Source organism: Roseicyclus sp., assembly GCF_018402035.1.
In the GTDB taxonomy this organism is placed as follows: domain Bacteria; phylum Pseudomonadota; class Alphaproteobacteria; order Rhodobacterales; family Rhodobacteraceae; genus Roseicyclus.
Window position 1 is genome coordinate 56,881 of the sequence record NZ_JAGYJN010000001.1, and the last position, 57,229, is coordinate 114,109.

Consider the following 57,229-nt stretch of genomic DNA (forward strand, 5'->3'; position numbering starts at 1 on the left):
GTGCATTTCCTGATCCCCGGCGGTGCCGGTGGCGGTTGGGATGGCACCGCGCGCGGCACGGGCGAGGCATTGGTCAATGCCGGTCTGATCGGCAGCGCAACCTATGAAAACCTGTCGGGTGGTGGCGGCGGCGTGGCGATTGCCAGCCTGATCGAAAACGCCGCATCGAGCGATGGCACCTTGATGGTCAACTCGACCCCCATCGTAATCCGCGCGCTGACCGGCGAGATTTCGCAAAGCTTCCGTGACCTGACGCCTGTGGCAGGCACCGTTGGCGATTATGCGGCAATTGTCGTGAAGGCCGATAGCCCCATCACCTCAATGGCCGATGCGCTGGCCATGTACCGCGCTGACGGGATGGATTTCGCCATCGGCGGTGGCTCGGTTCCCGGTGGCATGGATCACCTTGTCGCGGCTATCGTGATGCAGGCCGCAGGCGAAGATCCGACCGCCTTCAACTACATCGGCTATGACGCTGGTGGCGAGGCGATGGCCGGTCTGTTGTCGGGTGAGATCGACGCGCTCTCGACCGGCTTCTCCGAGGCGATCGCGCTGTCTGATCAGGGTGTCGTGCGCATCCTTGGCGTGACCGCGCCCGAGCGTGTGCCGGCCTCGGCTGACACCCCCACTTTCGCCGAGCAGGGGATCGACGCGCAATTCGTGAACTGGCGCGGGTTCTTTGCCGCACCGGGCATGGATGGTGCAAAGGTGCAGGCCTATCAGGATTTGCTGGCCGCGATGATGGAAACCCCCGAGTGGGAAACCGTGCGCGCCAGCATGGGTCTGGTCAATATCTACCGTCCCGGCGCGGAATTCACGGAATTCCTCGAAGCACAGGAAACGCAGCTTGGCGATCTGATGCGCGAGCTGGGCTTTCTCTAAGCACGCCGCCGCCAGCGTGATTGCGCGGGCGGCATGATCAAGGACCAGAGCGCACCCATTGCGCGCTCTGGTCAATCGATCCCATAAATGACCAAAAATCGGGGAGTGACGACCATGGCGCTTGATCGATGGATCGCGCTGGCCTTTATCACGCTGTGTTGCGTCTATGGCTATGCTGCGTTCTTTACCATGGATGACAGCTTGCCGCCGATTTTGCGGCGCAATCCGATATGGCCCTCGACATTCCCCAAGATGCTGGCGGTCGCTGGCATCATCGTTGGTTTGATGGTGCTGTTTGGCCCCAAGACCGTCAAAGCCGACAGCCCGGCCAAACCGGCCGATGGCACGATGGATATCGCGAAGCTGCGCGAGTACCAGATTATCCCTGCACTTGCACTTGTTGGGCTGATGCTGGCCTATGCGATGGCGCTCAGGCCTTTGGGCTTTCTTGGATCAACAACATTGTTCCTGATGCTGGGCGCGATGATCTTGGGTGAGCGCAAGCTTTATATCCTGATCCCCGTCTCCGCGCTCGCCGCTTGGTCGATTTGGTATCTGGTACAAGAGGTGTTGGGGATTTTCCTGCGCCCTTGGCCGGCGTTCATGGCCTGAGGAGGGTGGAAGATGATTGAAGGTCTCCTGTTAGGGCTTGCTGCGGCGGTCACGCCCTTCAACCTGATGATGGTGGTGATGGGCTGTGTCATCGGCACGCTCATCGGCATGTTGCCCGGTCTTGGGCCGATGTCGATCATTGCGATCATGATCCCCATCGCGATCAGCATCGGCGATCCGGCCTCGGCGCTGATCTTGCTCTCGGGCGTCTATTACGGCGCGATTTTCGGCGGCTCGACGTCCTCCATCCTGCTCAACGCGCCGGGGGTCGCGGGCACGGTCGCCACCAGCTTCGATGGCTACCCCATGGCGCGCAAGGGGATGGCGGGCAAAGCGCTGACCATTGCCGCTGTCGCCAGCTTCGCGGGCGGCACGATCGGCACGATCTTGTTGATGATTTTTGCGCCCGCGCTGTCGTCGGTGGCGCTTTTGTTCCATTCGGCCGAATATTTCGCGCTGATGGTGGTTGGGCTTTCGGCCATCGCGGCCTTTGCGGGCACGGGTCAGGTGGGCAAGGCGCTGATGATGACGATCTTGGGCCTGATGATGGGCACGGTGGGCGAGGGGGCGTTGTCTAACATGCCGCGCTTCACCTTCGGGATCATGGAGCTGCAATCGGGCTTTTCCTTCATCACGCTGGCCATGGCGATGTTTGCCCTGCCCGAAGCGCTGTTTTTGGTGATGAACCCCGGCCGGGCCGCAACCGGGGCGGGCGGCAAGATCACCAATCTGCGCATCAGCCGGGCCGAGGCGCGCACCATCGCCCCCGTCATCGGGCGGCAATCGATCCAAGGCTTTTTCATCGGCGTTCTGCCCGGTGCAGGTGCGACCATCGCGTCTTTCCTTGGCTATGCGGTCGAGCGCAACCTTGCCAAGGGCAAGGAGCAGGAGGAATTCGGCCATGGCTCGATCAAGGGGTTGGCGGCACCGGAATCGGCCAATAACGCGGCTTGCTCGGGTTCGTTCGTTCCGCTTCTGACCTTGGGCATTCCCGGCTCTGGTACGACTGCAATCTTGCTTGGCGCGCTTTTGGCGCTGAGCGTGACACCCGGACCGCGCCTGATGATCGATGAGCCCGACGTCTTTTGGGCGGTCATCATCTCGATGTATATCGGCAATCTGGTGTTGTTGATGCTGAACCTGCCGCTCATCCCCTATATCGCGAAAATCCTCACGATCCCAAGGCAGTATCTTATTCCCTTCATCTTGTTCTTCACTCTGATGGGAAGCTATATCGGGCAAAACAATTCAACCGAGCTGCTCATCCTTGTGGGCTTCGGCGTGATCGCCACGATCCTGCGCTTTGCCGATTATCCTTTGGCACCGCTTTTGATCGGCTTCATCCTTGGCACGATGATGGAGGATAATTTCGCCCGCGCCATGCAGCTTTATCGCGGTTTCGACTTTATCCTTGAAAGGCCCATGACCTTGGCGCTGTTGGTGCTGGCCGCGATCCTCGTGGTGTTGCCAAGCTACCGCGCGCGGCGGGCAAGGTTGCGCGCCGCTGTGGTGGCTGATGGCGACTGAGGCCACGGCCCCCTTGCGGGGCGTGCGGGTTCTCGATCTGACCAATGTGCTGGCGGGCCCATTTGCCTGCCAGCAACTTGCCCATCTTGGCGCCGAGGTGGTCAAGATCGAGGCGGTGGGCCGGGGCGATCTGGCCCGCAATCTGGGTGCCGATCCCGATCTCTCGGCGCGCGGCATGGGGATCAGCTTTCTGGCGCAAAATGCGGGCAAAACCTCGCTGACGCTGAACCTCAAGGATACGCGGGGGCGCGCGATCCTTGAGCGGCTTGTTAAAGATGCCGATGTGCTGGTCGAAAACTTCCGCCCCGGCGTGATGGATCGCTTGGGCGTTGGCCCTGATCACCTGCGCAGCCTTAACCCCCGGCTCATCTATTGCGCGATTTCCGGCTTTGGCCAGACCGGCCCATGGGCCGACCGCCCAGCCTATGACCAGATCGTGCAGGGGGCGGCAGGTGTGATGTCAATCACGGGTGATGCGGGCAGCGCGCCCCTGCGCGTGGGATATCCCTTGGCCGATACGATCGGCGGGCTGACGGCGGCCATGGCGATTGGCGCAGCACTCAACGCCCAGCCGCGCGGGGCTTTTATCGATGTCTCGATGCTTGAGGCTGTGCTCGCGACGATGGGATGGGTGGTGTCGAACCATCTGGTAGGGGGCGTGGAGCCTGAGCCACAGGGCAATGAAAACCCGACCTCCGCCCCCTCGGGTACCTTTCAATGCAGTGACGCGCCGATCAACATCGCCGCCAATACCGATGATCAATGGCTGGCGCTGGCAGGGCATCTGGGCCGCGCTGATCTCTGCGCGCACCCCGATTTCGCCACGCGCGAGGATCGCAAGTTGAACCGCCATAGGTTGCGCGCCGAATTGGAAACCGTGCTCACCACGCGCCCGGCCGAGATCTGGGCCGAGGAATTGGCCACCATCGGCGTGCCGGCAGGGGCGGTGATGCGCGTACCCGCGATCTTGGCCCATCCGCAGATTACAGGCCGCGATTTCATCGGTCGGTTCGACGCTGTGCCGGGGGTGGGCCGCCCTGTCGATCTGGTGCGGCTGGGGGCCATGATCGACGGCATGCGCCCTAGCGTCACCACCCCGCCGCCCGCCCTTGGCCAGCACAGCGATGACATTTTGCAAGCGCTTGGCTACGATCTGGCCGCGATCCAATCCCTGCGCGCGGAGGGCGTGATTTGACCGACAAAACCGATGTGGCCGATTGGTGGCGCACCGCCATCATCGAGATGGAACCGGGGCGGATCAGCTTGCGTGGTCATCTTATACAAGATCTGATCGGCAATATCGGCTTTGCGCCGATGATCTGGCTGATGGTCATGGGGCAAAAGATCGAGGGCCCGCGCGCGGCGCTGTTCGAGGCGGCGCTGGTCTCGGCTGTCGATCACGGGCCGCAAGCCCCCTCGATTGCCGCCGCGCGCATGGCCGCCACCTGTGGCGTGGGGCTGCAATCGGCAATGGCCACGGGTCTCAATATGCTGGGCGATGTGCATGGCGGCGCGGGTGAACAGGCTGTGGCACTTTATCACGCTGTCGCCGATGCCGATGATCTGGGCCGCGCGCTGGATGATTGGCGGGCCGCGCACGGCCCCTACCTCCCCGGATTTGGCCATAGGTTCCATAAACCCGTCGATCCCCGCGCGCCGCGGCTTTTGGCGCTGGTCGATGAGGCCGCCGCAGCGGGGGCGGTGTCGGGCCGTTTCGCCGATATCGCGCGTGCTATCGGCGCGCATCTGGCGGCTGAGCGCGGCAAGCCCATCGCGCTTAACATCGATGGGGCCACGGCGGTGATCTATGCCGAGCTTGGTTGCCCCGCACCCTTGGCGCGCGGGTTTTTTGGCCTGTCGCGTTCGGTCGGCATCTTGGCCCATGTGTGGGAACAAACAGAGCAGGGCGGGCGCAACAAAGGCCCGACCCCGCCCGCTTATCGCTGGACATTTGACCCCAGCTGATCCGGTCCTCTTGACAAGATTGAGGCCCACGATAATGGTCCGCATTGTGACAGGGGCGTCCGGGCAACCGCTTGGGCTGAGAAGCACCCTTTGAACCTGAACCAGATCATGCTGGCGTAGGGAGTCCGTGACCGGGTGCATCTGGGCCAAAGGCCTGTCGTGACCCGCCATCGGCCTCCCCCACGCTGCGGGAGGATGTGATGAACGACACCGGCCAGTATTTGCACCAAATGCGCGCCACCGCGCCCTTGGTCCACAACATCACCAATTACGTCGCCATGAACATCATGGCCAATGTGCTGCTTGCCGCCGGGGCTTCGCCCGCCATGGTCCATGCCCGCGAGGAGGTGGCGGAGTTTGCGGGGCTGTCGCAAGCGCTGAGCGTGAATATCGGCACGCTCGATGCCCCATGGGCCGAGGCGATGGAGATGGCCGCCGCTGTCATGGCGGGGGCAGGGCGGCCTTGGGTGCTAGACCCCGTGGGGGTCGGGGCCACGCGCTATCGTCAGGAGGTCTGCGCGCGGCTGCTCCATCTGCGCCCAAGCGTGATCCGGGGCAATGCGTCGGAGGTTCTGGCGCTTGCGGGGTTGGGGGCCAAGGGGCGCGGTGCCGATGCCGCCGACCCGGTCGAGGCGGCCGAGGCTGCGGCGCGCGATCTGGCCCGCGCCACGGGCGGTGTCGTCGCGGTCTCGGGGGCGGTCGATTACATCACCGATGGCACGGCGGCCTATCGTGTCGCCAACGGCCATGATTTGATGCCGCGCGTCACTGCCTTGGGCTGTTCGCTCAACGGCGTGATCGCGGCGTTTCTGGTGGGCCAAGCGGCATTGCCCGCGACGGTGGCTGCCATGGCCTATTACGGGCTGGCAGGCGAGATTGCCGCGCAAGGCGCGCGCGGCCCCGGCGGGTTTCAATCGGCGTTCCTTGATGCGCTCTACACGATCACGCCCGAGGATCTGAGCGCGGGCGCACGGATCACCCAAGCATGATTGGCCCGCTTTACGTCGTAACCGACGCGCAAGCCCCGCTGCCCGTGCCCGATCAGGTGCGCGCGGCGGCCAAGGGTGGGGCGCGCATCATCCAGATCCGCGACAAGACAGCCTCTGACGCCGAGATCGCGGCGCTTTTGCGCGCGATCTTGCCCGAGATGGAAGCGATGGGTGTGTGCCTGATCGTCAATGACCGGGTCGAGGTGGCGCTTTCGGTAGGCGCGCATGGGCTCCATATCGGGCAAGGCGATGGTGATCCGCTGGCAATCCGTCGGCGTCTGCCACCGGGGATGATCCTTGGCCTGTCGGTCGAGACCGAAGATCAGGCCCGCCTTGTGCCGCCCTGCGTCGATTATGCCGGTGTCGGTCCGGTGCGCGCCACGGCGACCAAGCCCGACCATGCCGCCCCCACGGGCTTTGCGGGGCTCGCCCGGATAACGGCGCTTTTGCCCATGCCAAGCTACGCCATCGGCGGGCTGAAACCCGGCGATGCGGGCGCCGTGCGCGGGGCGGGGGCGGTCGGCATGGCGGTCGTCAGTGCCGTAACCCGCGCCCCTGACCCCGTGGCTGCCACCCGTGCGCTGATTGCAGAATGGAAGGCCGCATGATCCCCAATATCCTCTCCATCGCTGGTTCTGATCCTTCGGGGGGCGCGGGTATTCAGGCCGATCTCAAGGCGATCTCGGCCAATGGCGGCTATGCCATGGCCGTGATCACGGCGCTGACGGCGCAGAACACCCAAGGCGTGCGCGCCGTGCAGATGATCGAGCCGGAGATGGTCGCGGCACAGATCGCCGCGATCCGCGAAGATATCGCCATTCACGCGGTTAAGATCGGCATGCTGGGCACAGCACCCATCATTCGGGCCGTCATGGGGGCGCTTGGTGGGCTGGACGCGCCGATCGTGCTTGACCCGGTCATGGTCGCCAAAAGCGGCGACCGCTTGCTGTTGGAAGACGCCGTGGCGGCGTTGCGCGCGAGTTTGGCGCATGCCACGGTCATCACCCCGAACCTGCCCGAAGCAGCGGATTTGTTGGGTGCGCACGAGGCCACCAGCCGCGCGGAAATGGCAGCGCAGGCGCAGGCGCTTTTGACCTTGGGGCCGAAAGCCGTGCTGCTCAAGGGCGGGCATCTGCCGGGTGGCGATTGCCCCGATATTTTGGCGGGGTCAAACGGGCTCACATGGCTGCCCGGCCCGCGCCAGATCACCCGCAAGACCCATGGCACGGGCTGCACGCTATCATCGGCGCTGGCCTGTTTTCTGGGCCACGGCCTGCCCCTCGATCAGGCGGCGGCGCGCGCCAAAGACTATGTCGCGCGCGCCATCGCAGGGGCCGATGCGCTGAACGTGGGCCAAGGCCATGGGCCCACCCATCATTTCCACGCTTTCCCACAGGAGTTGCTGCCATGACGCGCGCGCTTTCCGATCAGACCGTTCTTGTCACCGGCGCGGGGCGCGGCCTTGGCGCCGCCATCGCGCGCGCCTTTGCTCGCGAGGGTGCAAAGGTCGCGATCAACTATCGCAACAGCCGCGAAGGGGCTGAGGCCTTGGCGGCAGAGCTTGGCCTCCGCGCCGCCGCCTTTCAGGGCGATGTGACCGATCCTGTCTCGGTCGCGGCGATGGTGGACCAGATCACCACGCAGTTCGGCGCGCCCGATGTGCTGGTGCACAACGCCTTGGCCGATTTTGCCTTCAACGGCGATGCGCGCCACAGCCTCGACCAGATGGCATGGGCCGAGATCGCGGCGCAGGCCGAGACGGCGGTGGGCGGCGCGCTTCATTGCATCACGGCGCTGCGGCCCCATTTCGCGGCCCAAGGCTATGGGCGCGTCATCACCATTGGCACGAACCTGATGCAAAACCCGGTCGTGCCCTATCACGACTACACCGCCGCCAAGGGCGCGCTTTTGGCGCTGACACGGACAGCGGCGAAAGAGCTTGGGCCATTGGGCGTGACGGTCAACATGGTCTCGGGCGGATTGCTTCGCACCACCGATGCAAGTGCCGCCACGCCCGAATTCGTGTTCGACATCGTGGCCAGCCAAACGCCGCTTGGCCATGTCACCACACCGGCCGAGATGGCCGATGCGGTGCTGTTTTTCGCCTCACCTTGGAGCCGGGCAGTGACAGGGCAGAACCTGATCGTAGATGGTGGCTTGGTCTTTGGGTGATCAGGTCAAACGAGCCGGAAAGCCCTCGGCCCTCAGATCGGTGCCGAGCGCATCCTCGAGCAGTTTGACGATCTGGGTCGATTGCGCCTCGCCGCCATAGGCGGCCTTGCCCTTGACGAAGGTCTGGTTGGTCATGCCCGCCAGATCGAGCGGCACGCCAAACTCGCGGCCAAAGCCCATGGCAAAGCCCAGATCCTTGAGCGCCAAATCCATCGAAAACGCGATGTCGTAGCTGCCGTTCAGGATCAGCTGCCCCTCGGTCTCATGGACAAAGGAGCTGCCCGAGGAGGCGGTGATCGCCTCCCACGCGGTTTTGAGGTCAAGCCCGCCGCGCTTGGCCAGCATGAGCGCTTCGCCATCGGCCACCAGATGGATGAAGGCCAGCATGTTGGTGATCACCTTGATGATCGCGGCACTGCCCAAGGGGCCCATATGGAACAGCTTGTTGCCGATCACCTCAAGCGCGGGGCGGTGAAGTGCCACGAGATCAGCGTCGCCGCCCGCAAGCACCGTGATCTCGCCGCGCGCGGCCAGATGCACGCCGCCTGTCACGGGTGCCTCGAGCAAGCGGATACCGGCGGCTTCGGCAATCGCACCCAGCCGCACGATGTCGTCGCGCCCAAGGGTGGAGTTCTCGATCCATGTCGCGCCCGGCTTCATCTTGGGCAGGATCTCGGCCAGCACCAGTTCGGAAACAGCGGGTGAGGGCAGGCAGGTGAAGACGTGATCGGTGGCGGCTGCAACCTCGGCGGCACTTCCCGCGACCGTCGCCCCCATTTCGGACAGCCGCAGCGCAAGGCTGGGGTCGCGGTCATAGACCGTCACCTGATGGCCCGCGCGGATCAGGCTTGCCGCGATATGCCCGCCCAGATTGCCCAAACCGATATAGCCGTAATTCATGATCCGTATCCCACCAGTGCCTTGATTTCGCAAAAGTCGTGAATGCCCCAATCGGCATATTCCCGGCCATTGCCCGATTGCTTGTAGCCGCCGAAGGGGGCGAAGGTATCCCAATCGGGGCCGTTGATATTGACCTGTCCCGCGCGCAGCCGCCGCGCGACCTTGCGCGCTTCTTCCAATGGGCCGGAGACATAGGCGGCAAGGCCGTAAACCGTGTCATTGGCCATGGTGACGGCGTGATCCACGCTGTCATAGCCGATGATCGACAGGACAGGCCCAAAGATTTCCTCGCGCGCGATGGTCATCTCATGGGTGACATGGCCAAAGACTGTGGGGCGCACGAACCAGCCGTGGTTGATGCCATCGGGGCGGCCAAGGCCGCCTGCGGCAAGTGTTGCGCCTTCGGCGATGCCGGTCTGGATTAGCCCTTGCACCTTGTCCCATTGCGCGCCCGAGATGAGCGGCCCCATGGTGACGCTTGGGTCGGCTGGGTCGCCCAAGATCACGGTGTCAGTGGCCGCCCGCGCGGCGGCAAGGGCCGCCTCCATCTTGTTCATCGGCACAAACATGCGCGTCGGCGCATCGCAGCTTTGGCCTGTATTGCCGAAACAGGCGAGTGTTCCGGCCGCGACGGCTGTCGACAGATCTGCCTCGGGCAGGATGATATTGGCTGATTTTCCGCCCAGCTCTTGCGCTACACGCTTGACCGTCGGCGCGGCGGCCTGGGCGACCGCAACACCGGCGCGCGTCGATCCAGTGAAGGAGACCATATCGACCTGAGGGTGGGCGGCCAGATGCGCGCCGACATCTGCGCCTGTGCCGTTCACAAGGTTGAACACGCCGGGGGGCACACCCGCCTCATCGCATAGCTCGGCAAAAAGCAGCGCCGACAAAGGCGCCAGTTCCGAGGGTTTCAGCACCATAGTGCAGCCTGCCGCAAGCGCAGGCGCGACCTTGCACACGATCTGGTTCATCGGCCAGTTCCACGGCGTGATCAGCGCGCAAACGCCGATCCCCTCGCGGATGATGCGGGTTGACCCGCGCTGTTCTTCCCAATGAAAATCGCGGGCGGCTTGGATGGTGGTTTCCAGATGGATCTGGCCCGCCCAAGCCTGAGCGTCACGCGCTTGGGTGATGGGGGCGCCCATCTCGGTCGACATGGCCTGTGCGATCTCGTCATAGCGGGCTTTGTAGGCCGCCAAGATCGCCTCGAGCAGCGCGATCCGATCTGCCACGGGCCAGCTTGAAAACCCCTCGAACGCCCCGCGCGCGGCCATCACCGCGCGGTCTGCATCTAGGGCATTGCCCACGGCCAGTTCCCCCAGAACCGCCCCCGTGGCGGGCGTAGCAAAGGGCAGCGTCGCGCGGGCAATGGGTGCTTGCCACGCCCCCGCGACGTAATGCTGGGAAAGCCGATGCAGCATCGGCTCTTACCGGAAATAGATGTTGAAGCGCGCGCGGATGGCTGTGTCGATCTCGGGCGAGACCTGACAGCCCGCGCTGGCCAAGATCGCGTTCTTGCGCGCAATGGCGGTATCAAGCAGCAAGGGTTGGCCCGCTTCGACCCATTCCTTGGGGCTCATCCGGTTGCCGACCTTGGGATAGATGTATTCCGTCTGCATCAGCCCTAGCGTCTGATCGGTCCCGAGGTAATGGCCGGGGCCACCCAGGCACACCTGCTTCATTGCGTCGATCGCGGTGCTGTCCTCGGTCACATCGATGCCGCGCACCAGCCGCATGGCCTGACCCAAAAGGTCGTCGCCCAAGACCAGGCTTTCCAGACAGAACCCCAAAAGCGAGGCATGCATGCCCACCGCCTCGTAGCACATGTTCAGCCCCGAAAGCCCCGCCAACGCATTGGTGATGCCCTGTTCCCAGCCCGCCTGCATATCGGGCAGCTTGCTGTCGGAAATCCCCGAGGCCGCCCCACCGGGTAGGTCGTAGAAGCGGTGCATCTGCGCGCAGCCTGCCGTGAGCAATGCCTGTTCCGCCGATCCGCCCGACATCGCGCCCGTGCGCAGATCGCTGACAAAGGGCCAAGTGCCGAAAATCGCAGGCGCACCCTTCTTGATCGCGTTGACATAGACCACACCCGCGAGGCACTCGGCCACCGCCTGCACAATCGCCAGTGCGATGGGGGCAGGGGCCGTGGCGCCCGCTTGACCGGCAGAGAGCAAAAGCATCGGCATGCCACGACGGATGCAATCCTCCATCGTGATGCAGCTTTCCTCGGCGAATTTCATCGGTGGCACGACGAAGCAGTTGGAATTGCTGACAAAGGGGCGTTCAAGCCACTTCTCTTCGCCGCCCGCCACCATATGCAGCATCTCGAAGCAATCGGCCACATGGGCGGGGTCGCTGAAGGATGTGCCGACATGTTTCTTCGTGCCGGCAAGGCAGCCGTAAAGCGTGTTCAGGTCCATCTCGCGATTGTCCTTCACATCGCGGCAGACCATCGTGCGCTGGTAGAAATGGATATTGTCGAGATTATCGACGAGGCGGGCAGCATCATAGAGGTCTTGCGCGGTCGACTCGCGATACTCATGCGTGACCGGATCGACGATATGCACCGCCGCCCCCGCCGTGCCGAAATGCACGTTGGTACCAGACAGATGCATGTCAAACTTGGGGTCGCGCGCATGCAGTGTGATGTTGCGGGCCGCGACAGTCAGCATGTCCTCGACTAGCGCACGGGGAAAGCGGATGCGCCCGTCATCGCCCAAGATCGCGCCTGCACCCGTCAGGATCTCGACACCAGAGGGCGGCGCATCGGCCAGGCCGATCACCTCCAAAGCTTCCAGCGCGCTTTGGTGGATTTTCTGCACCCCTGCATCGCTGATCGGGCGGTACTGGCCGCCCGCCATGCCGGGGCGCACGGGGCGCATATCCTCGGATAAGGGGGCCGCGCGCAGGGCGACGCGGGCCGCACGCCCACCTGAGCGCCGCGCGCGTGCGGGTTCGCAGGTTTCGCCGATTTCCAGCATTTCATCATTTGCCATTTGACTGCCCGTTCCTGTTGCCGGTGCCCTCAGCGGGTCGCGCGCGGCGGTTACATTCTCACCCGCGCCGAGGCGGGGTCATACATCGGCGCAAGCGACGCCACGGCCTTGTGCCGCACGCCTGCCACCTCGATCTCGTAGGTTGAGGCCAAAACATCCTCGGCACTCTGACCGGGGCAGGGCACATAGCCCATCCCGATCGCACCGCCCAAGGCATGGCCGTAATTGCCGCTGGTCACCGGCCCCACGATCTTGCCATCGCGCAAGATCGCCTCGTTATGGAACAAGAGCGGTTCGGGGTTTTCGAGCCGGAACTGCAGCATCATCCGCGCAAGCCCCTGATCTTGCTTGTGCAGCACCGCGTCGCGGCCGATGAAGTCGCCCTTGGTGGTCTTGACCGCAAAGCCCAAGCCCGCCTCCAGCACATGATCCTCATCTGTGATGTCATGGCCGAAATGGCGATAGGCTTTCTCGATCCGGCAGCTATCAAGCGTGTGTAGCCCGCAAAGCTTCAGCCCGTGATCGGCACCTGCCGAATGTAAGGACTCAAAGACATGTGCGGCCATATCGGTCGACACGTAAAGCTCCCACCCCAGTTCGCCGACGTACGAGATGCGATGCGCCCGCGCGATGCCCAGACCAATCTCGATCTCGCGCGCGGTGCCAAAGGCAAAGCCTTTGTGACTCAGATCATCGGGGCTGACCGCCGACAAAAGATCGCGCGCTTTCGGCCCCATGACGCAAAACACCGCTTCCGCCGCTGTCATATCGATGATGGCGACCGCATCATCGCCTTGATGGCGGCGCAGCCATGCCAGATCGCGTTGAAGCGTCGCCCCCGGCACCACCAACAGATAGGCGGTTTCCGATAGGCGCGTGACGGTTAGATCGCTTTCGATCCCACCGCGCGGGTTGAGCATTTGGGTATAGACCACGCGGCCCACACCCACATCGACCTGATTGGCGCAGACGCGGTTGAGAAAGGCGCAAGCCGCGCGCCCCTCGACCCGGATCTTGCCGAAAGAGGTCATGTCGAACAGGCCCACGGCCTCGCGTACCGCCATATGTTCGCGGCGCTGGTTTTGATGCCAGTTCTGGCGGCCCCAGCTATAACGGTATTCCCGTTCTTGCCCCGGATCGGCGAACCAATTGGCGCGTTCCCAGCCAGCAACCTCGCCGAACACGGCACCTTCGGCTTTCAGATGCTCGTGGATGGGCGAGCGGCGCACACCGCGCGCGGTTTCCACCTGACGATAGGGCCAGTGATCGGCGTAAAGCAGGCCCAAGGTCTCGGTCACGCGTTCCTTGAGGTAGCGGCGATTGCGCTGGAAGGGTTGGGCGCGGCGGATATCGACCTCCCAGAGATCAAAGGGCGGCTCGCCTTCGGTGATCCAATGGGCTAGCGCCATGCCTGCGCCGCCAGACGACACGATCCCGATGGAGTTGTAACCCGCCGCGATCCAGTAACCCTTCAGTTCCGGCGCCTCGCCCAAATAGTAGCGGTCATCGGGGGTAAAGCTTTCGGGACCGTTGAAGAAGGTGTGGATGCCCGCGGTCTGGAACATCGGCATGCGCTTGGTTGCCATTTCAAGGATCGGCTCGAAATGCTCGAAATCTTCCGGAAGGGCGTCGAAACAGAAATCCTCGGGGATACCGCCCATGCCCCATGGCTTGGCCTTGGGCTCGAATGCGCCGAGCATCATCTTACCCGCATCGGATTTGTAATAGGCGCATTCATCAGGCACCCGCAGAACCGGCAAATGGCCAAGCCCCTCAATAGGTTCGGTGACGAGGTAAAAGTGCTCGCAGGCATGCAGCGGCAAGGTGACGCCCGACTGGGCGGCAAGATCGCGGCCCCACATGCCGCCGCAGTTGATCACCACATCGGCGGCGATATGGCCCTGTTCGCTGCCATTGTCCCAGTTCACGCCGGTCGCACGCGCGCCATCATCGGTGACAGAAGTGACCTTGACCCCTTCGATGATCGTGGCGCCCGCCATCCGTGCGCCCTTGGCCAGCGCCATCGCGATATTGGCCGGGTCGCATTGCCCGTCGAGCGGCAGATGCACGGCACAGGTGACATCGCCGATTTCCACATGCGGATACATGGCGCGCACTTCGGCGGTGGTGATCTCATGCACCTCGACGCCGAAGGTGCGGGCAACGGTCGCTTGGCGCAGCAATTCCTCGCGCCGGTCGGCGGTTAGCCCCAGCGAGATGGAGCCGACCTGTCGCATGCCGGTGGCAACGCCGGTTTCCGCCTCCAGCTTGGTGTAAAGCTCGGCAGAGTATTTGGCCAAGCGCGTCATGTTCTGGCTGCCGCGCAGCTGGCCCACCAGCCCCGCCGCGTGCCATGTGGTGCCGCAGGTCAGCTGTTTGCGCTCGAGCAGCACGATATCAGTCCAGCCAAGCTTGGCCAGATGATAGGCGACCGAACAGCCAGAGACGCCGCCGCCGATAATCACCGCGCGGGCGTGCGTTGGGGGTTTTGCCATGATCAAGCCCTCAGCCTTGTGTTGTCAGCATCCCAAAGCGGGCGATCTTCCTGCACCACGGCGGCACAGCGCTGGCCGTAGATATCGACCTCGATCTTGGTGCCGGGCACGGCCAGATCGGCGCGCAGCATGCCAAGCGCGATGGACCCGTCCACGCGGTAACCCCAAGCGCCGGATGTGGTTTCGCCAACAACCTGACCCTCGTGCCACAGCGTCGACATATAGGGCGCATCCGCCGCGCCCGCATCGACGCGCAAGGTGACGAAGCGTTTGGCCACACCCGCCTGTTTCTCGGCCAAAAGGGCCTGTTTGCCGGGGAAGTCTTGGGGTTTGTCAAAGCGGATAAAACGATCAAGACCGCCCTGCAACAGGCTGTAATCCGTGGACAAATCGCCCTTCCACGCGCGGTAGCCCTTCTCAATCCGCAAGGAATTCAGCGCAAACATGCCAAAGGGCTTGACGCCTTGCTTGAGGATCGCATCGTAAATATCTGGCATATAATCGTTTTCGGCATGAACTTCCCAGCCCAGCTCACCCGCGAAGGACACGCGTGCCAGCCAGCAAGGTTGGCCCGCAAGCTGCGCCGTCTGATGGGTCAGCCATGGCAGGGTCAGGTCGGCATCGGTGCCGATGGCGGCCAGCAAGTCACGCGATCTGGGGCCGGTCACGATCAGCGTGCCGATCTCGCGGCTTTGGTCTGCCAAGGACAGACCGGGGGGCAGATCACGCTCCAGCCATTCGCGGTCATGCCATTGCGCAACTGCCGCCGTGATCAGCGTGTAGTCATCCGGCCCGTGACAAGCGACCGACATTTCGGTCACGATGCGCCCGCGCGTGTCGGGGAAATAGGCAAGGCCCAGCCGCCCCGGTTTTGGCAAACCACCCGATATCTTGCCCAAAAGCCATTCACCCGCGCCATCCCCCGTCAGGCGGAAGCGCGAAAATCCGGGCAGGTCGAGAACCCCCACATCATCGCGCACTGCCTCGCATTCCTCGCGGATGCGCGCTTCCCACGGGCCTGCGCGGTTCCATGTCTGGGTCGCTTCCTCCGAGATATCGTCGCCCGGTTGCGCGAACCAATTGGCGCGTTCCCAGCCGCCATAAGCGCCCATCTGCCCGCCAAGCGCCTTGACCCTGTCATGGATGGGCGAGGTCTTGCGGTCGGGGGCGGCGGGCCAGCGGTGCCATGGGAAATGCATGGCGTATTCGTGGCCGTAAACCTCCATGCCCTTTTGCACGCAATAATCGTGATCGGTGTAATCGGTGAAACGGCGCGGATCGCAGGACCACATATCCCATTCGGTCGCCCCTTGGGTGATCCATTCGGACAGTACCTTGCCCGCGCCACCGCCTTGCGCGATGCCAAAGGTAAAAACACAAGCCTCGAACGCATTTGGCACGCCCGGCATTGGCCCGATCAGCGGGTTGCCATCGGGCGTATAGGGGATGGGGCCGTTGATCACGCGGGCAAGCCCGGCCTCGGCCAACAGCGGCACGCGCGCCATCGAATCTTCGATCTGGAAGGACAGCCGCTCCAGATCGTCGGGGTAGAGCTGAAAGCTGAAATCCTCGGGCATGGGATCGGCGGGGTCGGCCCAATGCGCGCGGCAGGGCCGCTCATAGGGGCCAAGGTTGAAGCCGTTCTTTTCTTGCCGCAGGTAATAAGAGCTATCGACATCGCGCAAAAGCGGCAGCTTGTGACCGGCCGCCTGCGCCCAATCGCGGATTTCCGGCACCTCGTCAAAGACCATGTATTGATGGCTCATCACCATCATCGGCACGGTGCGCCCGCCATAGGGCTTGAACCATTCGCCGACACGCTGGGCATAATAGCCTGCCGCATTGACGACGATCTCGCAGCGGATGTCGCCCTTGTCGGTATGCACGATCCATTCGTCGTTCTCGCGGCTGACGCCCGTGGCGGGGCAAAACCGCGCGATGGTCGCCCCCATGTCGCGCGCGCCCTTGGCCAGCGCTTGGGTCAACTGTGCAGGGTCGATATCGCCATCGGCCGGGTCGTAGAGCGCGCCTTTCAGATCATGGGTCTCGATGAAAGGGTATTTGGCCTTGATCTCATCAGGGCTGAGGATCTCTAGCTTCATGCCCTGATAAAGCCCCATGGCCCGTGCGCGGGCAAATTCCTGCATCCGCTCATCTGAATGGCCAAGGCGGATCGAGCCCGTGACATGGTAGTTCATCGGGTAATCGACCGCTTGCCCAAGCCCGCGATAAAGCTCGGTCGAGTAGCGCTGCATATTCATCAGCGACCACGAGGTCGAAAAGGTGGGCACATTGCCCGCCGCATGCCATGTCGAGCCTGCAGTCAGTTCGTTTTTCTCAAGCAAAACACAGTCGGTCCAGCCTGCACGCGCCAGATGATAAAGCGCCGAGACACCGACGACACCACCGCCAATGATCACAACGCGCGCATGACCCGGTAGATCCGACATGTGCTGTCCCCCCTTTATTTCACCTGACAGTATTCCCCCAGCAAGACACGAGTTCAATTCGCCACAGAGATGTGTATTGATCGGATAAACCGATTAGGATTGGCCATGACCCTCGAGCAGATCGAAACCTTTCTCGACTTGTGCGAAACCCGCAGCTTCAATCGCACGGCCAACCGTCTGGGGGTGACGCAATCGACCATCTCGGGCCGGGTGCAGGCGCTCGAGGCGGCCTTGGGCTGCAAGCTTTTGGAACGGAGCCGCGCAGGCACGGAACTCACCACCGAAGGGCTGCGCTTCGAGCCGCATGCCCGCGGCTTGCGCAATGGCTGGACGGCGGCGGGCCAAGCGGTGCGCGGCGCGGGCAATGCCGCTATGGCGATGCGGATCGGCATCCAGCATGATCTGCTGGGCGATCAAGTGGCCGACTGGGTCAAGGCGGTGCAAGGGGCGGTGCCCGATACCGCGCTTTACGTCGAGGCCGATTACTCGGCCCAGATGTGCGCCGATGTGCGCGATGGTCAGCTTGATCTGGCCATTCACTACACACCCAAGCCCCATCCCGATCTGCATTTCGAGACCTTGGGCGAGGTGGGCTATGTCATGGTCTCGACCGAGGCCGAGGATCTCGGCGATATCCGGCCCGAAAGCTACATCTTGCCCAATTACGCCCCGGCCTTTTCCGCAACGCACTCTGCGCTGTTGCCCATGCTTTCGGTTGGCATCGTCTCAAGCGGGCAAAACGCGGTGATCCGGGGGCTTTTGACAGCGCTTGGCGGCAGCACCTATGTGCTGCGTGCCACGGCGCTTGATCTCGAGCGCGCGGGGCTGGCCCGGCGCGTGGCGCGCGCGCCCAAGATCGAACAGCCAGTCTATGCCGCGATCCATCTGCGCAACCGTCACAGGGGCGCGCATCGCCGTATTTTGCGCGCGCTCAAGGCGCATCTGACCGCGCGCAGCCTGTGACGCTCAGCGCAGGCGCGCTTGCGCGACTAACCAGTTGACGCAGGCCACGATCTCGGGGCGGTGATGATTGCCGGTATGGGGCAGCACGATGTAATGGCCCAGTCGCTCGGGCAGGATGGCCGCGCAGGCCGGGACCAGATCACCGCGCGCAAGATAGGGGGCGGCAAGCGTGTCAGCGATCAAGGCAAAACCTTGCCCGCTTTTGGCCAATTCCAGCGCGACCAGCGATTGATCGACCACATAGACCGGGTCGGGCAGGGTGGCCGCGGGAGCATGTTCTTGCTGGAACTGCGCCCAAGTGTCGATCGCGCCGGTGACCTCGATCAGCGGCCCTTGCAGCACGGTGGCGATAGGTCCGGCGAGTTGCGGGGCGCATACAGGCACGACATCGCCCTTGCACAGGCTGACGACCGCACCATCGGGCCAAGTGCCATCGCCGTAGCGGATATCGATATCAATCGGGTCGCGCCCGCCGGATTCCGACCAAGAGGCTGACAAGATCCGCAGGTTGATCTCGGGGTGGGCCTGCCTGAACGCCCCGATGCGCGGCATGAGCCACAGCACATTGAACGAGCTTAAGCCGCGCAGCGTCAGGGTCGCGGGGTTGTGCTTGCCGAAAATCCCCGCTGTGCCCGTCTCGATCACCGAGAATGCCTTGGTCACCACAGGCAGGTAGTTTTGCCCCGGAAGCGTCAGCACCAGCATCCGGCGCTGGCGGGCGAATAATTTGCGGCCCAGCTCTGCCTCAAGCGCGCGCACCTGATAGCTGACCGCCGATGGCGTCAGGCCCAGTTCCTCGGCCGCGCGGGTGAAATTGCCCAGCCGCGCGCTGGCCTCGAAGGCGCGCAACCATGGCAGGGGGGGGAGATGCGTAAACATGGCCGCAATCTACGAATTTTTTCGACGTTGTCGCGAAATATTTTTCGCTGTGTGGCGGCGCGCGGTCAGCGCATTGTGCAGCGGGTGGGTCGGAGAAAAACAAACCATGCAAAGTCATGATTACGTGATCGTCGGCGGCGGCTCGGCGGGCTGTGTGCTGGCCGAACGCCTTTCGGCCTCTGGGCGCTATTCCGTGCTTTTGCTCGAGGCGGGCGGCAGCAATTGGTCGCCTTGGATCGGGCTGCCGCTGGGCTATGGCAAGCTGTTTTACCATCCCCGCATGAACTGGCAGTTGCAGACCGAGGCAGATGCCGCACTGGATGGGCGCAAGGGCTATTGGCCGCGCGGCAAGGTCTTGGGCGGGTCGGGCTCGATCAACGCGATGGTCTATGCCCGTGGCCTTCCGCATGATTTCGACGATTGGGAGGGGGCAGGCGCTACCGGCTGGGGCTGGGAGAATGTCGAAAAAACCTATCAAGCGATGGAAACCCATGTCGGCACCGATGGCCGCGAGGTCGGGTCGGGGCCGGTGCATGTGCAAGACATCTCGGACCAGATCCACCCGGTGAACCGCCACTTCTTTGCCGCCGCCGAAGAAGCGGGCCATCCCGTTTGCGATGATTTCAACAGCCCATCGGCCGAGGGGGCCGCGACCTACCGCATCAATACCCATCGTGGGCGGCGCGACAGCTCGGCGCGGGCCTATCTTGCACGGGCGCGGGGGCGGGCAAACCTCAGGATCGTGACCCATGCCCATGTCGCGCGCATCGGCTTTGAGGGCGCGCGCGCTGTCTCGGTCACTTACCACAGGCGCGGGCGCGCGGTAACAGTGCGTGCGGGCCGCGAGATTATTCTGTCGGCGGGTTCCATCGCCTCCCCACAGATCTTGCAGCGCTCGGGATTGGGGGCAGCATCGCTGTTGCAACAGGCAGGGATCACGCCGCTGTTTAATCTGCCGCAGGTGGGCGAGAACCTGCAAGATCATCTGGCGGTCAGCTATTTCTTCCGTGCGACCGAGCCGACGCTGAACAACGATCTTGCACCGCTTTGGGGCAAGATCCGCGCCGCGATCCGCTACGCGCTGACGCGCAAAGGGCCGCTTGCCTTGTCGGTCAATCAATGCGGCGGGTATTTCCGCTCTGACCCCGGGCTGAACCGGCCCGATCAGCAGCTGTATTTCAACCCCGTCACCTATACCACGCGGGTGGTCGAGGGGCGGCGGACAGTGATCAACCCCGACCCTTTCCCGGGCTTCATCATCTGCCACCAGCCGTGCCGCCCCACCAGCCGGGGCAAGATCGCGATCGCAGGCGCCGATCCCATGGCCGCACCGCTGATCATGCCAAATTCGCTGGCCACAGAAGAAGATCGCGCCGCGGTGATCGCAGGCGGGCGGCTGTGCCAAGATCTGGTGCGCAGCAAGGCGCTGAGCGGGTTGATCGCCTCTAGCATGGACCCGACCGATCTGCGCGAGATGGATGATGATACGATCTTGGCCGATTTCCGCGCGCGCGCGGCGACGGTCTATCACCCGACCGGCACCTGTCGCATGGGGCAAGATGCGGGCAACTCGGTCGTCGATCCGTCATGCCGGGTGCATGGTGTATCGGGGCTGCGCGTCATCGACGCCTCGGTCTTTCCCAATGTCACCTCGGCCAATACCAATGCGCCGACGATGATGGTGGCCAACCGCGCGGCCGATCTGATCTTGGAGAGCGCATGAGCATTCCCTATTCCGCATCGGGCGCGGTCCCGCTGTCCTCCCCCCGCGGGCTAGAGGATACCGGCCCGCGTATCACCCGGATCGAGACCTTCGCCACGCCGCTGATCGGTTTCGTGCGGGTCACGACCGCCGATGGCGCGCAGGGCTGGGGGCAGGTCTCGACCTATAACAGCGACATCACGGCGCAGATCCTGCATCGCCAAGTCGCCCCTTGGGCGCTGGGGCGCGGTGTAGACGCGCTCGAGGATGTGATCGCCGAGATCCCGCTGCGCGAACATAAATACCCCGGCACCTACCTATGCCGCGCGATGGCGGGTCTGGATACCGCCGTTTGGGATTTACGGGGCAAGGTGGCGGGCAAGCCGGTCGCGGCGCTTTTGGGTGGCTCGGCGGGCAGGGTCCGCGCCTATGCCTCTTCCATGCGGCGCGACATCACCTCCGAGGTTGAGACCGCGCGGCTGATCGGCTTGCGCGACGCACATGGGTTCGACGCCTTCAAGGTGCGGGTGGGCGCGGAATGTGGCCAAGACCGCGATGAATGGCCGGGCCGCACCGAGGCGATCATCCCCGCCATCCGGCGCGCTTTGGGCGATGATGCGGCGCTTTTGGTCGATGGCAATTCCGGTTTCTCGCCAAAGCGCGCCATTGAGGTGGGCCATCTTCTACAAGATCACGGCTACGAGCATTTCGAGGAACCTTGCCCCTATTGGGAGCTGGAGCAAACCGCCGAAGTGAGCGCTGCACTCCGCATGGATGTGGCGGGCGGCGAGCAGGATTGGGATTTACAGAATTGGCGGCGCATGATCGCGCTGAAATCGGTCGATATCGTGCAGCCCGATGTGCTGTATGTCGGCGGCATGATCCGCGCGATGCAGGTGGCGCAGATGGGCCATGCCGCTGGCCTGCCGTGTACGCCCCATGCGGCGAACCTGTCGATGGTGACGATCTTCACCATGCATCTGCTGCGCGCCGTGCCGAACCCGGGTCGCTATCTGGAACTCTCGATCGAGGGCGACGACTATTACCCATGGCAACGTGACTTGTTCGTGAGCGATCCCTACCGGGTTGAAAACGGCCATGTCACCGTGACCGATGCGCCCGGCTGGGGGGTGGAGGTCAGCCCCGACTGGCTGGCAAAATCAGCCTATATGATCAGCGCGGCATAGGGGCGGGGGCGCGCATCGCGCGGGGGCTGAGGCCAAAGGCGCTGCGAAAGCTGCGCGTCATGGCCGATGCATCGGCATAGCCCACGCGCCCCGCAATCTCGGCCACCGACAGCGCGGTATCTTGTACAAGCCGCCGGGCCTCGGACATGCGGATGAGCGTATAAAGGCTTTGCGGCGCGCGCCCGGCGGCCGCATGACAGCGTTGCTCAAGCCCACGCTGGCTCAGGCCCAAACGCCGTGCGATCTCGGGGATGGGCAAGGGCTGTTCCAGATGACGCCGCATCAGGGCGGCGGCAGCGCGCACCACCCGGTCACCCGCCACGCCGGGCAAATGCGGCCCCGTGCCGGGACGCTCGCCATGCATAAACAGCGCGCCGACATCGAGGCTGAGCATCGGCCCGTGATGCTGGGCGATCACCTCCAACATCAGCTCCATCGTGGTGGTGGCCCCCCCACAACTCAGCCGGTCACGGTCGATGACGAAACGGTCGCGCACCACCGTCACCTCGGGATAGCTTTCCTCGAATTCGGTCAGCACATCCCAATGCGAGGTGGCGCGATAGCCATCCATCAGCCCGGCGGCGGCCAAAACGAGGCTGCCTGTATCAAGGCCCACAAGTGCGCCTGACCGCCCCGCCGCCGCGCGCAGGCGGCGCAAATGGGCCGCGCGGGTGAAGTCGCGATGCCCATAGCTGGGCATGACGCAAAGGTAATCGGTGTGCGTCAGGTCAGATAACGTCATCGCCGGTGTCACGGGCAGGCCGCTGGACGACAACACCGGCCCCGTATCCAGCCCCAGAAAATGCCATTGATACAATGTCTTGCGCGACAGCGTATTGGCTGCGCGCAAAGGCTCGACGGCATTGGCAAGGCAGAGGTTGGAAAAGTTCGGAAAGAGCAAGATCGCGATCTGGCGTATCATCGGAAAATTTCGAACCCTGCATGATTTTTGACAAACTCAGCATGATAGAGAAAGCCGCGCCTTTCTAGCGTTTTTCATCGGATACCGAAGGGGGGGCGCCATGGATTTCGGCCTAAGCGCAGAACAGCAGATGATCGTCGACACGGTGCGCAGCTTTGTCGAGACCGAGATCTACCCGCATGAGGCCGCGGTCGAGAAATCCGGTATCGTGCCCCCGGAACTCGCCGCCGACCTGCGCGCCAAGGTCGTTGAGATGGGCTTTTGGGCCTGTAACTTTCCGACTGAGATCGGGGGCGGGGGGCTTAACCATCTGGATTTCACCCTTGTCGAGCGCGAGCTTGGGCGCGGTTCCATGGCGCTCACGCATTTCTTTGGACGGCCGCAGAACATCCTCATGGCCTGCGAAGGCGAACAGCGCGAGCGCTACCTGTTGCCTGCCGTGCGCGGTGAGCGGATGGATGCGCTCGCCATGACCGAACCGGATGCAGGCTCGGATGTGCGGGGCATGAAATGCGCGGCTGTCCGCCAAGGTGGCGACTGGGTCGTCAACGGCACCAAGCATTTCATCTCGGGTGCCGATCATGCGGATTTCTTCATCGTCTTTGTCGCAACCGGCGTCGATGACACGCCCCATGGGCCGAAAAAGCGCATCACCTGTTTTTTGGTCGATCGCGGCCATCCCGGTTTCACCGTGCGCGATGGCTATAATTCCGTCAGCCACCGGGGCTATAAGAACTGCATCCTTGAGTTTGACGATTGCCGCTTGCCCGCTGCCCAAGTGCTGGGCGCGGTCGATGGCGGGTTTGATGTGATGAACACTTGGCTTTACGCCACGCGGCTGACGGTTGCGGCGTTCTCTGTTGGCCGTGCGCGCCGGTGCTTTGATCATGCCGTCGATTACGCGGCCCAGCGTTGGCAGTTCGGCCAACAGATCGCCAAGTTCCAAGGCGTGAGTTTCCAGATCGCTGACATGATCACCGAGATTGATGCCGCCGATCTGATGACGCTTTCGGCGGCATGGCGGCTGGATCAAGGCCTGCCCGCCAACCGCGAGATTGCCAGCGCTAAGCTTTACGCCACCGAGATGCTGGCGCGCGTGACCGATACGACGCTGCAAATCCATGGCGGCATGGGGTTGATGGATGATCTGCCTATCGAACGCTTCTGGCGCGATGCGCGGGTCGAACGCATCTGGGACGGCACAAGCGAGATCCAACGCCACATCATTGGGCGCGAGATCTTCCGCCCCAAAGGTGCCTGAAATGGAGCCGCTCTCGCGCCTGTTGCGGCCATCCTCCATCGCTGTCATCGGCGGCGGGGCTTGGTGCGCCAATGTCATCGCGGAATGTCGCAAGATCGGCTTTGCCGGGCCTGTCTGGCCGGTGCATCCAACCAAGACCGAGATCGCGGGGCTGCGCGCCTATCCCACCATCGCCGATCTGCCCGAAGCACCTGATGCCAGTTTCATCGGGGTGAACCGTGAGGCCAGCATCGACACGCTGCGCGCGTTGGCTGCACGGGGCGCAGGCGGCGCTGTCTGTTTCGCCTCTGGCTTTCGCGAGGCGGCGGCGGAGACCGGCGATGGGGCCGCGCTTGAGGCCGCATTGGTTCAAGCGGCGGGGCCGATGCGCATTTTGGGGCCGAACTGCTACGGGTTTTTGAACCTGCTCGATGGCGCGGCGCTCTGGCCTGATCAGCACGGTGCGCTGCGCGTGGAACGCGGCGTGGCGCTGATCACCCAATCCTCCAACATCGCGATCAACCTGACGATGCAGACCCGTAGCCTACCCATCGCCTATGTGGTGACGGCGGGCAATCAGGCCCAGACGGGCATGGCCGAGATTGCCAGCGCGCTGCTTGATGATCCGCGCGTCACCGCCCTTGGGCTGCATATCGAGGGGATCGGCGATCTGGCGGGCTTTGCCGCGATGGTTGCGCGCGCGCGCGATTTGGGCAAGCCCATCGTAGCGGTCAAGGCCGGTGCCTCCGATCAGGCGCGCGTTGCCGCCGTTTCCCACACAGGCTCGCTTGCGGGGAGCGATGCGGGGGCGGACGCACTGTTTGCCCGGCTTGGCATTGCGCGGATGAGTGGCTTGGCGGAACTGCTTGAAACGTTAAAAATCCTGCATGTCGTGGGGAAGCTGGATGGGCCCGATATCGCCTCCCTGTCGTGTTCCGGGGGCGAGGCGGGGCTGATGGCCGATCTGGGCGCACGCGCAGGGCTGATCTATCCAGCCCTGACCCCGCGCCAGTATGACGATCTGCGCGCGGCGCTTGGCCCCAAGGTGGCGCTTGCCAACCCCTTGGATTATCATACTTATATCTGGGGCGATGAGGCCGCGATCACGCGCGCCTTCAGCGCGATGATGGCCCCTCATCTGGCCATGGGGGTGGTGGTGCTGGATTTCCCGCGCCCTGACCGCTGCGATGGTGCGGCATGGGATCTGGTCGTCAACGCGGTCGCGGCGACGCGCGCGGCAACGGGGCGGCCCATGGCGATCTTGGCCAGCCTGCCCGAGACGATGCCCGAACCCGTCGCCGCCGACATGATCGCGCGCGGGATTGTCCCCTTAGCCGGAATGGCCGAGGGTTTGGCCGCAATTGCCGCTTGCGCCCGCATCGGCGCGCATCAACCCAACCCGGTGCCCCTGACGCTCCCCGGATCAGAACCGCAAACGCCGCGCCTTTTGACCGAGGCCGAGGGCAAGACCCTGCTTGCCGCCCATGGCGTGCCTGTCCCAAAAGGTGTTCTGGCCAAAACCCCGCAAGCAGCCGCCGAGGTAGCGGTAAGCCTTGGCTTTCCCGTCGTGTTGAAAGGGCTGGGGCATGCTCATAAAACCGAAGCCGGTGCCGTCGCGCTGAACCTTACCAGCGCCGAGGCGGTGGCCGATGCCGCGACCCGCATGGGCGGGCAAGCTTTTCTTATAGAAGAAATGATGAGCGGCGCTGTGGCCGAGATTCTTGTGGGTGTCATCCGCGACCCGGCGCATGGATTCGTGCTGACCTTGGGGGCGGGGGGCGTGCTGACTGAGATCATGGCCGACACCCAATCGCTGCTCTTGCCCGCAAGCGCACAGGATATCGCCGACGCCCTTGATCGCCTTCGCATCGCGCCGCTGTTGCGGGGCTATCGCGGCAAGCCGCCTGCCGATCTGGGCGCTCTGGTCGCGGCCATCATGGCTGTGCAGGATTGCGCCATCGCCCATGCGGGCGCATTGATCGAGCTGGAGATCAACCCGCTCATCGCCACGCCAGACCGCGCAATTGCGGTCGATGCCTTGATCAGATTGGGAGAAAGACCATGACCGACACACCCATCAAGATCACGCGCCGGGGCGCGGTGCTGGAGGTCACGCTCGATCGACCCAAGGCCAACGCGATTGATGCCGCCACCAGCCGTATCATGGGCGATGTTTTTACCGAGTTCCGCGATGACCCCGATCTGCGCGTCGCGATCCTGACAGGGGCGGGCGAGAAACTCTTTTGCCCCGGCTGGGATCTGAAAGCTGCCGCAACCGGCGAAGCGCCTGACAGCGATTACGGCAAGGGCGGCTTTGGCGGGCTGCAGGAATTGCGCGGGCTGAACAAGCCGGTGATTGCCGCCATCAACGGGATTTGCTGCGGCGGCGGGCTGGAATTGGCGCTCTCTTGCGACATGATCCTGGCGGCGGAACATGCCAGTTTTGCGTTACCGGAGATCCGCTCGGGCACGGTGGCCGATGCGGCCTCGATCAAGCTGCCCAAGCGCATGCCCTATCACATTGCGATGGAGTTGCTCCTTACCGGGCGTTGGATGGATGCCGAGGAGGCTGCGCGCTGGGGGCTGGTAAACCGTGTGGTGCCCGCAGCCGATTTGATGGCAACAGCCCGCGCCTTGGCCGATGATCTGGCCGCAGGCCCGCCGCTCGTCTTTGCCGCGATCAAGGAGATCGTGCGCGAGGCCGAAGGGATGCGCTTTCAGGACGCGATGAACCGCGTGACGAAAAGCCAGTTCGAAACCGTCGAACGGCTTTACCGCTCGGAGGATCAAAAAGAGGGTGCGCGCGCCTTTGCCGAGAAACGCGACCCTGTCTGGACAGGGCGCTGACGGATTTTCGTACGAAAATCCGCAAGTTCGATTTTTCGTACGAAAAATCGGGAAAGGAAGGAAACGATATGCCATTGACCATCAGCCGCGAGGTCTTCATCACCTGCGCCGTCACCGGATCGGGGGCCACCCAAGACCGAAGCCCTCATGTGCCGCGCAGCCCGAAAGAGATTGCCGAAAGCGCCATCGCCGCTGCCCGCGCGGGCGCAGCCATCGTGCATTGCCATGTGCGCGATCCCGACACTGGCACGCCCTCCCGTCGGGTCGATCTTTACCGCGAAGTGACTGACCGCATCCGGGATGCCGAGGTGGATGTGATCTTGAACCTGACCGCTGGCATGGGCGGCGATATCGTTTTTGGCCCGACCGATGCGCCATTGCCCCTCAATCCCAAAGGCACCGACATGGCCGGGGCCGAGGAACGCGTCGCCCATGTGGCCGCATGTCTGCCCGAGATCTGTACGCTTGATTGCGGCACGATGAATTTCGCCGAGGCCGATTATGTCATGACCAACACGCCCGGCATGCTGCGCGCCATGGGGCGGATGATGACCGATCTGGGCGTGAAGCCCGAGATCGAGGCGTTTGACACCGGCCATCTGTGGTTCGCCAAGGAACTGGTCAAGGAAGGCGTGCTTGATAGCCCCGCCTTGGTGCAGCTGTGCATGGGCGTGCCGTGGGGGGCGCCTGATGATCTGAACACCTTCATGGCGATGGTCAACAACGTCCCGCAGGATTGGACCTTTTCCGCCTTTTCGCTCGGGCGCAACCAGATGGCCTATGCGGCGGCTGCCGTTCTGGCGGGCGGTCATGTGCGGGTGGGGCTGGAGGATAATCTCTGGCTCGACAAAGGCGTGCTTGCCACCAATGCGCAGCTGGTTGAGCGCGCCGTCGGTGTGGTTGAGGGGATGGGCGCGCGGATCATGACACCCGCCGAAGTGCGCACGAAATTGGGCCTTGTGAAACGGGCCCCACGATGAGCCGACGGGTCGTCATCACGGCGGGGGCAAGCGGGCTTGGCCTTGCCATGGCACGCGCCTTTGCCGATGCGGGCGACAAGGTCGTGGTTTGCGATGTCGATGGGGCGGCGGTGGCGGCTTTGCCTGCAGGCATAAGGGGCGTTCAGGCCGATGTGACGGATGAAAGCGCGATGGCGGCCTTTCTTGCCGGGGTCGAGGCCGATTGGGGTGGGGCGGATATCGTCATCTCCAACGCGGGCATCGGCGGGCCGGCGGGGCCAATCGAGGAGTTGGATTTCGCCGATTGGCAGCGCTGCCTTTCGGTCAATCTCGATGGTGCTTTCCTGACCTGTCGCTGGGCGGCGCGCGTGATGCGGGCGCAAGGATCAGGGCTGATCTTGCTGACCAGCTCTGTCTCGGGGCTATTCGGCTTTCCGTGGCGCACGCCTTATGTGGCGGCAAAATGGGGGATCGTCGGGCTGACCAAGGCGCTCGCCTCGGAACTGGGGCCAGCGGGGGTGCGGGTCAATGCGATCTGTCCCGGTGCGGTCGAGGGGCCGCGCATGGACCGTGTCGTCGCGATGGAGGCCGAGGCGCGCGGCATCACCGAGGCGGAAGTGCGCGCGGGCTTTGCCGAGGGCGTCGCGCTACGCCGCTTCGTGACCGCCGAAGAGGTTGCGGCGATGGCGCTTTTTCTGGCGTCACCCGGCGCGGCATCGATCAGCGGTCAGGCCATGGCCGTTGATGGACATAACGAAAGGACGACATGATGGGACGGAAGGCGGCAATCATCGGGGGTGGCGTGATCGGCGGCGGCTGGGCCGCGCGCTTCTTGCTCAATGGCTGGGATGTGGCGGTTTTTGATCCCGACCCAGAAGCGGAGCGCAAGATCGACGCGGTGCTGGCCAATGCGCGCCGATCCTTGCCCGGCCTTTACGAGCGCGCGCTGCCGCCCGAGGGCAAGCTCAGCTACCATACCGAGCTGGCGGCGGCTGTGGTAGGCGCGACCTGGGTGCAGGAAAGCGTGCCGGAGCGGCTCGATATCAAGCACAAGGTCTTGGCGCAGATCATGGCGGCCGCGCCCGAAACAGCGGTTTTAGGCAGTTCAACATCGGGCTTCAAACCATCGGAATTGAACGAGAAAGGCGCGCGCGCGGTCGTCGCGCACCCGTTCAACCCCGTCTATCTTTTGCCGCTGATCGAATTGGTGGGCGATGCGGCTGCTTGCGAGAAAGCCGCCCAGATCCTGCGCGAGATCGGGATGTATCCGTTGCTGGTCCGAAAGGAGATCGACGCCCATATCGCCGATCGTTTCCTCGAGGCCGTCTGGCGCGAGGCGCTCTGGCTGGTCAAAGATGGGATTGCGACAACCGAAGAAATCGATCAGGCGATCCGCATGGGCTTTGGCCTCCGCTGGGCGCAGATGGGCCTGTTCGAAACCTACCGCATTGCGGGCGGCGAGGCGGGGATGCGCCATTTCCTCGCGCAATTCGGCCCTTGCCTGACATGGCCTTGGACGAAGCTCATGGATGTGCCGGATTTCACCGATGAGTTGGTCGATCTGATCGCGGGGCAATCTGATGCGCAATCGGGCCATCGCTCGATCCGCGAGTTGGAACGTCTGCGCGATGACAATCTTGTGGGCATCATGCGCGCGCTCAAGCGCACGGGCAGCGGGGCGGGCGGCGTGATCACCGCGCATGAGGCGATGCTGCCGCGCCGCGCGACGGGGCCAGACGGTCTGCCCGTGACGGTCGAGATGCAGGTGCCGACGACATTCGTCGATTATAACGGCCATATGAACGAGGCCCCCTATCTCGAGGTCTCGGCCCGCGCCTCGGACCGGTTCATGGAGATGATCGGGGCCGATGCCGCCTATATCGCCGGGGGCTTGAGCTATTTCACAGCCGAGAACCATGTGCGCTATTTCGCGGAAATCGACATCGGGGCGCAGATCATGGTGACGACGCAAGCCTTGGGCGGCGATGGGCGCAAGCTGCATCTTCTCAACAAGATTTGGGCGGGTGGCGATACACCTGCGGCCACGGTCGAGACGCTGCTTCTTCATGTCGATCTGTCCACACGCCGTGTTATGGCGCCCACGGGTGTGGTGGCCGAGCGCGCAGCGGCATTCGTGAGCGATCACGCCGATCACCCCAAGCCGGATCGGTTGGTGTTGAACCAGCCGCGTGCCTAAGTCCCCATGGCGGCGCGGCTGTTGGCCAACAGCCGCGTCAGCCAGTCTGGGTCCATTTCCGGCACGGATGACAGCAACAACTCGGTATAGGGCTCATGCGGGGGTGTGAACATCTGGGCCTTGGGGCCTTGTTCGATCACGCGGCCCCTTTGCATCACGACCACATCATCGGCAATCGCGCGCACGGTGGCCAGATCATGCGTGATGAACATGTAGGCGAGGCCAAATTCATCTTGCAGCCTGTTCAAAAGCTTCAAGATGCCCTCTTGCACGATCTGGTCGAGCGCTGATGTCACCTCGTCGCAGATGATGATCTTTGGCTCGGCGGCCAGCGCGCGGGCGATGCCGATGCGCTGCTTCTGGCCACCTGACAATTCGCCGGGCAGGCGGTCGATATAGGTGTCGGGGTCCAATTCGATCAGGTCTAGCAGATCGCGGATTCGCGTCTCGAGTGCCTTGCCTTGTAGGCCCAGATACATCTGCGCCGGCCGCCCGATCAATTCGCGCAACTTCAGCTTGGGGTTCAGCGCGGTATCGGCCATCTGGTAGATCATCTGCACCTGCCGCAGCTGATCGCGCGTCCGCCCCTTAAGGGCCGGGGGCAGGGGTTTGCCATCAAACATGACCGTCCCGCTGCTGGGCGGCAAAAGCCCGGTAATCACGCGCGCGGCGGTCGATTTGCCCGACCCGCTTTCGCCCACCACGGCAATCGTACGCCCGGCATGGATGTCGAAACTCACATCGTCCAACACCGGCACTTTGCCATAGGCGGCGCTGACATTTTGCACCGACAAGATCGGGGCATCCGTCGCGGGGGGCTGTTCGGCGCGCGCGAAACTGCGCACGGCCCAAAGCGATTTCGTGTAATCCTCGCGCGGGGCGTCAAGCATCTGGCGCGTCTCGGCCTCTTCGACCTCATCCCCGCGCAACAGCACCTTGATGCGGTCGGCGGCTTGGGCCACCACGGCCAGATCATGGGTGATATAGATCGCGGCGGTGCCCGACTGGCGCACGATATCGCGGATCGCGGCCAAAACCTCGATCTGAGTGGTCACATCGAGTGCGGTTGTCGGCTCGTCGAAAATGATCAGATCGGGGCGGCAGGCCATCGCCATCGCGGTCATCGCGCGCTGCAATTGCCCGCCCGAGACCTGATGGGGGTAGCGAAAGCCGATCCCCTCTGGGTCGGGCAACTGCATCCGGCGATAAAGGTCTGTGGCGTCTTTCTCGGCCTGCTCGCGCGACATCACACCATGGATCACAGGTGTTTCGCAGTACTGGTCGATGAGTTTATGGGCCGGGTTGAAACTGGCCGCCGCCGATTGCGCCACATAGGCGATGCGCTTGCCGCGCAGGGCGCGCCGCTCGGCCTCGGGGGCTTGGCGCAGGTCGATGCCATCGAACAGGATGCTGCCGCCGGTGATGCGGCAACCGTCGCGCGCAAAGCCCATGGCGGCCAGCCCTACCGTGGATTTGCCCGCGCCGGATTCGCCGATCAGCCCCAGCACCTCGCCCTTGTGCAGCGTCAGGTCGATGCCCTTGACGATCTCGGTCCAACCCTCGCCGGCGCGCCCCTCGATCCGCAGGCCTTCGATCTTCAGCAATACTTCGCGGCCCATGCTCATTGCTCCTTCAGGCCCGAGGCGCGGTGTAGTTGCCAATCGACGACGAAGTTTACCGCCACGGTGAGCAGCGCGATGCATCCCGCGGGAAGGAGCGGCGTGACATCGCCAAAGGTGATGAGCGTCGCATTGTCCTTGACCATGCTGCCCCAATCCGCCGTTGGCGGCTGGATGCCCAGCCCAAGGAATGAGAGCGAGGAGATTGCCAAGAAGACAAAGCAAAACCTGAGCCCGAACTCGGCCACCAAGGGCGCCATGGCGTTTGGCAAGATCTCGCGCCGGATCAAGAACCATGAGCCTTCGCCGCGCAGCTTCGCGGCTTCGATATAGTCCATCACCACGATCCCTTGGGCCACGGCGCGCGCAAGGCGAAAGACGCGCGTGGCGTCAACGGCGGCGATGACCAAGATCAGCGTCAGAACCGAGGTGCCAAAGATCGTGAGCAGCAAAAGCGAAAAGATCAGCGCGGGGATCGCCATCAACGCATCGACGAAACGCGACAGCGCTTGGTCAAGCCAGCCCCCCACAAGAGCCGCCCAAAGCCCAAGGATGGCCCCCACCACAAAGGCCAGCGCCGTGGTGGCAAAGGCGATGCCCACGGTGTTGCGCGCCCCATAAATGAGCCGCGACAGCATATCGCGCCCGATCCGGTCGGTGCCCAGCGGATGCGCGGCGGACCATGCCTGAAACTGCCCACCTACGATCTCGCGCTCGGGGAAGGGGGCAAGGATAGGGGCGGCAATCGCAACAAAGGTATAGATCGCGATGACCAAAAGGCCGAAACTGGCGGTCAGCGGAATATCATGGGCAAGGCTGCGCGCCTGACCCGAGAATGTGGCCCGCGCGCCCGTACGCAGCGCCCAAGCGATCGCAAAAAGTGCGGCAAGCCCAAAGATGACAGAGGCGGCGAATCCCATGGCGCTACCTCCGATGCATTAGGCGGGGGTTGGTGATGGTCGAAAGCACATCCGCCAACAGGTTCAGCGCCACATAGGCCGCAGCAAAAATCAGCGCCACGGCTTGGACAACCGCGATGTCGCGGTTCGACACGGCATCGACCATCAACTGCCCAAGGCCGGGATAGACAAAGACCACCTCAACCACCACGACGCCGGTGATGAGATAGGCAAGGTTCAGCGCGATGACGTTGATGATCGGCGCCAGCGCATTGGGCAGCGCATGGCGCAGCACGATGCGCAAGGGCGACATGCCCTTTAGCCGCGCCATCTCGATATAGGGGCTGGCCATCAGGTTGATGATCGCGGCGCGCGTCATGCGCATCATATGTGCCGTGACGACCAGCATCAGCGTCAGCGCCGGCAGAAAGGTCATGTAGACCCTGTCGCCAAAGGTGGTGGTCGGGTTGATCCGCACCATCGAGGGGAAAAGCCCGGTCTGTGCCAGCCACAACACAAGAATATAGGCGACAAAGAATTCAGGGAATGAAATCGCGGTCAGCGCACCGGCATTGGCCATGCGGTCAAAGATCGAATTGCGCCAAAGGGCCGCCAAAATGCCAAGGATCAGCGAGATCGGCACCGACAGGGCAGCTGCGTAAAGCGCAAGGAAAACGGTATTTCCAAGCCGCGCGCCGATCAGCTCGGAAATCGGGCGGCCATTGGCCAGCGACACGCCAAAATCACCCGTCAGCGCGCCGGTCAGCCAGTTCCAATAGCGCACAGGCGCAGGGTCATTCAGCCCCAGTTGTTCGCGCAGTGCCGCCAGCGTTTCAGGCGTGGCCGACTGGCCCAAAAGCTCGTTGGCCAAATCGCCGGGCAATAATTCGGTGGCACCGAAAATGACCAAAGAGACGATGAAAAGTAGTCCGACCCCCAGCGCGATGCGCAAGGCGATCATCCGAATGACACTAGACAGTGACCCGTCCTCCCCGGTTGAACGGATGCGATGAGGCCCCCGGCGCAAGCAGCGCCAGGGGCCGAAGCGGGATCAGGCCATCGACCAACGCTCGACGCAGCGGAAGCCGTCGAAGTTCCAATTGGCCGAGATCTGCTCGGGCGTGGCGATCTTGTTGGCCACGGCCATCACGTAGTTGTTGTACATCGGGATGATGGTCGAGCCCTCAAAGGACACAAGCTGCTGCATCTCGTGATACATCTCGCGGCGCAGATCCTCATTCACCTCAGAGCGGGCGGTGACGAGCAACTCGTTGAAGCGATCATTGCTCCAGAAGCTTTCGTTCCAATCCGCACCCGCGGCATAGGCCGTGGTGAACATGTGATCCTCGACCGCGCGACCGCCCCAATAGGTGGCACAGAACGGCGTATTGCCATTGGGGTTCAGCCAGACATTCGACCAGTAGCCATCGTTTGGCACACGATCCACGGACATGTTGATGCCCGCTGCACGCGCTGTTTCCGAGAACATCGCGCCCGCATCGACCGCACCCGAGAAGGCCGCATCAGCCACCGAGATGGTGACATCAAGGCTCGAAAGCCCGGCCTGCTGCAGGTAGTAGCGCGCCTTGTCGGGATCATAGGTCTTGGCTTCCATTTCCGCATGGAAATAGCGGTTCGCCGGGCCGATCGGGTTGTCGTTGGCCACCGCACCATGACCGCCCAAGATCACATCGACCATCGCCTGACGGTCGAGCGCGTATTTCAGCGCAAGGCGGACATTGTTGTCGCTATAGGGCGCTTGGCGGCTGTCCATCGGAAAGCCGTAATGCGCATTGCCGGGGATCGACAGGATGCGCGCCACACCACGGCTTTCGAGCATGCCGATGGTGGCGGGATCGACCTGGTCGATCAGGTCGACCTCGCCGGTGATCAGCGCGTTCAGACGCGCCGCCGGGTCAAGGATCGAGACCAGTTCGATGCGGTCAAACCATGCGCGGTCCGATTTCCAGTAGTTGGGGTTGCGGTTCAGCGTGGCCTGCACGCCATGCTCGTAGCTTTCGACGATATAGCCGCCGCAGCCATCGGTGGTGTTGGCATCCACCTTGCCATCGGCCGAAGGAAGGACCGGGACATGGTAATCGGTCATCAGATAGGGAAGGTCGCCATTGGGCGCTTCCAGCGTGACCACCACGTTGTTGCCATCGGCGCGCACATCGGTGATCGCCGCCAAGAGCGGTTTGACGACCGAGGTCGAATCATCGCCGCGGTGATGGTTGATCGAGGCGACCACATCGGCCGCTGTCACGGGCTTGCCGGAGTGGAAGCTGACGCCCTGACGGATGGGGAAAACCCATGTCTGGCCATCGCTGCTCGACCAGCTTTCCGCAATCTCGGGGACCAGCTGCCCATCGGCACCAACCTCGATCAGGTAGTTGTGGCGCGCAGAGCCGAAGGTCTGCACATACAGATGTTCCCACAGGCCCGGATCAAGGCTGTCGGTGGTCGAGCCATGGCCGATCCCGATGCGGAAGGTGCCGCCGCGTGTCTGAGCGGCCGCGCTTGTGGTGGTATGGGGCAGGATCAAGCCTGCCGCGCCGATGGCAGCGGCACCTTTCAGCACGCCACGACGGCTTGGGGCAAATGTTTTGCCCGTCATGTCGAAATTGTTCATCAGTCGACTCCCTTTGGTCCATGCCACATGTTGTTTCATGCGGCTTTCATATTGCGCGGGCGATGGGGGCGCCGGTTCCTGCCCGCATCCGCCGTGTGTGTCTGAGCGCAGCGCTTGATCACGCCGACTCTGGTTTTATCATACTGACCCGTAAGCCTACGCCTTGTCACCATCTTCGTTCTCGCAACGGCAAAGTGACAATGGCTGATGATAAACGCATAACAAAAAATTCTTCGCGATGATGACGAAAATATTCGCAGGTGCGCGAAATTTTTTCTTATGGCCGCCTTGGCTGGGCTGATCGTGATCAAAGCCGTTAAAAGCCGCTTCATTGACCGGAAAAGAATGGCTTAGGCGGCCGCATATCCTTGAACACGCGGGTGAATCGTTTAGCGTGAACGCCACACATGGGAGGTGTGGATCATGACAATGATGATGCGCGACGGGGCCGGGCTGAAGGCGCCGGAAATGATCTTTGTCGATGGTGCATGGGTTGCGCCCACTTCGGGGCGGATGATCGATGTGATCTCGCCCATGACCGAGGAAAAACTACTCTCTTACCCCGAAGCAGGCACCGCCGATATCGACCGCGCGGTGGCCGCAGCGCGCGCCGCCTTCGATCATGGCCCGTGGCCGCGCATGGCGCCCGCCGAGCGGGGCGCCTATCTCAAGCGGATCGCCAGCCTGATCGAGGGGCGGCTGGACGACATCGCGTGGGCTTGGACCAAGCAGGTGGGCGCGCCAATCAGCCTAACTAAGAAGCTGGTGGGGCAGAACGCGACGCTGTTTCGCTATTACGGCGAATTGATCGAAACCTACCCCTTCCGCGATGACCGCACGCGCGACGATGGCGGGGCCGTGCGCATCCTGCGCGAGCCTGTGGGGGTTTGCGCCGCCATCTCGCCGTGGAACGCGCCGATGGTTTTGCTCAGCTACAAGATCGCGGCGGGCTTGGCGGCGGGCTGCACCATGGTGGCCAAGCCCAGCCCCGAAACCCCGCTCGAGGCCTATATCATGGCCGAATGTATCGAGGCCGCTGGCCTGCCAAAGGGCGTATTCAACCTTGTGCCCGCAGGACGCGAAGGGGGCGATCACTTGATCCGCCATCCCGGTATCGACAAGGTGGCCTTTACCGGCTCGACCGAGGTGGGCAAGCATATCATGCGCGTCTGTGCCGACCGGCTGGCGCGGGTGTCGCTGGAATTGGGCGGCAAATCGGCCGCCGTGCTTTTGCCCGATGCCGATTTCGCGCGCGCCATGCCCAGCCTGATGACCTATTCCATGCCGATCACGGGTCAGGTCTGTTTCTCGCTCACGCGGCTTTTGGTGCCCAATGCCCGCAAGGCCGAGTTTCTGGATATGTTCTTGTCGGGGGTGCGTGGGCTGAAACTGGGCGATCCGTCTGATCCGGCAACACAGATGGGCCCACTTGCCATGGCGCGTCAGCGCGAGCGGGTCGAGGGCTATATCGCCGCCGGGCGCGCAGGTGGGGCGACGGTCGCTTGTGGCGGTGGGCGGCCACGCGGGCTTGATCGTGGGTTCTTCGTTGAGCCGACTGTGCTGACCGATGTAACGCCGGATATGAAGGTGGCCCAAGAAGAGATCTTTGGCCCCGTCGTCTCGGTCATCGGCTATGACGATGAAAACGATGCCGCAGCCAAGGCGAATGCCACGGTCTTTGGCCTGAACGGCGCGGTCTATAGCCAAGATGTCGAGCGCGCCTATGCCTTTGCCAAGCGGATGCGCACCGGCGGGCTGACCATCAACGGGTTGATCGTCGATCCCAAGCACCCCTTCGGCGGCTATCGCCAATCGGGCATGGGCCGTGAAGGCGGGCCAGAGGGTCTGGACAATTACCTTGAGGTCAAGACGATCCACATTGCCTGACCGCCAAATCCCGAAACGATAAAGGGGAGGCGCAAGCCTCCCCTTTTTCCTGTCATGCGTGAATGGATCACTCGTCGCGGCGGCGGCGGCGATCCTTGCGGTCCATGGTGCCATCGCGGATTTCGTCGCCGATCTGGTCCAGTACACGGTGCAGGTTCGGCGCATGAACCGCCTGTTCCAGCACGGAATCGAGCGCCTGCAAGATCGCGCCGCGCGAGCCCTCGACGCTGCCCACTTGCGTGATGTCGATCTTGCCGATCTTTTCCATGGGCTTGACCATCTCGGCCACGATCTTGGGCATCGATTCAAGCCGGGCCAATTCCACCTCATGGGCCAATGTCGCCTCAGAGCGGGTGTTTTGCGCCGCGATATGGGCCGCCATCGCGGTGGTCTCGGCCGTGCGTGCGGCCAGCATCGCCTCGGCGTCGAATTTCGCGGTCTCAACCCGGTCCTTGGCCACCTTGCGCGCGGTCTCGGCTGCGATCTCGGCGCGGCGTGCTGTTGCGGCGGCCTCGCTTTCGGCGGCGATCCTGGCCAGATCGCGCTTGCGCTCGGCCTCGGCGCCAGCGCGCGCGCTTTCGATGGCCTCATGCGCGCGAACCGCTTCGGCACGCGCCAGATCGGCCTCGGCCTGTGCGCGGCTTTCCTCTTGGCTTTTGGCCAGCACTTGCACGCTGCGATCTTGTTCGGCCATTTCCAGCGTCTTGGCGCGCAGGATCTCGGCCTCGCGGATCGCCTGTTCCCGGGCGATATCAGCGGCTTGGATCTCGCGTTCCATATGGATGCGGGCCTCGGCTGCGGCGCGTTCGGCCTCGGCCTTGGCGCGGGCGATCTCGGCCAGTTGTGCCGACATCAGCGCTTCGACCTGCTGAGCCTGTGCAATCTCGGCGCGGCGTTCTTCCAGATCGATTTCCATCTTGCGGCGCGCGGCCTCCATCGCGGCGCGGCGCACGCTGACTTGGGTTTCCCCTTCGATCTCGGCGCGCTCGCGCTTGGACAGCGCGATGACCTCGGCCAGCTTGCGCAGACCCACGGCGTTGAAGGCGTTGTTTTCATCCAGTGCCGAAAACGGCGTCTGGTCCAGCGCTGTCAGCGACACGCTATCAAGCGACAGCCCATAGCGCTCCACAACGGGCGACAGGGCCGTGCGGATCTCGGCCACGAATTCGGCGCGGTTCTCATGCAATTCATCCATGCTGTGGCGGGCTGCGACCGCGCGCAGGGCATCGACGAACATCCCCTCGATCAACAGGCGCAAATCCTCGGGCTGAAAGCTGCGCTTGCCCAGCGATTGCGCCGCACGGGTGACGGATGCAGCGGTGGGCGGAACCGACAGATAGAACTCCGCCCCCACATCGACGCGCAGCTTGTCACGCGTGATCAGCGATTGATCGGCGGCGCGCCGCACCTCAAGCCGCATGGTCTGCATATTGACGCGCGCCACCTCGTGAAACCACGGCAGCGCGATAAAGCCACCATCGATGGCGACGCGCCGCCCGCCGATGCCGGTGCGCACAAGGCTGACCGCGTTCGAGCTACGCTGGTAGAAGCTCGCGGCCAAGACCACGAGGATCGCCAGAATGACGATCAGCGCGATTGTCCAGAAGATGGTATTCATCGCAGGTTCCTTTCCCGGTGCTCACAGCCCCTCAAGGCTTGTTTGGGTCTCGGCAGATAGGCCGCCATCGGCGGCAAGCGCTGCCCCGGTGATACCGGCGGCAAGCGCGGAGAGTAGAAATACGGCCGTCTGGGCCGCCTGTGTCTGGCCCATGCCCGCATCAAGCCCGCGCGCAGCACTGATGCGGCCGGGCAGGCTGCCATCGGGGCTGGCGGCGACAAGGCACGCGGTGCGTGGGCCAAGCGGTCCCCAAGCATTGGCGTGCTTCATGGCCCAAGCCTCCATCGCCCATGCGGTCAGCTTGGGCACCAAATGGGGTTCGGCGATCAAACCCCAGCGCTGGCCAAAGCCCAAAGCCGTCTCGGGGCGCAGCGCAAGGGCCGCGCGGATCAGCGCAAGATGCTGGGCGCGCGCGGGGTCGAACGCCGCCCCTTGCGTGATGATCGCGGCCCCCTGCGCCATGCGCGGCGCCATCTGTTCCGCTAGGCGTTTTGGTCCCATCACGCCACGCATCAGCGCCAGATCGGGGGCGTCAGATGCATCATGGGCGGGAAACAGGCAAAGCCCATCCAACCCCTCGGGCAAGGCGGCAGCCAGCCGGTCAATGGCCCCCAGATCGCTGGGGTCGAGATGGTAGAACTCGGCCACATGATCAAAGCCCGTGACCGCGTCGATGCCGATGAGCTCGGCCCCGGCCTCGGTCGCGGCCCGTGCGACCGCCAGCCCAAGCCCACGCGCCGATCCAAGGATCGCGACGCGTTTACCGGGCAAAAGGGCGGGCATTGCTTGCATCAAAACACCGGCGGATAGGGGCGACCGCCCCGGTCTAGCGTGATCCAGCGGGTCTCGGTGAAGGTCTCGATCGACCAGCGCCCACCGTGCCGCCCAAGCCCCGAGGCCTTGGAGCCGCCGAAAGGCACATGGGGTTCGTCATTCACGGATGAGCAATTGACATGGCACATGCCGGTTTCAAGCCGCCGCGCGATATCCAGCGCGCGCGCCTCGTTCGCGGTGAATACCCCCGCCGACAGCCCATATTCTGTGTCGTTGTTGATCGCGATGGCCTCCTCGTCGGTGGCAAAGGGGATCACGGGAACCACGGGGCCAAAGGTCTCGTCGCGGTAGACCAGCATATCGGGGGTGACATCGGCCAGAATGGTGGGTTCCACAAAGCGGCCATTGATGCCGCCGCCCACGATGACGCGCGCGCCCTTGGCGATGGCATCATCTAGCTGGGCTTTCACGCGCGCCACTTGGCGGTCGTTGATCAAGGGGCCGATCACGTTGGATTTATCAGCCGTGTCGCCCACTTTCAGCCGGGCCGCGCGTTCCGCGAAACGGGCAAGAAACTCGGTATAGATGCTTTGATGGACCAGCACCTTTTCCACGCTCATGCAAATCTGGCCTTGGTGCATGAAACTCCCGAAATTGGCGGCTTGGGTGGCGCGCTCCATCTCGGCGTCCTCGAGGATGATCAGGCTGTCCTTGCCGCCCAGTTCCACGCAGGCCTTTTTCAGATGCGCCCCGGCCTTGGCCGCGATCGACCGGCCCACGGGGGTCGATCCGGTGAACGAGATGCCCTTCACATAGGGATGCTCGATCATCTCGTCGCCCATCGCGGCCACATTCTCGCGCGAGCAGGTGATGACGTTGAACACGCCCGGCGGAAAGCCCGCCTCGTGCAGGATTTCCGCGAAATACAGCCCGCCGCTATAGGGCGTATCCTCGGACGGCTTCAGCACGATGGTATTGCCTGCGGCGAGTGCAAAGGCAAAGCCGCGCGAGGTCAAGATGCCTTGGAAGTTCCACGGGCTGATGACCGAGATCACGCCCATCGGATAGCGCACGGCGGTCGAGAATTTCCCGTATTCCGAGGGCAGGATTTCACCAAGGTTGTGGTAGCAGGCAGCAGCGGCCGAGCGGAACACCTCGGCCACATAATGGGCCTCGAACGCGCCCTTGCCGACCCATCCGCCACCCTCGGCCTGTGCGGCGGCGATGTAATCGGGGGTGCGGCGTTCCCAGATATCGGCGGCTTTCAAAAGCAGATGCGCGCGCTGGGTATATTTCATCGCGGCCCAAGCTTTGAACGCGCCATGCGCGGCTTCAATCGCCATACGGGCTTCGGGGCGGGCACCATCGGGGGCTTCGGCATAAAGCGCGCCGGTTGAGGGGTTGATATCGGCAAAGCTGCGCGCGGTCTGGACCCATTGGCCACCGATATACATGCCGCGAATGGTTTGGGTCTGGGTCATCTCAGATATCCCTCCGGTCGAACTGTGACGCGCCGGGACGGCGGGTGTAATGGGTGATCGGGCCGCCGCTGGGCTGGCCCATGGGCTGACTGGGCGCGGGCATGACGGGTGCCGCTGCCGTGGGCTGTGGCGTTGCGGGCCGCGCGGTCGGGCGCAAGGGGGGCAGGGTGCTTGCCTCACGCCGCCCCTCCATCGCGCAGCGCGCGGCCTGTTCCATGCTGGTCATCATCTGTGCCAAGGCCGCGTCTTGGGTCGCGGCAAGCGCCGGGGGTAGGGTGGCCATGGGGCGTGACAGCGTCGGGCGCGCGCTGGTATTGCTCTCGACGGCCTGACGCCCGGCGGCGGCCACGACCGCGTCGATATCCACGCCCGAGATTTGGCTGGCCGACAGCGCCATGCTGGGCTGTGGGCGCACCGCAAAGGGTTTTGGCGGGGCGTCCATCGCGGCCATAGGCTTGCGCATCGGGGCAGGGGCGGCGCTGCGATGGCCAGCCGCACCGCCCAGATAAGCCGCCTGCACCGCGGGATCGTTCTTCAAGATATCGGCGCGATCCTCGCGCGCGATCTGGCCGTTCTCGAGCAAATAGCCGCGATCGGCGATCCCAAGCGAGAGTTTGGCGTTCTGCTCCACCAGCAAGATGCCCAGACCCGCCGCGCGCACCGCTTTGAGGCTTTGAAACAGATCCTTGGACAAAAGCGGCGACAGGCCAAGCGAGGGCTCATCAAGCATCAAGATCGTGGGGTTCGACATCATGGCGCGCCCGATGGCGACCATCTGTTGCTCGCCGCCCGACATGGTCGAAACCGTCTGCCCCGCACGGTCGGCAAGTTTCGGGAAAAGCCGGATCAGCCGGTCGTAATTGCCCTCGGCCTCATCACGGGCGCGGGCGGGGTTGGCACCCAGCATCAAGTTTTCTTTGACGGTCAATTCACCGAAAACGCCGCGCCCTTCGGGGACCAAAGCGATGCCCTGTTCCACGACCTTATGCGCGGGCAGGCCCAAAAGCGGCTCACCGCCCATGCTGACCGCGCCCGAGGAATGCCCCTCGCAAATCCCCGCGATGGCCTTGAGCAGCGTGGATTTCCCCGCACCATTGGCCCCAAGGATCACGACGATCTCGCCGGGCCTGACGCTGAGCGAGACACCGCCAAGTGCGCGGTGCTTGCCGTAGCCGACCGCCAGATCGCTGACCTCAAGCATCCTCATCCTCCCCCAGATAGGCGCGGATCACTTCCGCGTCCGAGAGCACCTCGGCGGGTGTGCCTTCGGCGATCTTGGCACCGGACGACATGACGACGCAGCGGTCACAGAGGCTACGGATCGCATCCATCACATGCTCGACCAGAATGATCGTGCGCCCCTCATCGCGCAGGCTGCGCACCAGATCAATGCCGGTGGCAAGCTCGGTCGGGTTTAGCCCCGCCAGCCATTCATCAAGCAAGAGCACCTCGGGATCGCCCGCCAAAGCGCGCGCCAGCTCCACCCGCTTGGTGTCGATATAGGTGAGCGAGGAAATCGGCAGACCTATGGACGCGCCCAAGCCCACACGCTCCAAAAGCTGTCTTGCATGTGCCTCGGCGGGTTTGCCCCAACGGCGGCGATGGCCAAAGACCGCACCCGCGACGACGTTTTCCACCACGCTGAGTTCCGGCAAGAGGCGCACAAGCTGAAAGGTGCGCCCAACGCCCTTGCGCGCGGTCTTGTGCGCGGGCAGCCCCGCAAGCTCGGCCCCTTTCAGGCGGATCGACCCCTCGCTTGGCGGGAAAAGCCCCGAGATCATGTTGATCATCGTCGATTTGCCCGAGCCATTGGGGCCGATGATGCCCATCACCTCATGCTCGGTGACATCAAAGCGCATGTCGCGCACGGCGACCAAGCCGCCAAAGCGCTTGGTGACACCCTGCACCTCAAGGACCGTCCGGCTCATGCACCGCCCCCCTGATGAAAGCGACGCCGGATGCGCGCCCACAGGCCCACAAAGCCGCCGGGCAGCACATAGACGATCAGCAAAAACACGATACCAAGCAGGAGGAGTGTCTGATTGGGTGCCTGCCGCGTGATGAACTCCCACAAGAGCGTGAAGGGAATGACGCCCGCCAATGGCCCCCATAGCCGACCCGTGCCGCCCAAGAGCGCCATGATCACGACCTGAAAGGACAAAAGCGGCGCAAAGGCGGTCGAGGGTTCGATATAGATGTAGCGCGGTGCAAGGATTGCGCCCACGGCGGCGGCCGCCATGCCGGGAATGGTGAACAGCGCGACCTTTGCCAGCGCCGTGTCGATGCCCACATGGCGCGCGACGGTCTCATCATTCCCGATGATGCGCAGCGCAAAGCCCAGTTTCGAGCGCCCGATCAACCAGCCCGCCAGATAGACCAGCGCCGCCAGCCCTAAGAGCATCCAATAGATGTCCCGCTCGGTGATCGAGGTCAGCACATACATGCCGCGCTGGCCGGTCTGGTTTTGCACCCATGTCACGAGTTGGCGGACAAGTTCTGCCAGACCCAGCGTGAAGATCACGAAATAGACCCCCGACAGCCGCAGTGTGACCATGCCGACGAGTGCGGCCAAGATGCCCCCCAATGCGGCGGCGATCAGCGGCAACATCCAGAAGGGGAGCGTTTGGAACCCCAAGCCCGTCACAAAGGTGCCAACACCGAAAAACGCCGCTGTGGCCAGCGAGATGTAATGCGTCGGCCCCGAGAACAGCGCCCACGAGGTCGCCAGCACCACGAACATCGCCATTGTTGTGGCCATGCTCAGCCAATAGGGGCTGAACACGACGGGCACGAAAGCTGCGGCCAAAAGCAACAGCGCCCAAGGGATAACTTTTCCGATCTCCTGCGCGTTCATGTCGGCTTCTTCCCGAACAAGCCCTGCGGGCGGAACAGCAAGATGCCCAGAAACAGCACATAGGCGGCGGCCAGCGTCAGACCCGGATCAATGAGCCGCGCAACGGCTGTCTCGCAAATGCCAAGGATCATGGCGGCCACGATGGTGCCGCGAATATCGCCCACGCCGCCCATGATCACGATGATCAGCGCCTTCATGGTGAACAAAATGCCGACCGAGGCGTCGAGCGTGAAAAACATCGAGATGAGCGCGCCACCCACCGCCGTGATCGCGCCCCCGAGCGCAAAGGCTTGGGCCGAGGCCGCGCGCGTGTCGATGCCCACCAGCCGGGCCGAGGCAGGATTGACCGCCAAAGCCCGTAGGCGCAGCCCCGCGCGTGTATAGCTGAGCCAAAGCCACAGCCCCAGACCAATGAGCGCGGCCAGCACAAAGGCCACCAACCGGTTTTGCGCGTAGGACGAGCCAAAGATATCGACCGGCTGCGCCAGATAGGCGTAGTTGAAATAACCGCCACCAAACAGCGCGGTCATGATGCCCACCAGCGCGAATGACATGCCAAAGGTGGCAAGGATGCTATCAACCTCCAAAGCGCCACGGCTTTTGGCGCGGCTGACAAGCGGTTGCAGCATGATCCGGTAGATCAGCCAATTCACCGCAAATGCGATAGGGGCCACAAGAACAAGGGCCGCCACAGGGCTGACTTGCGCCGCCGTATAGGCCCAAAAGGCCGCGAACCCGCCCGCCACCAACAACTCGCCATTGGCGAGGTTCATGATGCGCGCGACGCCGTATTGCAGGTTCAGCCCCAGCGCAATGAGGGCATAGGTGCCCCCCAGCAAAAGGCCGGTGATCAAGATGAACATATTGCGCCCTGTTCCCGAAAGACACGGGCGGCAGGCATTGGCCCACCGCCCGGATCAGGTCAGTTAGTTCCAGCCGTCAAACAGCTGTACATCAACGGCACCGTCACGTCCGCGTGCCGAGACACCGCGGAACACGCCGTTTTGCCACTGGCCCACGGTCCAATAACGCTCGTTGTCGTTATTCTCGTTGAAGTCGACCGGCCCAAGGATCGTCTCGTAGCTATTGGCGCGATCCTGCAGATGCGCCAAAACCGCTGCGCGGTCAGCCGAACCCACAGCCTCGATCGCTTGGCCCAAAACTTCGAGCGTGGCGTAGGTTGCCGCAGAGGCCCAGAAATCGGGGCCTTGACCGGCGAGTTCAGTATGAGCTGCGGAAAAGGCTTGGAAGGCCGGATCATCGGCATTCACGCCACCCATGCCCAACACGCCTTCGATCTGTTCGCCAAAGCGGCCCGCATAGGCCGGGAAAGCGGTGGCCACAGCGGTGAAGAAGACGCTGGGCGCAAAGCCCTGTACGATGGCCTGATCGGTCAGCGCAAAAGTGTCGCCGGGATAGGACCACGCGATAAAGGCGTCAGCCTCGGCCGATTTCGCGCCATCGATGATCGGTGCCAAATCCTGTGTGCCCAACGGGTAGGAGGATTGATAGACGATCTCAAAGCCCGCGCCTTCTAGTACGGCCTTGGAAATGCCCGCCATCTCGATGCCGAAAGCGTCGGCCACATTGACCAAAGCCACGCGGTTGCCGATGGAACCGGCTTCGCGCAGATCAACCAAGACCTTTGCGGTATCTTCGGCCATGACGCCTGTGCGGCCCAACAGGAAGAACATGTTGGGGAATTGCGCGGCCAATTCGGGCTGCTGGTTGGTCACGGCGGTGCCGGTGATCTGCGGATAGCCGAGTTGTGCAAAGATCGGAGCGGCGGCAAGGTTTAGACCCGTGGAATAGGGTGCAACCATGAAATCGACCTGATCTTGGGTGGCCAAACGCTGGGCCGCTTGGATCGCCTGCTGCGGATTGGTCTGGTCGTCATATTCGACCAGCTCGATCAGCGCCTTGCCACTGGCAAGCTGCAAGCCGCCGGCCGCGTTGGTCTGTTGCACCCAAAGGCGCACGGCGGGCCAATGGGTCACGGCTGCACCACCGGCCAGCGGGCCAGACTGCGGCGCAGCGGCGCCAAGGCGAATCGTCTCTTGCGCCGATGCGGCGCCAAGACCTGCCACGGCCAAGGCCATGGCGGCGGTCGCGGTCATAAGTGTTCTGCGGAACATGTTTCCCTCCCGATCTGGGGCATGCACGGTGCAATTGCATGCAGCATCACGCCCCGGTTCCCTTTTGCGTTCGCTTTGGTCAGGGGCAGAATTGGCAGCCAACCCCTTTATTTCTTGACCTTGCGATGCTTGTCGTCCTCCACGCCAAGCCACGCTGTCTTTCTAGGATGTATACAGTTCGATATTCAAGCGTTCTATAGATTGGCCACGAATTTTAATCCCAAGGTTGTAGCGCGCAAAAAGAAAGCCGCGCGGTGGCGCGGCTGTCGGGTCATGCGTTGATCGCTTTGGGCTCAAACGACTTTGACGGTCAGATCGCCCACACCTGCGACATGACCCGCCATCACATCGCCGCGTGTGATGGGGCCGACCCCTGCGGGTGTGCCAGTCATGATCACATCGCCGGGCGCGAGTGTGAAGTAACGCGACAGCGTCGCAATCATCTCGGGCACTTTCCAGATCATCTGGTTCAGATCGCCCTCTTGCTTGATCTCGTCATTGACCTTGAGCCAGATTGCGCCGTGATCCGGATGGCCGATCTGGCTTGCGGGAACCAAGGGGCCGCAGGGGGCGGATTTCTCGAAGGATTTGCCAATCTCCCATGGTCGGCCCAACGTTTTGGCCTCGCCCTGAAGATCGCGCCGCGTCATGTCGAGACCAACGGCATAGCCAAAAACATGATCAAGCGCGTCTGCGACCGCGATATCGGTGCCACCCTTGTGCAGCGCCACGACCAATTCGATCTCGAAATGCACATCATCGCTTTGGACCGGATAGGGGAAATCGCCAAAGGTGATGTTGTCGGGGTTTTTCTGGAAGAAAAAGGGCGGCTCTTTCTCCGGGTCAAAGCCCATTTCGATGGCATGGGCGGCATAGTTGCGCCCGATGCAATAGACGCGCCGCACAGGGAACGTCTGGTCCGATCCCGCGATGGGAAAGCGTGTCACCGGGGTAGCGGCGAAAAGGTCATTGGCGTTTGTCATCTGTCGATTATCCTTGGCGGTCTTGCTGGGCGCTGTGATGCCGCGCGCAAGCGGGCAGGGCAACGGGCAATCGCGTCGCGCAATGGCTTAGGCTTGCCGCAGGAGGCTGACCCCTTCGATCAGGTGGCGCAGTCCTAGCCAACCACCCAGCCAGATCATCGCGGCCACAACAGGGGCGTGAAACGACAAGAGTGACAGCGCGCCCAGCCCTTGACCGACCGAACAGCCCGCCGCCAGCACTGCACCCACCCCCATCAGCACCGCGCCCCCCATTTGCCGCTTTAATTCGCGCGGGTCATCGCAGGCCTCCCAGCGGAAACCGTCGCGGATCAAGGTGCCGAGAAAGGCACCAATCACCACGCCCAAAACCGAGCCGATGGCGAAATCAGGCTCAAGCCCCGAGGTGAACATCGTGTAGCGGATCGTATCGCCCACTGATGCGGTGAAGGTATGCGATTGCACCGCCCATGGCGCAAACCCATTGGCCGCGACCCATGCGGTGCCGACAAAGCCCGATGTGATCGCAAATCCCGCCACGCAGGCCCAAAAGATCTCGGCCAAGCGCTTGGCCCGGATCAGCGCCAATACCGCCGCCCCGGCCAGCAATAAGCCAACAAACCCCGCGACAACCCCGGCCGGTAGCCCAAAACTCGCGCCAATCAGATGCGCCCAGCCCTGCTCCGTCCCGGGGAATGGATCAATCGGGAAAAGCCTTGCGCGCAATGCTGCCAACGGCCCTGACAGCGTGACATAGGCCGCGATCCCCATCACGAGGGCGATCACCATCGCACGAAGATCGCCGCCGCCCAAACGCGCCAACATGCCGTAGCCGCAATTGCCCGCATGCGCCATGCCATAGCCAAACAACAGCCCACCCAATGCGGCACCAATCAAGCTGTAATCGTTGCGCAGATAGATGGTGTCGCTAAGCCGGATCAGACCGGCGGCTTCGGCTGCGAAATTGCCCAAGATCGCCACACCCAGCGCCAGCGCCCACATCCATAGACGCGCGCGGTCATTGCCGTAATGGGCATCCTCGATCATGCCAAGTGTGCAAAACCGCCCCAAGCGGGCGGCAAGGCCAAGCAATACACCACCGGCCAAGCCGATCAGCGCGATCAGCCATGATTCTTCGATATAGGCGAGCATGTTCCCTCCCTTGCACGCCGGCCCGCGCCGGTCTGGTGGCAGGGGTCAGGTGCAGAACAACTCGTAGACACGTTCGATGATCATCCGCGCGCGGTCATCTGTCAAACTGTAATAAATCTGCTTGCCCTCGCGGCGCGCCGTCACCAACCCCTCAAGCCGCAGCCGCGAGAGTTGTTGCGACACCGCCGCTTGCCGTGAGGCGAGCATATTCTCGATCTCGGTCACTGATTTTTCGCCATTGGCCAGCGAGCAGAGGATCATCAGCCGCCCCTCGTGGCTAATCGCCTTAAGGAAATCGGATGCGGTCTGCGCATTATCGCGCAACCGGCGCCACGTGGCTTCGTCGATTTGTTCGTCGATCCGGGGCAGGATCGATGCATCATCATCCATGGCTTCGTCCGATAACATGGCCGAAAATTCAGGGTGAAGGTTCATTACATGTTCCTCCAGCGCCGGAGATTGCGCAAAGCGGGGAAAGTTTCAACAAAAAACCGAAATCCACCATCAGCCATCCACCGGCAGGCTTGCCCAATCGGCGTCGCCTTGGGCAAGTAAGTGGCCAAGCAGACCCCAAAAGAAATCCTCGCCCGGATAGCCTTCGATGCGGCCGATCTCTTGGTCGTCGCGGGTCAGGATGAAGGTTGGGGTAAACACGGGGCGGCGGGCGAGGCTCAGATCATCGGGCAGGGCGCGCAGATCAACTACGCGCAGCGGCGCAAAGCGGCCCTCTGGTGTGATCGGATACTCGGGGCCGACATCGGCGTGCCAACGGATGCAATAGACACAGCCACGCTGTTCGATCATCACCAATTCCCAGCCGCTCTGTGCTGGGGCGGGGCTGGCATGCAGCGACATGGCAAGGGTCAGCGCGCCGATCAAGGTAACAACCCAGCGGCGAGCACGTTCTTGCATATGCAACGTTGACGAAACTTCCATGACGTTATTAATATGAATTTTTGAATGTGATGTCCACGGCGAGGCAAGGCGATGTTCGATATTTCGATGACGGGTGCCTTTCTTGCCGGTCTTTTATCATTTCTTTCGCCCTGCATCCTACCGATGGTGCCGTTTTACTTGAGTTATCTGGGCGGCATGAGTGCCGCAGAGCTGGCGCAGGGCGGGGCGGTCACACGCGCCACGCGGCTGCGCGCGGTGCTAGGGGCAATGGTTTTCGCCGCCGGTGTGCTGACCGTCTTTGTGGCGCTGGGGGCCTCGGCCTCACTCTTTGGGCAGGTGTTGCGCGACTGGTTCGATGTGCTGCGTTATCTTGCGGCGGCGATGATCATCGCGATGGGTCTGCATTTTCTGGGCGTGATCCGCATCGGCTTTCTCAATCGCAGCTTGCGCGCTGAACCGGGCGACACTGCCAATCTGGGTCTTGGCGGGGCTTATCTGATCGGGCTGGCCTTTGCCTTTGGCTGGACACCTTGCGTGGGCCCGGTGCTCGCCGCGATTTTGTTCATGGCGGGCACGACCGACACGGCGGGCCAAGGAATGGCGCTTTTGACCGCCTACGGGGTGGGTATGACGCTGCCCTTTGTGCTGGCGGCTGGCTTTGTCGGGCCGTTCATGAAGCTGATGGGGCGGTTCCGGCGGCATCTGGGCAAGATCGAGAAAATCATGGGCGGCGCGCTGATTGTGTTCGGCATTTTGATCGCCACCAATGCGCTTTTGTATATCGGTGAATGGATGATCAACGAGTTCTCGGTGTTCCAAACCATCGGGTAGGGCGCACCACCACAGCCACGGGCAGGAGGAGGCCCAACGCCATGTTCACACGACTGACAGGATGGATCACCGCCGCAGCCTTTGCGCTGGCCACCCCCGCGCTGGCCGAGATCGGCGATGACGGGCTGCATATCGCACCTTGGATCAACGATAGCTTTCTCGATCTGCGCGAGGATTTGGCCGATGCCAATGCCCAAGGGCGCAGGCTGGTTGTCATCATCGAACAGCGTGGCTGCATCTATTGCTCAAAAATGCATGAAGAGGTTTGGGTTGTGCCCGATATCCTCCAGATGCTTGAAGAAGACTTCTATTTCGTCCGCATCAATATGCATGGCTCGACCGAAGTCACCGATTTCGACGGCGAGATGATGGAAGAACGCCAGATCGCGCGGCGCTGGCGCAATTTGTTCACGCCGACGATCTTGTTTTTTCCCGAAGAAGTCCCCGAAGATGTGACGGGAATCGAGGCGGCGGCCGTCGTCATGCCCGGTGCTTTCGGGCGCTGGACGACCTTCAACATGCTCAACTGGGTTTTGGAGAAGGGCTATGCGGGCGAGGAAGATTTCCAACGATATCATGCCCGTATGTTTGCCCAGCAAGCCGCGGCGGGGGCGGTCGATTGACCTGCGGGGAGCAAAAAATAGTGCTCACATGCAGAAAATCAAATGTGTTGTTGCAATCTTTGCGCGAGTAAGCCTACGGTATACCACGGCCTACTGACTCGGCCAAAGGGAGGGAATCGAAGTGAAGCGCCAGATCATGCTGGCGGCAGGGCTCATGCTTGCCGCAACCAGCCTTCAAGCCGATGTTGTTGCCCCGAATGATGTGGTGGCAAATGAATACGGTGAAATTGCAATGTCCCTGACGGGCCAGCCCGGTGACCCCACGCGCGGTGCCGAGATCATGGCCAGCCGTGGGGCCGGAAACTGCCTTGCCTGCCACCAGGTAAGCGCACTGGACCAATACAAATGGCATGGTGAGGTCGGACCCTCGCTTGACGGTGTGGCCACACGCTGGGACGAGGCCGGGTTGCGCGGGTTGATCGTCAATGCCGATGTGATGTTCCCCCAGTCGATCATGCCGTCCTTCTACCGCATCTCGGGCTATACCCGTCCGGGCAATGCCTATACCGGCAAAGCAGCCGAAGGCGAGCTTTCACCACTTTTGGCGGCGCAAGACATCGAAGATGTCGTCGCCTATCTGATGACCCTGACCGACTACTGAGCCGGTCAGTTTTCGAACAAGATTTCAAGGAGAATAGTCTCATGACCCAGACACGCAGGCAATTCGTCGGCAACGGTTTGGCGATTGCGGCGGCCTTTTTCGGTCTTCCGCATATCGCAAACGCCGCAACGCTCGAAGAGGCCATCGCTACCTTCACCGGTGGTTCTGACGCAGCTTCGGACGGGATCACCCTGATCGCGCCCGAGATTGCCGAGAACGGCAATACCGTTCCAATCGAGGTTGATGCACCCGGTGCTGCCGCGATTATTTTGTTTGCCGCCGGCAACCCCAACCCCGACGTTTGCACCGTCAATTTCGGCCCTGCATCCGGATCGCAAATGGTTTCGACCCGCGTTCGTCTTGCCGGTGAGCAAGAAGTTGTGGCGATCGCACGCATGGCTGACGGTAGCTTTAAGCAGGCGCGCCAGAATGTGCGCGTCACCATCGGCGGCTGCGGCGGCTGAACCAGTTAGGACAAGGAGATAAGACAATGGCAGAGAATGTTGTTCCCCGCGTCCGCGTTCCGCGTGATGCAAAAGCTGGCGATAGCGTGTCCGTGCGCACCCTGATCAGCCACCCGATGGAAAGCGGCATGCGTCGTGGCAGCGATGGCAATTTGATCCCGCGCCAGATCATCAATCGCTTCACCTGTGCCTTCAACGGCGCAACGGTGGTTGATGTCGAGATCCATGCAGGTGTCGCCACAAACCCCTATTTCCAATTCGATGCCAAGGTGGACCAGAGCGGCAGCTTTGAATTCACTTGGTATGATGATGACGGTTCGGTCTACACCGAAACGGCAGAAATCGCGGTCGCCTGACGGCGGCGACAAGACCAGACCGAGCCGTCGCAAGGGAGGATTGACGACCATGACTAGAAAAACGCTTCTTGGTGGCGTCGCGGCGGCAGGGCTTGCCGTCGGGGTGGCCGGTGTCGGCTTTGCCGATATCCGGACGGGTGACAGCCTGGTGATCAATGGCGATCTCGCCATGATCACCGAGGCACCGGCGCCAGAGTTTCTGCAAGATCGTGTCAGTACGATCTATTCAGGCTGGGTGTTCCGCACCGACGAAACCCGCGCGATGCAGGAAGATGATTTCGACAACCCGGCCATGCTTTATGCCGAGCAGGGTTTGACGGCCTTTGAGACCGCAATGGGCAGCGAAGGCAAAAGCTGCGCGAGCTGTCATGAAAATGCCGAAAGCCTTGCCGATGTGCGGGCCAGCTATCCCAAGTGGGATGCCGAGCATGGCGCGGTGCAGACGGTTGAAATGCAAATCATCGAATGCCAGACGGAACGGATGGGCGTTGCTGAACCCTATAAGTACGACAGCCAAGCCATGCGCAACATGGCCTCGCTGATCGCATCTGTTGGGCGCGGACAGACGGTCAATGTCGCCATCGACGGCCCCGCGGCCGAGACATGGGCCTTGGGTGAAGAGATCTATTACACCCAGTACGGTCAGCTCGAACTTAGCTGTGCAGATTGCCATGAAAACAACTATGGCAACCTGATCCGCGCCGACCATCTGAGCCAAGGCCAGATCAACGGCTTTCCCACCTACCGTTTGAAGAACGCCAATGTGAACTCGGTCCATGGTCGCTTCCGCGGTTGTATCCGTGATACCCGCGCCGAGACCTTCGCTGTGGGAAGCCCGGAATTCGTGGCGCTTGAGCTTTACGTCGCCTCGCGCGGCAATGGCTTGACGGTCGAAGGACCGTCCGTGCGCAACTAAACCATCGTAAACACCGCCCCGGACACAGTCTGGGGCGGCGTCTGCGCTCAAACATTCAGTTTTTGGAATAATATCAGAGGTTGCACCCATGATTTCGCGTCGCCATTTCGTGCAGGCCGCATTGGCCACTTCGGCCCTTTACGGGGCCTCGGGCTTTGGCAACTGGGCGCGGCTGGCCGCGCAGCAAACGCTGTCCCAAGACGATCTGATCGGCGCAGGCGGCCCCGGCAATGTGACCTTGATCCATATCACCGATATGCATGCCCAAACCCAGCCGATCTATTTCCGCGAGCCGGAATTCAACATCGGCGTGGGCATCCATGCAGGCCAGCCCCCCCATCTGGTGGGGGCGGAGTTCCGCGCGCGTTTCGGCATCACGCAGGGCTCGGCGATGGATTACGCGCTGACCTATACCGATTTCGAAGCCATGGCGCGCGGCTATGGCCGCATGGGCGGGCTCGACCGTATCTCGACCGTGGTCAAGGCGATCCGTGCGCAAGCGCCGCATGCGCTTTTGCTCGATGGTGGCGATACATGGCAGGGCTCGCTGCCCTCGCTTCGCACACGCGGTATGGACATGGTCCAACTGATGAACGCGCTCGGCGTCGAGGCGATGACCTCGCATTGGGAATTCACGCTTGGTTCGGAACGCGTCAATGAGTTGATCGAGAACCATGTCAACCCGGCCTTCCTTGGTGCGAATATCTTCGATATTGAATGGGACGAGCCGGTCTATGACGACTACAAGATCTTTGAGCGCAATGGCACATCCATTGCCGTGATCGGCCAAGCCTTCCCCTATATGCCCATCGCCAACCCCGGTTGGATGTTCCCTGAATTGAGTTTCGGTTTGCGCCGCGATCGGATCGCCGAGGTGGTGCAAGAGGTCCGTGACGCGGGCGCCGAGGTTGTTGTTCTTCTCTCCCACAACGGCTTCGACGTGGACCGTCAATTCGCCCGCGATATTGCGGGCATCGATGTGATCCTCACGGGCCATACTCATGACGCGCTGCCCGAACCGGTGCAGGTCGGCAATACCTTCCTGATCGCAAGCGGCAGCCATGGCAAATTCGTCAGCCGTGTCGATCTCGAGGTTGAGAATGGCGCGATGAAGGGGATCAGCCACCGCTTGATCCCGATCTTCTCGGATGTCATTGCACCCGATCCCGAGATGACCGCCTTGGTCACCGAGACACGCGCGCCCTATGCCGCCGAAATGTCGGAAGTGATCGGCCAGTCGGGATCGCTCCTTTATCGGCGCGGCAATTTCAACGGCACTTGGGATGATGTGATCTGTGACGCGCTGATTTCTCAGCGTGACGCGCAGATCGCGCTGTCGCCGGGTTTCCGCTGGGGTGCGGCTGTCCTGCCCGGTCAGGACATCACGCGCGAAGATATCTACAACGTCACCGCCATGACCTATCCCGCCGCCTACCGGATGGAGATGTCGGGCGCGACGCTGCATACGATCATGGAAGATGTGGCCGCCAACATCTTCAACCCCGATGCTTATTACCAACAGGGCGGCGATATGGTGCGGGTGGGTGGCCTTGGCTACCGCATCGACACCATGCAACCACAAGGCAGCCGGATCACCGAGATGACGCTGTTGTCGACCGGCGAACGGCTGGTTGCCGATCAGAACTACGTCGTGGCCGGTTGGGCCAGCGTAAACGAAGGCACCGAAGGCCCGCCGATCTGGGATGTGGTTGAAAACCATATCCGCGCCCAAGGCACCGTGACCCTTGAACCCAATAACACCGTCGATGTGGTGGGCGGCTAAAGCCCCGCCAAAGAAATAGAGGTATCGCAAACATGACCGACACCCCCAAACATTCACCCTCGCGCCGCCAGTTTTTGGCCGGTGCCGCCGTGGCGACTGGCGCTGCGGCGACAGGCAAGCTCGTGCATGCACAAGCTGCCGGTCCCGACCCGCTGATCACCGAATTGCAGCCTTGGCAGCAATATCTGGGCGACGGCGTCGATGTGCGCCCCTACGGCGTCCCCTCAAAGCATGAGGCGCATGTGGTGCGCCGCACGGTGCCTTGGCTGACGGCCGATGCCGTATCGTCGATCAACTTCACGCCGCTGCACGAGTTGGAGGGGATCATCACCCCCAATGGTCTGTGTTTTGAGCGTCATCACTCGGGCGTGGCCGATATCGCATGGGGCGATCATCGCTTGATGATCAACGGGTTGGTCGACAACCAGATGGTCTTTACGATGGATGATCTCATGCGCTTCCCGCGTGAGAACCGGACCTATTTCCTTGAGTGTGCGGCCAATACCGGCATGGAATGGCGCGGTTCGCAGCTCAACGGTTGCCAGTTCACCCATGGGATGATCCACAACGTTGTCTATACCGGCGTGCCGCTGCGGCTGCTTTTGGAAGAGGCGGGGCTTAAGACTTCGGGCACTTGGCTTTTGGCTGAAGGTGCCGATGCCAGCGGCATGACGCGCTCGATCCCGATGGAAAAGGCGCTCGATGACTGTTTGGTTGCCACCCATATGAACGGCGAGCGCCTGCGCGCCGAACAGGGATACCCCGTGCGCCTCGTCGTGCCGGGTTGGGAAGGCAATATGTGGGTCAAGTGGCTGCGCCGCCTCGAGATCGGCGATGCGCCTTGGCATCACCGCGAGGAAACGTCGAAGTACACCGACCTTCTGGCCAATGGCGATGCACGCCGCTTCACATGGGAGATGGACGCCAAATCCGTCATCACCAACCCCAGCCCGCAAGCGCCCATCACCCATGGCCCCGGCCCAACGGTTCTGACAGGCGTTGCATGGTCGGGTCGCGGCACCATCCCGCGCGTGGATGTCACCATCGATGGTGGCATCACCTGGCATCAGGCGCGCATGTCCGGCCCCAGCTTGGACAAGTCGATGCACCGCTTCTACTATGAGTTCGATTGGGACGGGCGGCCGCTGTTGCTGCAAAGCCGTGCGCATGACAGCACCGGCTATGTTCAGCCCACCAAGGACCAGCTGCGCGTCGTGCGCGGGTTCAATTCGATCTACCACAATAACGGCATCCAGACATGGGCCATCAATGAAGCAGGCGAGGCTGAAAATGTCGAAATCGGCTAAGATGATGAAAAACCTCACCCTTTCGACCGCACTTGTCGTGCTTGGCGCGGGTTTCGCTGTGGCGGAAACGCCCGCCCCCTCGCGCGAAGGTGGTTTCGGTCTGGGCCGTGCAGCGCTCCCCGAGGAAATCGCCGCATGGGATATCGATATCCGCCCCGATGGCCTTGGCCTTCCGGTTGGGTCGGGTGACGTCTATACGGGCGAAGAGCTCTACATTGATTTGTGCTCGGCCTGTCACGGCGATTTCGGCGAGGCGGTTGGCCGCTGGCCGGTGCTTGCCGGTGGGCGCGGCACGCTCGATGGCGAAGATCCGCATAAGACGATCGGCTCGTACTGGCCCTACCTTTCGACCGTGTGGGACTATGTCCATCGCGCCATGCCCTATGGTGCGGCGCAATCGCTCAGCGATGACGAAGTCTATGCAATCACCGCTTACCTGATGTATCTCAATGACATGGTCGATGATGATTTCGAACTGTCGAACGAGAACTTCCTCGAGGTGGCGATGCCCAACGAGACGGCGTTTTTCATGGATGATCGGGCTACGACCGAGCTGACCGCCTTTTCGGTCGAGCCCTGCATGGAAAACTGTGCCGACAGCGTGTCGATTACCGCGCGTGCGACGGTCTTGTCGGTGACACCGGAACAAGAAGCCGCTGCAGCAACAGCCGCAGCCGCAACAGCCGCAGCCGCCCCAACACCCGCCGCCGTCGTCGAGGAGGTGGCTGCACCGGCGGCCGCAGCCGCACCCGATCCGGCGCTTGTCGCCGCAGGCGAGGGGTTGTTCCGTCAATGTGCCTCGTGCCACCAGATCGGTGAGGGCGCTGTGAACCGCACCGGCCCACAGCTCAACAACACCTATGGCGCGCCCGTCGGCAGCCATGATGGTTTCCGCTACTCGCCCGCCTTCCAACAGGCCGGTGAAAGCGGGATGGTCTGGGATGATGAAACGCTGACGGCCTTCTTGCTTGATCCGCGTGGCTATATCCAAGGCAACCGGATGGCCTTCCGTGGTCTGCGTTCCGAGGAAGACGCCGCCGCAATGGTCGCCTATATCCGGGCGGCCGGGGGTGAGGCCAAATGAGATCAGCGCGCGCCCTCATCAGCGCGCTGGTTCTGGCGGCTTCGGCAGCAACGTCCTCCCCGTTGCTGGCCGAAGGAGACCCGGCACAGGGCGAAGTTCTGTATCGCCCGTGCCGGGCATGCCACATGATCGGCGATGGTGCGGTCCATCGTGTTGGCCCGCATCTTAATGGTATCATCGATCGCGTGATCGGGGCTGTGCCGGGGTATGATTTCTCGGATGATCTGGTCAATGCCGGGGCCGATGGTCGGGTCTGGGACGCAGACGCCCTTGACCGCTTTATGGCAGGTCCGCGCGACTATTTCCCGCGCACGCGCATGGTTTTTCGCGGTGTGCGCGATGAACAAGACCGGCTTGATCTGATCGCCTATATGCTGGCCGAAGGTGGGCGCAGTGATAGCGCGGTCATGGATGCCGCGAATATCGCAATTGATCCCGAGGTCGCCACG

52 protein-coding genes and 1 riboswitch (2 of these 53 running past the window's edge) are annotated in these 57,229 nt (G+C 62.8%); of the genes, 29 read left to right on the top strand and 23 right to left on the bottom strand.

Going from position 1 to position 57,229, the window contains the following annotated elements; genetic code table 11:
• The 9 genes from KG698_RS00280 to KG698_RS00320 form a co-directional block, all read left to right on the top strand.
• Window positions 1–882: the 3' portion of a tripartite tricarboxylate transporter substrate binding protein gene (locus KG698_RS00280; protein WP_213683582.1), read on the top strand. Its footprint begins 99 nt before the window's first position; 882 of the gene's 981 nt are visible here — the last part of the coding sequence; the start codon falls outside the window, past its left edge; it ends in the stop codon at window positions 880–882.
• Between the two features lie 114 nt (window positions 883–996).
• Window positions 997–1,494 (top strand): tripartite tricarboxylate transporter TctB family protein, encoded by a 498-nt coding sequence (locus tag KG698_RS00285; RefSeq protein ID WP_213683583.1) that lies wholly within the window; start codon window positions 997–999, stop codon window positions 1,492–1,494.
• A 12-nt stretch (window positions 1,495–1,506) separates the two neighbouring features.
• Window positions 1,507–3,021 (top strand): tripartite tricarboxylate transporter permease, encoded by a 1,515-nt coding sequence (locus KG698_RS00290; protein WP_213683584.1) that lies wholly within the window; start codon window positions 1,507–1,509, stop codon window positions 3,019–3,021.
• Window positions 3,011–4,216, top strand: coding sequence for a CoA transferase (locus tag KG698_RS00295; RefSeq protein WP_213683585.1), 1,206 nt, complete (start codon window positions 3,011–3,013; stop codon window positions 4,214–4,216). Before KG698_RS00290 ends, KG698_RS00295 begins: the two co-directional genes overlap by 11 nt.
• Window positions 4,213–4,986 carry a citryl-CoA lyase gene (locus KG698_RS00300; protein ID WP_213683586.1) on the top strand — a complete coding sequence of 258 codons (774 nt, stop codon included), beginning with the start codon at window positions 4,213–4,215 and terminating at the stop codon, window positions 4,984–4,986. Before KG698_RS00295 ends, KG698_RS00300 begins: the two co-directional genes overlap by 4 nt.
• Before the next feature lie 41 nt (window positions 4,987–5,027).
• Window positions 5,028–5,126, top strand: a riboswitch (TPP riboswitch).
• A gap of 60 nt (window positions 5,127–5,186) precedes the next feature.
• Window positions 5,187–5,975: a hydroxyethylthiazole kinase gene (thiM, locus tag KG698_RS00305; RefSeq protein WP_213683587.1), complete on the top strand. Its 789-nt coding sequence runs from the start codon at window positions 5,187–5,189 to the stop codon at window positions 5,973–5,975.
• On the top strand, window positions 5,972–6,583 hold the full coding sequence (thiE, locus tag KG698_RS00310; RefSeq protein WP_213683588.1) for a thiamine phosphate synthase: 612 nt from the start codon (window positions 5,972–5,974) through the stop codon (window positions 6,581–6,583). The genes thiM and thiE overlap by 4 nt, the downstream gene beginning before the upstream one ends.
• Window positions 6,580–7,386, top strand: coding sequence for a bifunctional hydroxymethylpyrimidine kinase/phosphomethylpyrimidine kinase (thiD, locus tag KG698_RS00315; RefSeq protein ID WP_213683589.1), 807 nt, complete (start codon window positions 6,580–6,582; stop codon window positions 7,384–7,386). Before thiE ends, thiD begins: the two co-directional genes overlap by 4 nt.
• Window positions 7,383–8,147, top strand: a complete 765-nt coding sequence (locus tag KG698_RS00320; RefSeq protein WP_213683590.1) for a 3-oxoacyl-ACP reductase — start codon at window positions 7,383–7,385, stop codon at window positions 8,145–8,147. The genes thiD and KG698_RS00320 overlap by 4 nt, the downstream gene beginning before the upstream one ends.
• Here the strand turns inward: KG698_RS00320 and KG698_RS00325 are convergent, their stop codons facing one another.
• Genes KG698_RS00325 through KG698_RS00345 form a run of 5 tightly spaced genes read right to left on the bottom strand, consistent with a single transcriptional unit; the run spans window position 8,148 to window position 16,991 of the window.
• Window positions 8,148–9,047 carry an NAD(P)-dependent oxidoreductase gene (locus tag KG698_RS00325; protein WP_213683591.1) on the bottom strand — a complete coding sequence of 300 codons (900 nt, stop codon included), beginning with the start codon at window positions 9,045–9,047 and terminating at the stop codon, window positions 8,148–8,150.
• A complete protein-coding gene (locus tag KG698_RS00330; protein ID WP_367114003.1) occupies window positions 9,044–10,471 on the bottom strand; it encodes an aldehyde dehydrogenase family protein in 1,428 nt (475 codons plus the stop codon). Before KG698_RS00330 ends, KG698_RS00325 begins: the two co-directional genes overlap by 4 nt.
• 6 nt (window positions 10,472–10,477) lie before the next feature.
• Window positions 10,478–12,046, bottom strand: a complete 1,569-nt coding sequence (locus KG698_RS00335; RefSeq protein WP_300982733.1) for a trimethylamine methyltransferase family protein — start codon at window positions 12,044–12,046, stop codon at window positions 10,478–10,480.
• Between the two features lie 50 nt (window positions 12,047–12,096).
• Window positions 12,097–14,541 (bottom strand): FAD-dependent oxidoreductase, encoded by a 2,445-nt coding sequence (locus KG698_RS00340; RefSeq protein WP_213683592.1) that lies wholly within the window; start codon window positions 14,539–14,541, stop codon window positions 12,097–12,099.
• A gap of 2 nt (window positions 14,542–14,543) precedes the next feature.
• Entirely contained in the window at window positions 14,544–16,991 is a 2,448-nt protein-coding gene (locus tag KG698_RS00345) for an FAD-dependent oxidoreductase (protein WP_213683593.1), read from the bottom strand.
• A 105-nt stretch (window positions 16,992–17,096) separates the two neighbouring features.
• Here KG698_RS00345 and KG698_RS00350 point away from each other — a divergent pair, with 105 nt between their 5' ends.
• A complete protein-coding gene (locus tag KG698_RS00350; protein ID WP_213683594.1) occupies window positions 17,097–17,954 on the top strand; it encodes a LysR family transcriptional regulator in 858 nt (285 codons plus the stop codon).
• 3 nt (window positions 17,955–17,957) lie between these two features.
• Here KG698_RS00350 and KG698_RS00355 read toward each other — a convergent pair whose 3' ends face one another.
• Window positions 17,958–18,833 carry a LysR substrate-binding domain-containing protein gene (locus KG698_RS00355; protein WP_213683595.1) on the bottom strand — a complete coding sequence of 292 codons (876 nt, stop codon included), beginning with the start codon at window positions 18,831–18,833 and terminating at the stop codon, window positions 17,958–17,960.
• A gap of 106 nt (window positions 18,834–18,939) precedes the next feature.
• Between KG698_RS00355 and KG698_RS00360 the strand changes: the two genes are divergently transcribed.
• Window positions 18,940–20,556 (top strand): GMC family oxidoreductase, encoded by a 1,617-nt coding sequence (locus KG698_RS00360; protein WP_213683596.1) that lies wholly within the window; start codon window positions 18,940–18,942, stop codon window positions 20,554–20,556.
• On the top strand, window positions 20,553–21,722 hold the full coding sequence (locus KG698_RS00365) for a mandelate racemase/muconate lactonizing enzyme family protein (RefSeq protein ID WP_213683597.1): 1,170 nt from the start codon (window positions 20,553–20,555) through the stop codon (window positions 21,720–21,722). The genes KG698_RS00360 and KG698_RS00365 overlap by 4 nt, the downstream gene beginning before the upstream one ends.
• Here KG698_RS00365 and KG698_RS00370 read toward each other — a convergent pair.
• Entirely contained in the window at window positions 21,709–22,644 is a 936-nt protein-coding gene (locus KG698_RS00370) for a GlxA family transcriptional regulator (RefSeq protein ID WP_213683598.1), read from the bottom strand. The two genes, KG698_RS00365 and KG698_RS00370, sit on opposite strands and share 14 nt — an antisense overlap.
• Before the next feature lie 100 nt (window positions 22,645–22,744).
• Between KG698_RS00370 and KG698_RS00375 the strand changes: the two genes are divergently transcribed.
• The 6 genes from KG698_RS00375 (at window position 22,745) to KG698_RS00400 (ending at window position 29,887) form a co-directional block, all read left to right on the top strand.
• Window positions 22,745–23,905 (top strand): acyl-CoA dehydrogenase family protein, encoded by a 1,161-nt coding sequence (locus KG698_RS00375; RefSeq protein WP_213683599.1) that lies wholly within the window; start codon window positions 22,745–22,747, stop codon window positions 23,903–23,905.
• A 1-nt stretch (window position 23,906) separates the two neighbouring features.
• Complete coding sequence (locus tag KG698_RS00380; RefSeq protein ID WP_213683600.1) at window positions 23,907–25,949, top strand: acetate--CoA ligase family protein; 2,043 nt, start codon at window positions 23,907–23,909, stop codon at window positions 25,947–25,949.
• A complete protein-coding gene (locus tag KG698_RS00385; RefSeq protein WP_213683601.1) occupies window positions 25,946–26,731 on the top strand; it encodes a carnitinyl-CoA dehydratase in 786 nt (261 codons plus the stop codon). The genes KG698_RS00380 and KG698_RS00385 overlap by 4 nt, the downstream gene beginning before the upstream one ends.
• A 68-nt stretch (window positions 26,732–26,799) precedes the next feature.
• Window positions 26,800–27,711: a 3-keto-5-aminohexanoate cleavage protein gene (locus KG698_RS00390; protein WP_213683602.1), complete on the top strand. Its 912-nt coding sequence runs from the start codon at window positions 26,800–26,802 to the stop codon at window positions 27,709–27,711.
• The gene (locus tag KG698_RS00395; RefSeq protein WP_213683603.1) at window positions 27,708–28,460 is read left to right on the top strand and encodes an SDR family oxidoreductase; all 753 of its coding nucleotides are present in this window, start codon (window positions 27,708–27,710) and stop codon (window positions 28,458–28,460) included. Before KG698_RS00390 ends, KG698_RS00395 begins: the two co-directional genes overlap by 4 nt.
• Window positions 28,460–29,887 carry a carnitine 3-dehydrogenase gene (locus tag KG698_RS00400; RefSeq protein ID WP_213683604.1) on the top strand — a complete coding sequence of 476 codons (1,428 nt, stop codon included), beginning with the start codon at window positions 28,460–28,462 and terminating at the stop codon, window positions 29,885–29,887. Before KG698_RS00395 ends, KG698_RS00400 begins: the two co-directional genes overlap by 1 nt.
• Here the strand turns inward: KG698_RS00400 and KG698_RS00405 are convergent.
• The 4 genes from KG698_RS00405 to KG698_RS00420 all read right to left on the bottom strand — a co-directional run bounded on the left by KG698_RS00405 (window position 29,884) and on the right by KG698_RS00420 (window position 35,037).
• Window positions 29,884–31,512, bottom strand: a complete 1,629-nt coding sequence (locus KG698_RS00405; protein ID WP_213683605.1) for an ABC transporter ATP-binding protein — start codon at window positions 31,510–31,512, stop codon at window positions 29,884–29,886. The two genes, KG698_RS00400 and KG698_RS00405, sit on opposite strands and share 4 nt — an antisense overlap.
• Window positions 31,509–32,426, bottom strand: a complete 918-nt coding sequence (locus KG698_RS00410) for an ABC transporter permease (protein ID WP_213683606.1) — start codon at window positions 32,424–32,426, stop codon at window positions 31,509–31,511. The genes KG698_RS00405 and KG698_RS00410 overlap by 4 nt, the downstream gene beginning before the upstream one ends.
• A gap of 4 nt (window positions 32,427–32,430) precedes the next feature.
• Window positions 32,431–33,384 (bottom strand): ABC transporter permease, encoded by a 954-nt coding sequence (locus tag KG698_RS00415; RefSeq protein ID WP_213684244.1) that lies wholly within the window; start codon window positions 33,382–33,384, stop codon window positions 32,431–32,433.
• Window positions 33,385–33,456: 72 nt separating this feature from the next.
• Window positions 33,457–35,037 (bottom strand): ABC transporter substrate-binding protein, encoded by a 1,581-nt coding sequence (locus KG698_RS00420; RefSeq protein ID WP_300982735.1) that lies wholly within the window; start codon window positions 35,035–35,037, stop codon window positions 33,457–33,459.
• 423 nt (window positions 35,038–35,460) lie between these two features.
• Here KG698_RS00420 and KG698_RS00425 point away from each other — a divergent pair, with 423 nt between their 5' ends.
• A complete protein-coding gene (locus KG698_RS00425; RefSeq protein WP_213683607.1) occupies window positions 35,461–36,924 on the top strand; it encodes an aldehyde dehydrogenase in 1,464 nt (487 codons plus the stop codon).
• Window positions 36,925–36,991: 67 nt separating this feature from the next.
• Here KG698_RS00425 and KG698_RS00430 read toward each other — a convergent pair whose 3' ends face one another.
• The 12 genes from KG698_RS00430 to KG698_RS00485 form a co-directional block, all read right to left on the bottom strand.
• The gene (locus tag KG698_RS00430) at window positions 36,992–38,542 is read right to left on the bottom strand and encodes an SPFH domain-containing protein (protein ID WP_213683608.1); all 1,551 of its coding nucleotides are present in this window, start codon (window positions 38,540–38,542) and stop codon (window positions 36,992–36,994) included.
• 21 nt (window positions 38,543–38,563) lie between these two features.
• A complete protein-coding gene (locus KG698_RS00435) occupies window positions 38,564–39,325 on the bottom strand; it encodes a hypothetical protein (RefSeq protein WP_213683609.1) in 762 nt (253 codons plus the stop codon).
• A gap of 8 nt (window positions 39,326–39,333) precedes the next feature.
• A complete protein-coding gene (locus tag KG698_RS00440; protein ID WP_213683610.1) occupies window positions 39,334–40,797 on the bottom strand; it encodes an aldehyde dehydrogenase family protein in 1,464 nt (487 codons plus the stop codon).
• Between the two features lies 1 nt (window position 40,798).
• Window positions 40,799–41,998, bottom strand: coding sequence for an ABC transporter ATP-binding protein (locus KG698_RS00445; protein WP_213683611.1), 1,200 nt, complete (start codon window positions 41,996–41,998; stop codon window positions 40,799–40,801).
• The gene (locus tag KG698_RS00450) at window positions 41,991–42,725 is read right to left on the bottom strand and encodes an ABC transporter ATP-binding protein (protein WP_213683612.1); all 735 of its coding nucleotides are present in this window, start codon (window positions 42,723–42,725) and stop codon (window positions 41,991–41,993) included. The genes KG698_RS00445 and KG698_RS00450 overlap by 8 nt, the downstream gene beginning before the upstream one ends.
• Window positions 42,722–43,651: a branched-chain amino acid ABC transporter permease gene (locus KG698_RS00455; protein ID WP_213683613.1), complete on the bottom strand. Its 930-nt coding sequence runs from the start codon at window positions 43,649–43,651 to the stop codon at window positions 42,722–42,724. The genes KG698_RS00450 and KG698_RS00455 overlap by 4 nt, the downstream gene beginning before the upstream one ends.
• The gene (locus KG698_RS00460; protein ID WP_213683614.1) at window positions 43,648–44,514 is read right to left on the bottom strand and encodes a branched-chain amino acid ABC transporter permease; all 867 of its coding nucleotides are present in this window, start codon (window positions 44,512–44,514) and stop codon (window positions 43,648–43,650) included. Before KG698_RS00460 ends, KG698_RS00455 begins: the two co-directional genes overlap by 4 nt.
• A 63-nt stretch (window positions 44,515–44,577) precedes the next feature.
• Window positions 44,578–45,768 (bottom strand): amino acid ABC transporter substrate-binding protein, encoded by a 1,191-nt coding sequence (locus KG698_RS00465; protein ID WP_300982737.1) that lies wholly within the window; start codon window positions 45,766–45,768, stop codon window positions 44,578–44,580.
• A 311-nt stretch (window positions 45,769–46,079) separates the two neighbouring features.
• Complete coding sequence (locus KG698_RS00470; RefSeq protein WP_213683616.1) at window positions 46,080–46,769, bottom strand: fumarylacetoacetate hydrolase family protein; 690 nt, start codon at window positions 46,767–46,769, stop codon at window positions 46,080–46,082.
• Window positions 46,770–46,856: 87 nt separating this feature from the next.
• Complete coding sequence (locus KG698_RS00475; RefSeq protein WP_213683617.1) at window positions 46,857–47,918, bottom strand: YeeE/YedE family protein; 1,062 nt, start codon at window positions 47,916–47,918, stop codon at window positions 46,857–46,859.
• Window positions 47,919–47,963: 45 nt separating this feature from the next.
• Window positions 47,964–48,308, bottom strand: a complete 345-nt coding sequence (locus tag KG698_RS00480) for a helix-turn-helix transcriptional regulator (protein ID WP_213684246.1) — start codon at window positions 48,306–48,308, stop codon at window positions 47,964–47,966.
• 114 nt (window positions 48,309–48,422) lie between these two features.
• On the bottom strand, window positions 48,423–48,830 hold the full coding sequence (locus KG698_RS00485; RefSeq protein WP_213683618.1) for a hypothetical protein: 408 nt from the start codon (window positions 48,828–48,830) through the stop codon (window positions 48,423–48,425).
• A gap of 75 nt (window positions 48,831–48,905) precedes the next feature.
• Here KG698_RS00485 and KG698_RS00490 point away from each other — a divergent pair, with 75 nt between their 5' ends.
• The 10 genes from KG698_RS00490 to KG698_RS00535 all read left to right on the top strand — a co-directional run.
• Window positions 48,906–49,646 (top strand): cytochrome c biogenesis protein CcdA, encoded by a 741-nt coding sequence (locus KG698_RS00490; RefSeq protein ID WP_213683619.1) that lies wholly within the window; start codon window positions 48,906–48,908, stop codon window positions 49,644–49,646.
• 41 nt (window positions 49,647–49,687) lie between these two features.
• A complete protein-coding gene (locus tag KG698_RS00495) occupies window positions 49,688–50,269 on the top strand; it encodes a thioredoxin family protein (RefSeq protein WP_213683620.1) in 582 nt (193 codons plus the stop codon).
• 121 nt (window positions 50,270–50,390) lie between these two features.
• On the top strand, window positions 50,391–50,870 hold the full coding sequence (gene soxX / locus KG698_RS00500) for a sulfur oxidation c-type cytochrome SoxX (RefSeq protein WP_367114005.1): 480 nt from the start codon (window positions 50,391–50,393) through the stop codon (window positions 50,868–50,870).
• 41 nt (window positions 50,871–50,911) lie between these two features.
• Window positions 50,912–51,334: a thiosulfate oxidation carrier protein SoxY gene (soxY, locus tag KG698_RS00505; RefSeq protein WP_213683621.1), complete on the top strand. Its 423-nt coding sequence runs from the start codon at window positions 50,912–50,914 to the stop codon at window positions 51,332–51,334.
• Between the two features lie 26 nt (window positions 51,335–51,360).
• Window positions 51,361–51,690, top strand: a complete 330-nt coding sequence (gene soxZ, locus KG698_RS00510; RefSeq protein WP_213683622.1) for a thiosulfate oxidation carrier complex protein SoxZ — start codon at window positions 51,361–51,363, stop codon at window positions 51,688–51,690.
• Between the two features lie 49 nt (window positions 51,691–51,739).
• The gene (gene soxA / locus KG698_RS00515; RefSeq protein WP_213683623.1) at window positions 51,740–52,606 is read left to right on the top strand and encodes a sulfur oxidation c-type cytochrome SoxA; all 867 of its coding nucleotides are present in this window, start codon (window positions 51,740–51,742) and stop codon (window positions 52,604–52,606) included.
• A gap of 88 nt (window positions 52,607–52,694) precedes the next feature.
• On the top strand, window positions 52,695–54,389 hold the full coding sequence (soxB, locus tag KG698_RS00520) for a thiosulfohydrolase SoxB (RefSeq protein WP_213683624.1): 1,695 nt from the start codon (window positions 52,695–52,697) through the stop codon (window positions 54,387–54,389).
• 32 nt (window positions 54,390–54,421) lie between these two features.
• Window positions 54,422–55,696 (top strand): sulfite dehydrogenase, encoded by a 1,275-nt coding sequence (gene soxC / locus KG698_RS00525; protein WP_213683625.1) that lies wholly within the window; start codon window positions 54,422–54,424, stop codon window positions 55,694–55,696.
• Window positions 55,697–55,700: 4 nt separating this feature from the next.
• Complete coding sequence (locus KG698_RS00530; RefSeq protein ID WP_300982743.1) at window positions 55,701–56,780, top strand: c-type cytochrome; 1,080 nt, start codon at window positions 55,701–55,703, stop codon at window positions 56,778–56,780.
• Between the two features lie 125 nt (window positions 56,781–56,905).
• Window positions 56,906–57,229, top strand: the 5' portion of a protein-coding gene (locus KG698_RS00535) for a cytochrome C (protein ID WP_213683627.1). 246 nt of this gene lie beyond the right edge of the window; 324 of the gene's 570 nt are visible here — the first part of the coding sequence; it begins with the start codon at window positions 56,906–56,908; its stop codon lies off the right edge, out of view.

Excerpts from the sequence above, each read along its gene's own strand:
- KG698_RS00285 (WP_213683583.1), top strand. The coding sequence starts at position 997 with ATGGCGCTTGATCGATGGATCGCGCTGGCCTTTATCACGCTGTGTTGC.
- KG698_RS00290 (WP_213683584.1), top strand. The coding sequence starts at position 1,507 with ATGATTGAAGGTCTCCTGTTAGGGCTTGCTGCGGCGGTCACGCCCTTC.
- KG698_RS00295 (WP_213683585.1), top strand. The coding sequence starts at position 3,011 with ATGGCGACTGAGGCCACGGCCCCCTTGCGGGGCGTGCGGGTTCTCGAT.
- thiM (WP_213683587.1), top strand. The coding sequence starts at position 5,187 with ATGAACGACACCGGCCAGTATTTGCACCAAATGCGCGCCACCGCGCCC.
- thiE (WP_213683588.1), top strand. The coding sequence starts at position 5,972 with ATGATTGGCCCGCTTTACGTCGTAACCGACGCGCAAGCCCCGCTGCCC.
- thiD (WP_213683589.1), top strand. The coding sequence starts at position 6,580 with ATGATCCCCAATATCCTCTCCATCGCTGGTTCTGATCCTTCGGGGGGC.
- KG698_RS00320 (WP_213683590.1), top strand. The coding sequence starts at position 7,383 with ATGACGCGCGCGCTTTCCGATCAGACCGTTCTTGTCACCGGCGCGGGG.
- KG698_RS00325 (WP_213683591.1), bottom strand. The coding sequence starts at position 9,047 with ATGAATTACGGCTATATCGGTTTGGGCAATCTGGGCGGGCATATCGCG.
- KG698_RS00330 (WP_367114003.1), bottom strand. The coding sequence starts at position 10,471 with ATGCTGCATCGGCTTTCCCAGCATTACGTCGCGGGGGCGTGGCAAGCA.
- KG698_RS00335 (WP_300982733.1), bottom strand. The coding sequence starts at position 12,046 with ATGGCAAATGATGAAATGCTGGAAATCGGCGAAACCTGCGAACCCGCA.
- KG698_RS00340 (WP_213683592.1), bottom strand. The coding sequence starts at position 14,541 with ATGGCAAAACCCCCAACGCACGCCCGCGCGGTGATTATCGGCGGCGGC.
- KG698_RS00345 (WP_213683593.1), bottom strand. The coding sequence starts at position 16,991 with ATGTCGGATCTACCGGGTCATGCGCGCGTTGTGATCATTGGCGGTGGT.
- KG698_RS00350 (WP_213683594.1), top strand. The coding sequence starts at position 17,097 with ATGACCCTCGAGCAGATCGAAACCTTTCTCGACTTGTGCGAAACCCGC.
- KG698_RS00355 (WP_213683595.1), bottom strand. The coding sequence starts at position 18,833 with ATGTTTACGCATCTCCCCCCCCTGCCATGGTTGCGCGCCTTCGAGGCC.
- KG698_RS00360 (WP_213683596.1), top strand. The coding sequence starts at position 18,940 with ATGCAAAGTCATGATTACGTGATCGTCGGCGGCGGCTCGGCGGGCTGT.
- KG698_RS00365 (WP_213683597.1), top strand. The coding sequence starts at position 20,553 with ATGAGCATTCCCTATTCCGCATCGGGCGCGGTCCCGCTGTCCTCCCCC.
- KG698_RS00370 (WP_213683598.1), bottom strand. The coding sequence starts at position 22,644 with ATGATACGCCAGATCGCGATCTTGCTCTTTCCGAACTTTTCCAACCTC.
- KG698_RS00375 (WP_213683599.1), top strand. The coding sequence starts at position 22,745 with ATGGATTTCGGCCTAAGCGCAGAACAGCAGATGATCGTCGACACGGTG.
- KG698_RS00380 (WP_213683600.1), top strand. The coding sequence starts at position 23,907 with ATGGAGCCGCTCTCGCGCCTGTTGCGGCCATCCTCCATCGCTGTCATC.
- KG698_RS00385 (WP_213683601.1), top strand. The coding sequence starts at position 25,946 with ATGACCGACACACCCATCAAGATCACGCGCCGGGGCGCGGTGCTGGAG.
- KG698_RS00390 (WP_213683602.1), top strand. The coding sequence starts at position 26,800 with ATGCCATTGACCATCAGCCGCGAGGTCTTCATCACCTGCGCCGTCACC.
- KG698_RS00395 (WP_213683603.1), top strand. The coding sequence starts at position 27,708 with ATGAGCCGACGGGTCGTCATCACGGCGGGGGCAAGCGGGCTTGGCCTT.
- KG698_RS00400 (WP_213683604.1), top strand. The coding sequence starts at position 28,460 with ATGGGACGGAAGGCGGCAATCATCGGGGGTGGCGTGATCGGCGGCGGC.
- KG698_RS00405 (WP_213683605.1), bottom strand. The coding sequence starts at position 31,512 with ATGAGCATGGGCCGCGAAGTATTGCTGAAGATCGAAGGCCTGCGGATC.
- KG698_RS00410 (WP_213683606.1), bottom strand. The coding sequence starts at position 32,426 with ATGGGATTCGCCGCCTCTGTCATCTTTGGGCTTGCCGCACTTTTTGCG.
- KG698_RS00420 (WP_300982735.1), bottom strand. The coding sequence starts at position 35,037 with ATGAACAATTTCGACATGACGGGCAAAACATTTGCCCCAAGCCGTCGT.
- KG698_RS00425 (WP_213683607.1), top strand. The coding sequence starts at position 35,461 with ATGACAATGATGATGCGCGACGGGGCCGGGCTGAAGGCGCCGGAAATG.
- KG698_RS00430 (WP_213683608.1), bottom strand. The coding sequence starts at position 38,542 with ATGAATACCATCTTCTGGACAATCGCGCTGATCGTCATTCTGGCGATC.
- KG698_RS00435 (WP_213683609.1), bottom strand. The coding sequence starts at position 39,325 with ATGCCCGCCCTTTTGCCCGGTAAACGCGTCGCGATCCTTGGATCGGCG.
- KG698_RS00440 (WP_213683610.1), bottom strand. The coding sequence starts at position 40,797 with ATGACCCAGACCCAAACCATTCGCGGCATGTATATCGGTGGCCAATGG.
- KG698_RS00445 (WP_213683611.1), bottom strand. The coding sequence starts at position 41,998 with ATGCTTGAGGTCAGCGATCTGGCGGTCGGCTACGGCAAGCACCGCGCA.
- KG698_RS00450 (WP_213683612.1), bottom strand. The coding sequence starts at position 42,725 with ATGAGCCGGACGGTCCTTGAGGTGCAGGGTGTCACCAAGCGCTTTGGC.
- KG698_RS00455 (WP_213683613.1), bottom strand. The coding sequence starts at position 43,651 with ATGAACGCGCAGGAGATCGGAAAAGTTATCCCTTGGGCGCTGTTGCTT.
- KG698_RS00460 (WP_213683614.1), bottom strand. The coding sequence starts at position 44,514 with ATGTTCATCTTGATCACCGGCCTTTTGCTGGGGGGCACCTATGCCCTC.
- KG698_RS00465 (WP_300982737.1), bottom strand. The coding sequence starts at position 45,768 with ATGACCGCGACCGCCGCCATGGCCTTGGCCGTGGCAGGTCTTGGCGCC.
- KG698_RS00470 (WP_213683616.1), bottom strand. The coding sequence starts at position 46,769 with ATGACAAACGCCAATGACCTTTTCGCCGCTACCCCGGTGACACGCTTT.
- KG698_RS00475 (WP_213683617.1), bottom strand. The coding sequence starts at position 47,918 with ATGCTCGCCTATATCGAAGAATCATGGCTGATCGCGCTGATCGGCTTG.
- KG698_RS00480 (WP_213684246.1), bottom strand. The coding sequence starts at position 48,308 with ATGGATGATGATGCATCGATCCTGCCCCGGATCGACGAACAAATCGAC.
- KG698_RS00485 (WP_213683618.1), bottom strand. The coding sequence starts at position 48,830 with ATGCAAGAACGTGCTCGCCGCTGGGTTGTTACCTTGATCGGCGCGCTG.
- KG698_RS00490 (WP_213683619.1), top strand. The coding sequence starts at position 48,906 with ATGTTCGATATTTCGATGACGGGTGCCTTTCTTGCCGGTCTTTTATCA.
- KG698_RS00495 (WP_213683620.1), top strand. The coding sequence starts at position 49,688 with ATGTTCACACGACTGACAGGATGGATCACCGCCGCAGCCTTTGCGCTG.
- soxY (WP_213683621.1), top strand. The coding sequence starts at position 50,912 with ATGACCCAGACACGCAGGCAATTCGTCGGCAACGGTTTGGCGATTGCG.
- soxZ (WP_213683622.1), top strand. The coding sequence starts at position 51,361 with ATGGCAGAGAATGTTGTTCCCCGCGTCCGCGTTCCGCGTGATGCAAAA.
- soxA (WP_213683623.1), top strand. The coding sequence starts at position 51,740 with ATGACTAGAAAAACGCTTCTTGGTGGCGTCGCGGCGGCAGGGCTTGCC.
- soxB (WP_213683624.1), top strand. The coding sequence starts at position 52,695 with ATGATTTCGCGTCGCCATTTCGTGCAGGCCGCATTGGCCACTTCGGCC.
- soxC (WP_213683625.1), top strand. The coding sequence starts at position 54,422 with ATGACCGACACCCCCAAACATTCACCCTCGCGCCGCCAGTTTTTGGCC.
- KG698_RS00530 (WP_300982743.1), top strand. The coding sequence starts at position 55,701 with ATGAAAAACCTCACCCTTTCGACCGCACTTGTCGTGCTTGGCGCGGGT.